41 protein-coding genes and 1 riboswitch are annotated in these 41,824 nt (G+C 43.2%); of the genes, 19 read left to right on the plus strand and 22 right to left on the minus strand.

The genetic code is table 11. The features are described 5' to 3' along the window. Positions 1 to 165 precede the first annotated feature (165 nt). From FC98_RS10685 to lysA, 6 genes are read right to left on the minus strand one after another with little or no spacing between them, the layout of a single operon-like run. Positions 166 to 1,353, minus strand: coding sequence for an aminotransferase class I/II-fold pyridoxal phosphate-dependent enzyme (locus FC98_RS10685; protein ID WP_056949551.1), 1,188 nt, complete (start codon positions 1,351 to 1,353; stop codon positions 166 to 168). An 18-nt stretch (positions 1,354 to 1,371) separates the two neighbouring features. Beyond that, complete coding sequence (dapB, locus tag FC98_RS10690) at positions 1,372 to 2,145, minus strand: 4-hydroxy-tetrahydrodipicolinate reductase (RefSeq protein WP_008858217.1); 774 nt, start codon at positions 2,143 to 2,145, stop codon at positions 1,372 to 1,374. 32 nt (positions 2,146 to 2,177) lie between these two features. Then, the gene (dapA, locus tag FC98_RS10695) at positions 2,178 to 3,083 is read right to left on the minus strand and encodes a 4-hydroxy-tetrahydrodipicolinate synthase (RefSeq protein WP_054655830.1); all 906 of its coding nucleotides are present in this window, start codon (positions 3,081 to 3,083) and stop codon (positions 2,178 to 2,180) included. Positions 3,084 to 3,126: 43 nt separating this feature from the next. After that, the gene (locus tag FC98_RS10700) at positions 3,127 to 4,278 is read right to left on the minus strand and encodes an N-acetyldiaminopimelate deacetylase (RefSeq protein ID WP_008858219.1); all 1,152 of its coding nucleotides are present in this window, start codon (positions 4,276 to 4,278) and stop codon (positions 3,127 to 3,129) included. A gap of 4 nt (positions 4,279 to 4,282) precedes the next feature. Then, complete coding sequence (dapD, locus tag FC98_RS10705) at positions 4,283 to 4,993, minus strand: 2,3,4,5-tetrahydropyridine-2,6-dicarboxylate N-acetyltransferase (RefSeq protein WP_008858220.1); 711 nt, start codon at positions 4,991 to 4,993, stop codon at positions 4,283 to 4,285. Positions 4,994 to 5,021: 28 nt separating this feature from the next. Continuing rightward, the gene (lysA, locus tag FC98_RS10710) at positions 5,022 to 6,329 is read right to left on the minus strand and encodes a diaminopimelate decarboxylase (RefSeq protein ID WP_040471976.1); all 1,308 of its coding nucleotides are present in this window, start codon (positions 6,327 to 6,329) and stop codon (positions 5,022 to 5,024) included. A 329-nt stretch (positions 6,330 to 6,658) separates the two neighbouring features. Further along, positions 6,659 to 6,838: riboswitch (Lysine riboswitch) on the minus strand. 400 nt (positions 6,839 to 7,238) lie between these two features. Between lysA and FC98_RS10715 the strand changes: the two genes are divergently transcribed. From FC98_RS10715 to FC98_RS15410, 3 genes are all read left to right on the plus strand, one after another. Then, the gene (locus tag FC98_RS10715) at positions 7,239 to 8,609 is read left to right on the plus strand and encodes an aspartate kinase (RefSeq protein WP_054655828.1); all 1,371 of its coding nucleotides are present in this window, start codon (positions 7,239 to 7,241) and stop codon (positions 8,607 to 8,609) included. Positions 8,610 to 8,641: 32 nt separating this feature from the next. Then, positions 8,642 to 9,631 carry a diaminopimelate epimerase gene (gene dapF / locus FC98_RS10720; protein ID WP_008858225.1) on the plus strand — a complete coding sequence of 330 codons (990 nt, stop codon included), beginning with the start codon at positions 8,642 to 8,644 and terminating at the stop codon, positions 9,629 to 9,631. A gap of 587 nt (positions 9,632 to 10,218) precedes the next feature. Continuing rightward, positions 10,219 to 10,395 (plus strand): AbrB/MazE/SpoVT family DNA-binding domain-containing protein, encoded by a 177-nt coding sequence (locus FC98_RS15410; RefSeq protein ID WP_008858226.1) that lies wholly within the window; start codon positions 10,219 to 10,221, stop codon positions 10,393 to 10,395. Positions 10,396 to 10,540: 145 nt separating this feature from the next. Here the strand turns inward: FC98_RS15410 and FC98_RS10725 are convergent, their stop codons facing one another. The 3 genes from FC98_RS10725 to FC98_RS10735 all read right to left on the minus strand — a co-directional run bounded on the left by FC98_RS10725 (position 10,541) and on the right by FC98_RS10735 (position 13,533). Further along, positions 10,541 to 11,788 carry a transposase gene (locus FC98_RS10725; RefSeq protein WP_235803619.1) on the minus strand — a complete coding sequence of 416 codons (1,248 nt, stop codon included), beginning with the start codon at positions 11,786 to 11,788 and terminating at the stop codon, positions 10,541 to 10,543. A gap of 945 nt (positions 11,789 to 12,733) precedes the next feature. Further along, positions 12,734 to 12,940 (minus strand): hypothetical protein, encoded by a 207-nt coding sequence (locus tag FC98_RS10730; RefSeq protein WP_008857364.1) that lies wholly within the window; start codon positions 12,938 to 12,940, stop codon positions 12,734 to 12,736. Between the two features lie 2 nt (positions 12,941 to 12,942). After that, complete coding sequence (locus FC98_RS10735; protein ID WP_008857365.1) at positions 12,943 to 13,533, minus strand: hypothetical protein; 591 nt, start codon at positions 13,531 to 13,533, stop codon at positions 12,943 to 12,945. A gap of 530 nt (positions 13,534 to 14,063) precedes the next feature. On the opposite strand from FC98_RS10735, the gene FC98_RS10740 reads away from it, so the two are divergent. Together FC98_RS10740 and FC98_RS10745 are read left to right on the plus strand one after the other, a co-directional pair. Next, positions 14,064 to 16,424, plus strand: coding sequence for an ATP-dependent DNA helicase (locus tag FC98_RS10740; protein ID WP_056949552.1), 2,361 nt, complete (start codon positions 14,064 to 14,066; stop codon positions 16,422 to 16,424). 94 nt (positions 16,425 to 16,518) lie between these two features. Continuing rightward, positions 16,519 to 17,370 (plus strand): fumarylacetoacetate hydrolase family protein, encoded by an 852-nt coding sequence (locus FC98_RS10745; RefSeq protein WP_040471713.1) that lies wholly within the window; start codon positions 16,519 to 16,521, stop codon positions 17,368 to 17,370. A gap of 582 nt (positions 17,371 to 17,952) precedes the next feature. On the opposite strand, the gene FC98_RS10750 is transcribed toward FC98_RS10745, so the two are convergent. Beyond that, positions 17,953 to 19,008, minus strand: a complete 1,056-nt coding sequence (locus FC98_RS10750; protein WP_008857369.1) for a lactonase family protein — start codon at positions 19,006 to 19,008, stop codon at positions 17,953 to 17,955. A gap of 98 nt (positions 19,009 to 19,106) precedes the next feature. On the opposite strand from FC98_RS10750, the gene FC98_RS10755 reads away from it, so the two are divergent. From FC98_RS10755 to FC98_RS10775, 5 genes are all read left to right on the plus strand, one after another. Further along, positions 19,107 to 19,613 carry a GNAT family N-acetyltransferase gene (locus FC98_RS10755; RefSeq protein ID WP_056949553.1) on the plus strand — a complete coding sequence of 169 codons (507 nt, stop codon included), beginning with the start codon at positions 19,107 to 19,109 and terminating at the stop codon, positions 19,611 to 19,613. Positions 19,614 to 19,736: 123 nt separating this feature from the next. Then, entirely contained in the window at positions 19,737 to 20,204 is a 468-nt protein-coding gene (locus FC98_RS10760; RefSeq protein WP_008857371.1) for a Fur family transcriptional regulator, read from the plus strand. 298 nt (positions 20,205 to 20,502) lie between these two features. After that, a complete protein-coding gene (locus tag FC98_RS10765) occupies positions 20,503 to 21,492 on the plus strand; it encodes a peptidoglycan recognition protein family protein (RefSeq protein ID WP_056949554.1) in 990 nt (329 codons plus the stop codon). Positions 21,493 to 22,011: 519 nt separating this feature from the next. After that, positions 22,012 to 22,827, plus strand: coding sequence for a glutamate 5-kinase (proB, locus tag FC98_RS10770; protein WP_054655826.1), 816 nt, complete (start codon positions 22,012 to 22,014; stop codon positions 22,825 to 22,827). Then, the gene (locus FC98_RS10775; RefSeq protein ID WP_056949555.1) at positions 22,820 to 24,064 is read left to right on the plus strand and encodes a glutamate-5-semialdehyde dehydrogenase; all 1,245 of its coding nucleotides are present in this window, start codon (positions 22,820 to 22,822) and stop codon (positions 24,062 to 24,064) included. Before proB ends, FC98_RS10775 begins: the two co-directional genes overlap by 8 nt. 468 nt (positions 24,065 to 24,532) lie before the next feature. On the opposite strand, the gene FC98_RS10780 is transcribed toward FC98_RS10775, so the two are convergent. From FC98_RS10780 to FC98_RS10795, 4 genes are all read right to left on the minus strand, one after another. Next, positions 24,533 to 25,303 (minus strand): YibE/F family protein, encoded by a 771-nt coding sequence (locus tag FC98_RS10780; protein WP_040471716.1) that lies wholly within the window; start codon positions 25,301 to 25,303, stop codon positions 24,533 to 24,535. Further along, on the minus strand, positions 25,303 to 26,418 hold the full coding sequence (locus FC98_RS10785) for a YibE/F family protein (RefSeq protein WP_056949556.1): 1,116 nt from the start codon (positions 26,416 to 26,418) through the stop codon (positions 25,303 to 25,305). The genes FC98_RS10780 and FC98_RS10785 overlap by 1 nt, the downstream gene beginning before the upstream one ends. A gap of 605 nt (positions 26,419 to 27,023) precedes the next feature. Continuing rightward, positions 27,024 to 27,449: a universal stress protein gene (locus FC98_RS10790; protein ID WP_008857094.1), complete on the minus strand. Its 426-nt coding sequence runs from the start codon at positions 27,447 to 27,449 to the stop codon at positions 27,024 to 27,026. Between the two features lie 74 nt (positions 27,450 to 27,523). Next, positions 27,524 to 28,036 carry an acyl-CoA thioesterase gene (locus FC98_RS10795; RefSeq protein ID WP_191982005.1) on the minus strand — a complete coding sequence of 171 codons (513 nt, stop codon included), beginning with the start codon at positions 28,034 to 28,036 and terminating at the stop codon, positions 27,524 to 27,526. Positions 28,037 to 28,180: 144 nt separating this feature from the next. Here FC98_RS10795 and FC98_RS10800 point away from each other — a divergent pair, with 144 nt between their 5' ends. Then, positions 28,181 to 28,528 carry an ArsR/SmtB family transcription factor gene (locus tag FC98_RS10800; protein WP_054654434.1) on the plus strand — a complete coding sequence of 116 codons (348 nt, stop codon included), beginning with the start codon at positions 28,181 to 28,183 and terminating at the stop codon, positions 28,526 to 28,528. After that, a complete protein-coding gene (locus tag FC98_RS10805; RefSeq protein ID WP_008857097.1) occupies positions 28,518 to 29,144 on the plus strand; it encodes a cation efflux transmembrane domain-containing protein in 627 nt (208 codons plus the stop codon). Before FC98_RS10800 ends, FC98_RS10805 begins: the two co-directional genes overlap by 11 nt. 231 nt (positions 29,145 to 29,375) lie before the next feature. Here the strand turns inward: FC98_RS10805 and FC98_RS10810 are convergent, their stop codons facing one another. The 6 genes from FC98_RS10810 to FC98_RS10835 all read right to left on the minus strand — a co-directional run bounded on the left by FC98_RS10810 (position 29,376) and on the right by FC98_RS10835 (position 34,240). Beyond that, a complete protein-coding gene (locus tag FC98_RS10810) occupies positions 29,376 to 29,858 on the minus strand; it encodes a GNAT family N-acetyltransferase (protein ID WP_008857098.1) in 483 nt (160 codons plus the stop codon). A gap of 166 nt (positions 29,859 to 30,024) precedes the next feature. Next, complete coding sequence (locus FC98_RS10815) at positions 30,025 to 30,357, minus strand: AzlD domain-containing protein (RefSeq protein ID WP_054654430.1); 333 nt, start codon at positions 30,355 to 30,357, stop codon at positions 30,025 to 30,027. Then, a complete protein-coding gene (locus tag FC98_RS10820; protein WP_008857100.1) occupies positions 30,344 to 31,051 on the minus strand; it encodes an AzlC family ABC transporter permease in 708 nt (235 codons plus the stop codon). The genes FC98_RS10815 and FC98_RS10820 overlap by 14 nt, the downstream gene beginning before the upstream one ends. Positions 31,052 to 31,691: 640 nt before the next feature. Next, on the minus strand, positions 31,692 to 32,207 hold the full coding sequence (locus FC98_RS10825) for an NAD(+) diphosphatase (RefSeq protein WP_008857101.1): 516 nt from the start codon (positions 32,205 to 32,207) through the stop codon (positions 31,692 to 31,694). Positions 32,208 to 32,403: 196 nt separating this feature from the next. After that, positions 32,404 to 32,904, minus strand: a complete 501-nt coding sequence (locus tag FC98_RS10830; protein ID WP_040471613.1) for an O-acetyl-ADP-ribose deacetylase — start codon at positions 32,902 to 32,904, stop codon at positions 32,404 to 32,406. After that, complete coding sequence (locus FC98_RS10835) at positions 32,897 to 34,240, minus strand: replication-associated recombination protein A (protein WP_008857103.1); 1,344 nt, start codon at positions 34,238 to 34,240, stop codon at positions 32,897 to 32,899. The genes FC98_RS10830 and FC98_RS10835 overlap by 8 nt, the downstream gene beginning before the upstream one ends. 335 nt (positions 34,241 to 34,575) lie before the next feature. On the opposite strand from FC98_RS10835, the gene FC98_RS10840 reads away from it, so the two are divergent. Genes FC98_RS10840 through FC98_RS10855 form a run of 4 tightly spaced genes read left to right on the plus strand, consistent with a single transcriptional unit; the run spans position 34,576 to position 37,210 of the window. Next, on the plus strand, positions 34,576 to 35,439 hold the full coding sequence (locus FC98_RS10840; RefSeq protein WP_040471615.1) for an ABC transporter ATP-binding protein: 864 nt from the start codon (positions 34,576 to 34,578) through the stop codon (positions 35,437 to 35,439). 1 nt (position 35,440) lies between these two features. Beyond that, positions 35,441 to 36,310 carry an ABC transporter permease gene (locus tag FC98_RS10845; RefSeq protein WP_008857105.1) on the plus strand — a complete coding sequence of 290 codons (870 nt, stop codon included), beginning with the start codon at positions 35,441 to 35,443 and terminating at the stop codon, positions 36,308 to 36,310. A 24-nt stretch (positions 36,311 to 36,334) separates the two neighbouring features. Next, positions 36,335 to 36,790: a LytTR family DNA-binding domain-containing protein gene (locus tag FC98_RS10850; protein ID WP_008857106.1), complete on the plus strand. Its 456-nt coding sequence runs from the start codon at positions 36,335 to 36,337 to the stop codon at positions 36,788 to 36,790. 12 nt (positions 36,791 to 36,802) lie between these two features. Next, positions 36,803 to 37,210, plus strand: a complete 408-nt coding sequence (locus FC98_RS10855) for a DUF3021 family protein (protein WP_008857107.1) — start codon at positions 36,803 to 36,805, stop codon at positions 37,208 to 37,210. A 128-nt stretch (positions 37,211 to 37,338) separates the two neighbouring features. On the opposite strand, the gene FC98_RS10860 is transcribed toward FC98_RS10855, so the two are convergent. Next, the gene (locus FC98_RS10860; protein ID WP_008857108.1) at positions 37,339 to 37,683 is read right to left on the minus strand and encodes a hypothetical protein; all 345 of its coding nucleotides are present in this window, start codon (positions 37,681 to 37,683) and stop codon (positions 37,339 to 37,341) included. A gap of 304 nt (positions 37,684 to 37,987) precedes the next feature. On the opposite strand from FC98_RS10860, the gene FC98_RS10865 reads away from it, so the two are divergent. Together FC98_RS10865 and FC98_RS10870 are read left to right on the plus strand one after the other, a co-directional pair. Continuing rightward, complete coding sequence (locus FC98_RS10865) at positions 37,988 to 38,191, plus strand: hypothetical protein (protein WP_040471617.1); 204 nt, start codon at positions 37,988 to 37,990, stop codon at positions 38,189 to 38,191. Between the two features lie 187 nt (positions 38,192 to 38,378). After that, complete coding sequence (locus FC98_RS10870; RefSeq protein ID WP_008857109.1) at positions 38,379 to 39,281, plus strand: hypothetical protein; 903 nt, start codon at positions 38,379 to 38,381, stop codon at positions 39,279 to 39,281. Between the two features lie 237 nt (positions 39,282 to 39,518). On the opposite strand, the gene FC98_RS10875 is transcribed toward FC98_RS10870, so the two are convergent. Continuing rightward, positions 39,519 to 40,415, minus strand: a complete 897-nt coding sequence (locus tag FC98_RS10875) for a polyphosphate kinase 2 family protein (RefSeq protein WP_056949557.1) — start codon at positions 40,413 to 40,415, stop codon at positions 39,519 to 39,521. Between the two features lie 539 nt (positions 40,416 to 40,954). Here FC98_RS10875 and FC98_RS10885 point away from each other — a divergent pair. Then, on the plus strand, positions 40,955 to 41,824 hold an 870-nt coding region (locus FC98_RS10885), incomplete at its 3' end, for an RNA-guided endonuclease TnpB family protein (protein ID WP_056949558.1).

A 41,824-nucleotide genomic window follows, 5' to 3' on the forward strand; every position in this document is an offset into this window, starting at 1 on the left:
AGAGGTGCTTATGTGGAGCTTTCTGCTTTGCACAGCTGTCCTAATAACAGTGAGCGGAGTCAGGCGGTTAGAAACTGGAATATAAGTCTCCTTGGCCAAGAATTCCCGGTTTTGGAATTTTTGGCCAAGGTGCTTATATGGAAGTTTCTGCCTGACGCAGCTGTCCTATTCAGCCAATTCCAACAAATATTGGTTCATCCGATCCATTGCCAGCTTAATGTCCTCATCGGCCGCCGCATACGAGAGTCGAATCCAGCCTTCACCACCAGGGCCAAATGCAGATCCTGGGGTGACGCCAACTTTGGCTTCTTTTGCTAACTTGGTCGCAAACGCCACTGACGTTTCGTTTATTGTACCAGGAATTTTGGCAAAAATGTAAAATGCGCCTTGCGGAAAGGCAATTTGCATTCCCATCCGCTTAAGCCGGTCAGCGATATAATCCCGACGCTTCTCATAAGTTGCCCGCATTGGAATCGGATCATCTAAACCATTTTTTAGGGCTTCGGCCGCCGCATACTGAGCTGGGTTAGAGGGAGCGGTTACGACAAAGGCATGCATCTTGGAAGCGTTGGTTATAAAGGCCTTAGGAGCTGCCAAATAACCAATCCGATATCCCGTCATCGCGTGGGACTTGGACAAGCCGTTAATTAAAATAGTTTGTTCAGGAAGCATGCTGGCAATTGAGTGATGTTCAATGCCATAAGTCAGTTCACAGTATATTTCATCAGCCAGAACATACATCTTATGCTGCGAAACAATATCCGCTAACGCCTTCAGTTGTGCTTCAGAATATTCAACTCCGGTTGGATTGGTTGGATAATTTAAAATAATTGCTTTAACACGATCGCCATTTTCATCCAGAGCTGCCTGTAGTTTTTCAGGGGTCAAAACAAAGCCATCGTTGGAAGTATCAATGGTGATCAATTCAGCGCCAGCTACCTTAATAATTGGAAAATATAAAGCAAAGGCTGGTGTTGGCACAATCACCTTGTCACCGGGATTCAGGAGCGTCGTCAGTGCCGAATAGATTGCTTCAGTGGCCCCAACGGTTACGATAACTTCAGAATCCGGATCATACTGAACGTCGGTCCGCTTTTGCAGATAATGGCTGATTGCTTCTCTCAGCTCAATGATCCCCTTTTGAGCAGAATAATGAGATTTATTTTCCTTAATGCTCTCAATGGCTGCTTGTTTGGCGTGTTCCGGCACGTCAAAATCGGGTTCACCAATTGTTAATTTGACAATCCCCGGAATAGACGAAATTTCTTGGTCGAACTCGCGAATTCCTGACGGCGCAACGGAAGCAACGTTCCCATTGACAATTCCTGAAAGTCTACTATCTAACTGTGGCATTGTTATCCTCCATCTAAATTACAGAATATTTTCTAACCCAAAAATTAATTGAGATGCTTTTGCGGCGTACGGCACCGCAATTTTAACCCCGCTCATAAAGGAAGCTCGGTCAAACGAGTCTTGGCGAATTGTTAACGCCTCACCCTTGCTGCCAAAGAGGACCTGTTCATGAGCAACATAGCCGGGCAAGCGAACCGAATGGATTTTGACACCATGGTAGTCACCGCCGCGGACCCCCTTCAACGTTTCTTCAGAAGCTGGGGCCTTCTTCTCCCCACGAGCTTCGCTGATCATCTGAGCCGTTGATAGGGCGGTCCCAGAAGGTGCGTCTAATTTGTCTTGGTGATGCATCTCGATAATCTCGGCGTCTGGCATGTATTTAGCAGCTTCCTTGGCGAACTTCATTAAGAGGACTGCTGAAATCCCGAAGTTCGGCGCGATGATACCACCGACCTGCTTATCAGCTGCTAATTGTTGTAATTGGGTTACCTGTTCTTCGCTTAAACCAGAAGTGCCAATCACTGGGTGAATCCCATGTTCAATCGCAAATTTAGTGTTTTCAAAAGCTGCCGCTGGAACGGTAAAATCAATCCAAACATCGGCATCAGTCTGAATATCACCCAATTTACTAAACAACTTCACGTTATCGCTTAGGCCCATCCCCTGCAGATGAACGGTATCGATTCCAGGATTATAGGCTGCAACCAATTCAAAATCATCAGTATTATCAATCATTTGAACGGTTTTTTGACCCATTGATCCCATAAATCCAGAAACTAGCACTTTGATCATCGGAAAAACTCCCTTTTAAATTAATTATTTGTTTAAACTCGAGCTTCACGCAGATTAATGTCTCTCAATTTCGGAACACCAAGTGCTTGAGCTAAGGTGGCTTCCTCGTCAGCGTTTAATGACAAGATTGGCAGTCGGCAATCACCGACGTTAAACCCATTAGCATTTAAAACTGCCTTGACGGGTGACGGTGATGGATACATAAATAATGCGGCCATTTTAGGGGTTAGATCCCGCATCAGCCGACCAGCAGCTTCAACGTTTCCAGCAGCGAGGTCGTCGTACATCTCGCGCATTTCGTTACCATAAATATGGCTGGCAACCGAAATCACCCCGTTAGCCCCCACCGTTTTAGCAAGCAATGCCTGGGCATCTTCGCCGGTATAAACATTAAAATCATCGGCAGTATGTTGCACTAAGTATTCTAAGTCGGCCATTGACCCACACTGCTTAACGCCAGCGATGTTGGGGTTCTTTGAGAGGGCAACGATCGTTTCTGGCGCCATCGTCACACCCGTTCTACCCGGAATATTATACATAATAATTGGAACCGGCGACTGCTTAGCAACCGTTGTAAAGTGGGCGATCATCCCGCGTTGGTTTGGTTTGTTATAGTATGGCACAACTACCAAGGCGTAATCAATCCCCGGAATTTGCCCAACTTCGGCAGTTAATTCAGCGGTTTGGCGGGTATTGTTGCTGCCGGTGCCGGCAATGATCGTCCCACGGCCAGCAACAATCTTGGCAAAGCGGGTATACAAGTCAATCTTCTCATCATGGCTCAAGGTTGGTGTTTCCCCAGTGGTCCCGCCAATAACAAAGCCCCGACTGCCAGTTTCAAAACAGTGGTTAGTCAACTGTTCCAATGCATCAAAGTTAATCTGCCCATCCGTTCCAAACGGGGTAATGATTGCTGTCATCATATCTGCATTAATCATAAAAAGTCCCAGCTTTCTTTAAATTACGTTTCATATTCAACACTTAGTCAGCCATCCGATGCTCTAGAAATCTTACAATTGAATTAATCCCCTTTGGAATAGCTGATTCCTTGGGGTTAAACGTGGCAGAGTGCAGCTGCGAATCATCATCGACGCCCAGCCAAAACATTGTGCCAGGGATCTTAGATAATAGGTAGCCAAAATCTTCCCCCGTCATCGCCGGCGCCGTTTCAACAAAAACCGTTTGCGGATCCTGTTTAGCAAATTCAATGAACCGCTTAGTCAGGGCATCCTTATTTTCTACTGGTAAATAGCCGCCCTGGTTAAACTGAATATCAACCTTAGCGCCATAACTCATAGCCACCCCGTTGGCAACCTGCTTGAGGCGCGCAACAATGTGTTCAATCATCTTTTGGGTCAGCCCGCGGATGGTCCCTTCAATTCTGGCCTGACCGGCAATGACGTTTCGAATCGTGCCAGCATCCAACTTACCAAAGGTGATCACACCACCTTCAATCGGATCCACGCTTCTTGAGACGATCGTTTGAACCTGGTTAATAAATTGAGCGGCTGCCACCACCATATCATTGGCATTTTGCGGATAAGCCGCGTGACCACTTTTACCAATCAAATCAACGTTAACCTCGGTAGTCCCGGCAAATAATGTTCCCATACGGCAGCCAATCGCCCCGGCTGGCAGATTCGGGTTATCGTGGAGCCCATAAAATTCATCTGGGCGCCATTTATCTTTAAAGACCCCTAACTCGTAAGCAACCTTACCGCCATTTTCGCTTTCCTCAGCCGGTTGAAAGAAAAAAATCAAGTTATCCTTTGGCTGATGGTCAGCAAAATAATCCAGAACGCCTAATGCCGTCGTCATGTGAATATCATGGCCACAGGCGTGCATCACACCAGGCGTTTTTGATGAAAATGGCAGGCCGGTCTGCTCGGTCACCGGCAGGGCATCGATATCGGTTCGATAACCGATCGTTCGCTGCGGGTCACTACCCTGCACATAAACCAATAAAGCCGTTGGTAAGTCCTTGATCTCTCTAATTTCAAGAAACTGCTGGTTCATTTCTTTAATCGTTGCCAACAAGTAATCGTGGGTTTTAAACTCATGCATTGCCAACTCAGGATATTCATGCAACTGACGGCGAATTTTAATTAATGCTTCCTTAGTAAGTTGAGCCATTTAATCACAGCTTTCTTAAGTCGTCTTCCAAACCAGTTTCTGAAGTTGTTTTCTCATCGACGTCCTTAACTTTGCGGGCAGGAACACCAGCAACAACCGTATGTGGGGCAACGTCCTTAGTGACAATTGAACCGGCCGCAACGACGGCACCCTCACCAACGTGGACGCCCTCGATGACCACGGCATTGGCGCCAACCAAGACGTTATCATCAATTTGAACCGGCTTAGCGGAAGCTGGCTCCACAACGCCAGCTAAAACTGCCCCAGCGCCAATGTGGGAATGCTTGCCAACGATGGCGCGGCCGCCCATGACAACTCCCATGTCGATCATGCTGTTATCACCAATTTCAGCACCAATGTTGATAATGGCGCCCATCATGATCACCGCGTTATTACCAATCGTGACATGATCACGGATGATCGCGCCGGGTTCAATTCGGGCGTTAATCTCTTTAACATCTAGTAGCGGTACCGCTGAGTTTCTGGAATTTGCTTCAATTTGGTAATCATCGATTTGACTTTGATGAGCTGCCAAAAATGGCTTAACGGCTTCCCAGTCGCCAAACAAAGTTGCCGTGTGGGTCTCTGCAAAGGCTTTAATGGTGTCAGGAAAGGTGATGTCGTTTATAGCACCCTTGATGTAAACCTTAACGGGCGTTTTCTTTTTTGCGTTACCTATAAAATCAATAATTTCTCTTGCGCTTAGTTGTGTCATGATGACCCCTCTTCGTAATGATTATTTCCTATCTTAGTGGTTGATCTAATGAAACTAAATCTGCAAACGTTTCTCGCTTAATGACGACTTGTGACTGCCCATTTTCAACAAACACAACGGCTGGCCTTGGATTACGGTTATAATTTGAAGCCATCGCATATCCATATGCACCGGTGGCTAGCATCGCCAACACATCCCCGGGCTTGGTTGCCGGTAGATCCTGCTTTTGAATCAAAATGTCACCCGATTCACAATACTTACCAGCTACCCGAACCGTTTCTTTGATGGGAGCTTTGGGATTGCTAGCTAAGACTGCCTCGTATTTTGCTTGGTAAAGAGCTGGCCGAATATTGTCCCCCATCCCACCATCAACAGTGACGTAGGAACGAATCCCCGGCACGTCTTTTCGACTACCAACCGTATATAAGTTATATCCGGCCGGCCCGGCGATTGAACGGCCCGGCTCAATCCACACGGCTGGCATTGGTAAGGACAATTCACCAACTCGTTTCTTGATTGCCTTGACAATCGCATCAACGAACATTTCCGGGGCAATTGGGTCATCTTCTTCGGTATAACGAATTCCAAAGCCACCGCCGACATTAACAACTTTGGCAACATAGCCAACTTCTTGATGCCATTGACCAAGGGTATCAATTAACTTGGTTGCGGCCATCTCAAATCCCTTGACTTCAAATATTTGGGAACCAATGTGGCAATGGATACCCAGCATGTTCATCCGTTTGTCCGCTAAAACCAAGTCCAATGCTTTTCGTGCCTGGCCGCTTTGAAGGTCAAACCCAAACTTACTGTCAACCTGCCCAGTTTGATCATATTCATGGGTATGCGCTGAAATTCCTGGCGTCACCCGCAACATCACGTTAATATGGGCATCCTTGTCTGTTAGGATTTGTTTTAACAAGGCAATTTCGTGAAAGTTATCAAGAATAATCACGCCAATTTGATGGTCAACCGCCATCTCAAGTTCGGCAACTGACTTATCGTTGCCATGAAAGCTAACGTGATCCATTGGAAAGCCCGCTTGAATTGCAGTATATAGCTCGCCGCCAGAAACGACGTCAATATGAGCATTTTCCTGGTTAACCAGTTGGAACATGGCAATGCAGGCAAAGGCTTTGCTAGCATAGCTAACGGCATAATCGACGCCATTATCATTGAAGACTTTTTGGAAATGGTGGATTTGATCCCGAATCGCTTTTACATCGTAAACAACTAATGGCGTCTTGTACTGCTTAACCAAATCCAGACTGTCAACACCACCAATTTCTAAATGATTGGCCTGATTAACTGGTAATTGATCAACTTGATTGCTCATATAAGGTTCCTCCGAATGTGTTTTAGTTAAATTTTTAAATGCCATGGAATTATGATGCGGGTGCTTAGCGCTTGGATATGGTTTTGTAAAAATAGTTAGCTCATGGATGGCTGGTTCTTGGAACATGAAGTCGGACCGCTCAACCAGGCAGAAGCTTGAGCATAGGCACCTTTAACAAAAATCCCAGAACCGGGGATTTCTGTTAAAGGAGACTTATACTCCAGCTTCTAATCGCCTAGTTCCGCACGCTACTAAAAAAGCCCCTTCATCTGGCGCTAGCCAAACAAAGAGACTCAGAATTTTATAATCATACTAAATATTCTTTATCAATTGTCGTTAGCGCCCCGCTACGCATTCCCGCAGCGACAGTCCATAGCCTCTTAAGCTAAGTCCCAGCGCGCCAGGGGCTACCTCCCTTGGTGCTTCGGCAACCGCCCCTTTTGCCAGCTTCAAAGTCCAAGTAGGAACTCCACTGGTTACTGATGTTGGTTGCAACCTCTAATGATTTAATTGTCATAATTCTATAATGTTTCTCATAAAGTGTCAACTGTTTGTGGAAATTTATGCAGAATGGTGCGTGAATACTAGATGTACAATAGAATTGAAAAAGTTAAATTGTAATACTGCACAAAATTTTTTTGTTGGTTTTGGGGATGGGTTTGGTGGTTGGGTTGTTTTTTATGTAGATTAGGACCGCTGCGCAAAGCAGAAGTCTGCATCTAAGCTAACCCAATCAAAAATCCCAAGCCCGGGGATTTCCGATTGGGTCAACTTAGACTCCGACTTCTAACCGCTTTGCTCCGCTCACTCTTGCTCTTGCAAATTTATCCATAAATGCTAGAATTCGGTTTAACGATTTCTAATCGAATTGTTAATTAATGGGAATATCCAGGGAGTGGAGATTAAGTTATGAAAGTTGTAAAGTTTGGGGGCAGTTCGCTTGCGGACGCCGCCCACGTCGAAAAAGTGATTCAGATTGTGCAAGCTGATTCTGATCGAAAAGTGATCGTCACCTCTGCACCAGGCAAACGTTTTTCCGGTGACACCAAGGTAACTGACCTATTAATCAACTACGCCAAGGCAACCTTAGCCGGCAATAATGATCCCAAATATGTGGCTGCCATTTTTGCCCGCTATGAAGAAATTGGGAAAGGCTTCGGGGTTGCCGCTGGGATTCTTGCGGACATTAAAGCAAAACTAGTTGCATTACCCAATCAGCCTTACCCTAACGATGACTACTTAATGGCTGCTTTTAAGGCCCACGGCGAACGTCTAAACGCTGAATTATTTGCAGCTTGCCTGCGTCAATCCGGTACCAAAGCACGGTTTGTCGATCCAAAGGAAGCCGGCATTTTGCTAAGTGACGACCCCAATCAAGCATCCGTACTGGAGAAAACTTACACAAACCTCAGCAAGATTAAGTTGGGTGATGAAAAACTGGTCTTCCCCGGGTTCTTTGGGTTCACCAAAATGGGCAACATTGCCACCTTTGCCCGTGGTGGTTCTGACATCACTGGCTCAATTCTTGCCCGCGGCTTGAACGCCTCACTGTATGAAAACTTCACTGACGTGGACGCAATTTTCGCTGCCAACCCCAAAATTGTTGACCATCCCCTCCCCATTACAAAGATGTCTTTTCGGGAAATGCGGGAATTGTCGTACGCTGGCTTTTCAGTCTTTAACGACGAAGCAATCATTCCTGCCATCCAGGGCCAAGTCCCAATTAACGTCAAGAACACGAATAATCCAGACCTGCCAGGAACCTTGATTGTCCCTGAAAAAGACGTGACTCCTACCAGGCCCATCACCGGCATTGCGGGCTCTAACCGATTTGCCGCGCTTTATCTTCACCGCTACTTGCTAAACAAACAAGTTGGCTTCACCCTTAAGATTTTAAATATTTTATACAAATACGGCGTTTCCTACGAACATATGCCCTCAGGAATTGATGATTTGACCATTATCTTCGACCGTAACCAACTGGATACTGACACGATTCACAAGATGTGTGCGGACATCCAACGGACCCTAAATCCAGATACTTTAGAATGGATTGATGATTATGCAATCATTATGGTTGTCGGTGAGGGAATGCGTGCTAAAATTGGTACTATTGAGAACATTATTCGTCCCCTTGCGCAACATGGCATCGCTGTTCATATGATCAACCAAGGTGCATCACGGATTTCAATCATGTTAGGAACTCGCGAGTCGGATGCCGATGATGCTGTCAAAGATATTTATCAGCATTTTTTCAGCAACGCAGAACTAAAAGTTTAACGAAATTAGTTTCTAAATTGGAGGAACACACGATGGTTCAGTTATTAAAGGTCCACGGATCACAAAACCAATTTTTTATTCTTGATCAAACCCAGCTCAAAAACAAGCTGTCAGATCAGGAACGAATTGCCCTGGCAAAGCACATTACGGATAAAGACGCCGGCTTATTGCACGGCGCTGATGGCCTGTTAGTTATTGACGACTCAGACCATGATGGCACCCTAGGCAGTATGGAAGTCATCAACACCGACGGCAGCATCGCTTCAATGTGTGGTAATGGTCTTCGCACCGTTTCTCGCTACCTAGCGGAGAAGTACGGCAAGGATGAATTCAAGGTTCAAACTCAAGATAGTGACCTGGCAGTTCATAAAGAAGCTGACCTGGCGAATGGTGTCCCAACGTTTAGCGTTGAAATTTCGCCTGTATCCTTCAACAAGGAGTCATTGCCATTCGATAACTTGGGAGCAGATCAAATTATTAATCAACCCATTCCTGAATTTGGCGTTGGGGTTCGCTTTACCGCAATTGCCGTCCCTAATCCCCATTTAATCGGCTTTGGTAACTTCAAGACGATGAAACCAGATGGCTTAAAGGTTTTGGGATCGATGCTAAATAATAAAAATAAATTCTTTCCAGATGGCGTCAACGTCAGCTTTGCAGAAATTCAAGGACCAAATACCTTGTTTGTTCAAACATTTGAACGGGGCGTTGGCCTGACAAACGCTTGTGGCACTGGCATGTCAGCAGCCAGCTTAGCCTTTTGCATAAACCGGCCAGAATTAGCAAAATTTGACGAGCTGATCACCGTTTATAATCCAGGCGGTATGGTTAAGACCCGGGTCCATGATGATAATGACCAATACACAATCGACTTAATTGGTAACGCCACGTTTACTCACAAAGTTGAAATTTCGGAAGATGCTTTGCATAGTAATGACTTAGACGATGCAACTGTGACTGAAACGGGTGAACAGGCCGCCTATGAAACCTTTGTGGGTGGATTGGATAATGGTAGGTTCTAAACGGTCAGAGTGCGGAACCAAGCGGTTAGAGACTGGAGCCTAAGTTTTCTTCACCAGAAATCCCGGGCTTAGATTTTTGGTGGAAAAGACTTAGGTGCAAGTCTCTGCTTGGTGGAGCACGTTTTCTCTATGTTAAAAGCGGAAATTCCCGGGTTTGGAATTTTTGATCGAGGTGCTTATGTGGAGGTTTCTGCCTGACGCAGCTGTCCTAATAAGTGAACTGAGCAAAACCAATTCAAATTATTAATTCTTAAAACAAAATTAGCACAGGAGCATCAATGACGTCTCAATTCTTATCGTCACTGGTGTTCTTGTGCTTTTATGTATGATGTATTACTGCCATAAATTGATTATAAGCAGTAAACTTAACTCACGTGAATAAAAATTTTGCACCCAGAAAAGAACTTCACTCACTAATTGTCTGAGTCAGCTGTGAATGTTATTAATTAGATAGGCAATGAGGAACGGATGAATATTGATTTAAGTACGTATTATCTTAAAATATTTAATGCAAGTAGGTTGCCTTGATGTGGAAGTAAGTTCATACGAAAAAAATAAGAAGGTGAAAGTAAGTATTATCTATCGGGATGACACTTTCGCCAAGCAAAATTAAAGTTCCGGTTTTCAGTAAGACTGTAAAAGTTTCTACTAAGGGTCAGTTTGTAATTCCTGTTGAAGTTCGCAATTGTTTACAATTACGAGGCGGTGATAAAATTCTGGTTACTCTAAATAGCAATAATGAAGTTGTTGTCAACCACTCCTGAATAAATTTAGGAGCTTGTGAGAATAACCCTTCACGGTGTCACGACCACAATTTGCTTAGATACAGCGATTGCCTGCCAGCAGGTCTTACGTGCTAATTACCAAAGCCTTTAATGTCCGCAGGTTGCCAGACGGACAAAGCGATTTTCAAGCTGTGATTCCTTTTGCTAAGATGTTTTGGGCGGCGTTATGGTCCCGCATATGGTGGCTATCGCAGGCCGGGCAAGTCCATTCACGGTCGGCCAAGGAAAGTTTCTGCGTATCGCCACTTCCCATAATGAAGTCACAGTTATAACAGGTTTGGGTGGTATTCCGCGGATTAACGGTGACAAACCTTTTGCCGTACAGCGCCGCTTTATAGGTCAACATACCTAAAAATGTTCGCCAACCAACATCACTAATACTCATTGCTAACGCGTGGTTTCGTAACAGATTTTTGCTACGCAACTCTTCGGCAACAACCAAATCGTGGTTCTTGATCAGTGTTGTTGAGACGAGGTGGAGAAAATTATTACGGCGATTAGCAATTTGACGCTGAATAGCGGCCACCACCGCGCGTTGCTTCTGATAGTTCTTGGCATCGCGCAATTGTCGGTGTTCTTTCTTGGCGAGTAATCCTCGGCGTGACAACTTCCGTTGGGCTCGGGCCAATTTACCCTTAACTGATCGATAATAACGAGGATTCGCAATAACGTTACCATTGGAATCCGTCAGGAAGTTATCCGTATTCAGGTCAATCCCAATGGACGTCTGCGCCTTACTAGCCGTTTGAACGACGAATGAATGTTGCGAAGCCAGTTGCAAGGAAACGTAATACCGCCCCGTGGCATCCATGGAAATGGTGACAGTTCCAATCCGAATCCCCGGTTTCCGGGCCAGTAATTTTGCCGGCATACCCCGGAAGCGCAACCGCCCAAGCTTGGGGAGCTGAATATGCTGGTGATCAAGCAGGCGGACACTTCCATTAGTCATGCCCGGGTGCTTCACTTTTGCTGGGTACAGACAGGAAGTTTGATACTTTTGTTCAGTTCGTTTGCGATGAAAAACTGGCGTGCCGGCTTGATGAACTGTGCGGAACATTTTCCAGGCCCGCCGATAGTTTTTGATGGCATTGGCTTTCATCAAACTATCCAAATCTTTGTCATTCAACCAACCATGGCTATTCGAGATGCCGGTTGCCGGATTTTTAAGGCGCTGTTCCAGGGTTTGGATGCGTTGCTGCACAATTCCGATCGGGATCTTAACCTGTTTCAACTGATACAGTTCGCGATTCAGGCCGTTCATTTCGTTGTAAATGAAGCGGCTAGCGTCACTGTTGCATTTGATCAACCGCTTTTGTTGATTGGAGGGGAAAATGCGGACCTTTACCCCGTAATGGTATGGGAGCTGCGCCATTGTTTGACTCACGTAGCTTTCACCTCCTAAACATGTTATCCTAATTATATCATATGAGAAGATCATTAATGATAACATTGTCTATGAATGGGGCGATGGGAGGATAACCTATGAGTAATAAAAAGCAACCTTTGGCTGAAGACATTTCGGTAATATGAGCAAAGAAGTGGTCGAACGGTATATTGACGACCAGCGTAATCGATGATGACCAGGCTCTTCAGTGTTAGCTATGGGCATTCATCTCCCTGGTTGAAACCAGGAGATTTCTGCCGAATTTTTAATTAAAAAAGGTTCCCTCAGCTAACGACTGGTGGCAACTGTTTAAAAACGTTCCAGTTGAAAGGGTTGACTTAGACGAAAATGGGCACTATGATCCCAAAAAATCGCCAAACTTTGACAACTGGATGCGGAATGGTTAATGGTACAATGTAGCTCAATGGACATTTTCATTGCTCAGGTTCCCTTCACCGACGAAGATCAAGTAAAAGTCTGACCAGCCCTGGTACTGGGTCTAAATAACAACTATGTAATATTGCTAAAAATAACTTCTAAATATCAGAACAAATCGTCATCCAACCGACAATATTACTATAAGATTATGGATTGGCAACAGGCTAATCTATCGGCTCCTTCTTATATTGATGTTCATCAACAATACGCTGTTAGTCAGAAGCAAATTTTAAGCCACCAACCGATTGGTAAACTGACCACAGTGGATGTCGTTCACTTAAATGAGTTTGTCCAGAAGCTTAGACAAGCTAAATTACTATAAGAAATTCTAAGTGCTACTCTATGATGAGTAGCTTTTTTGCATCAAAAATTTCTTCATGTTTTTAACAAATGGTAGTTCTAATGGAAAGAACCTGATCACTGCTTACAGGCAATTCGAAAAGATTCTAATTAAATTGTGGTTGTTCTCCCTTGCATAGATTAGAATCGCTCCATTCACTCTTTTTTCCACACTTCTGCCACCAACTGATTTGCCATCACCTTACATATCAGCTCAATCAATTGGTCCTGCATATACTTTGTCGCGTCAAAATCAACCGGGTGGCCGTTGACTTTTGTGAGCTTTAGCTTGTCCGTTTCAATTTTGATATTATACTTCGCAAATGTCTCGACAATCGCGCGCAGTTTGTGTTCGTTCATCATGCTTACTGGCCTCCTAATCGCAACTTAAGCCGCCATTCGTCTTGGCGCACTTGATTTTCCTTCACACGCAAATCCATATATGGCGTTACTGCTAGCAAAAAATCCTTAACCTGCTCATAATGCTGCTTACTGGAAAAATAATGGTTGGCTTTTCTTTGGGAGAGCTTATCAATTTTTGCCTGTAATTCTGCAAGATAATGTTCAACCAGCTGAATTGTATTTTCACGGATACTTGCAATCTGGGCAATCTTTTCATCCATAGGATCTTCAATTTCCAATTCCTCGGCTAACCTAAAATCATTCAACCGTTTAGAATCAACGTTCAACAACTCAATTTCGTTATTTGAAACGACCTTCTCAAATTCATCAATGTTAGTTTTAACCAAATAACCAGGTAAATCACCATTAGCCTTTACCAGTAACTGAGCCGTTCTGGTAATACCATCGCCAAATTTAATATGGATAACAAAATTCTTTTTACCAATATAATTAACGTTATCCAAAATCAATTGCGGATTGTTTGTCACTACGGGTCCTAGCGCGAAATATTTAGTATGTTTAATTGTCAAAATTTGTCCAAAATGAGGTTCCATGGCTATCTCCTAAAAAATAAGTGAGCGGAACAAAGCGTTAGAGATCGGAGAGTAAGTCTCCGCTACCAGGAATCCCCGAGCTTGGGATTTTTGGTAGTGGTGCTTACGCGCAGATCTCTGCTTTGCGCAGCTGTCCTGTTAAGTGAGCGGAGCAGAGCGATTAGAAGTCGGAGCATAAGTCTCCTCGGGTGGAAATCCCTGGGCTTGGGATTTTTACCCGAGGTGCTTATGTGCAGACTTCTGCTCTGTGCAGCTGTCCTAACAAGCAAAAAAGTCAATAAGTTCATTGTATAACGCACCAATTCTCATGTACATCTTCTTTTCAGGCTGGAGCTCAATTAGATATCAAGTATAATGGAAATTAGTGAGCGAAACAAAGCGCTTAGAAAGCGGAGCCTAAGTGACTCCTGTCGAAAGCCGTGGTTTTCGGCTTTTGGCAGGAGTGGCTTAGGTGCAGTTTTCTGCTTTGCGCAGCTGTCCTATAATAGCAAAAAACGAGCTTCAACAAACGTAGATTGGAAGGAGAAAGCATGGCTGTTCATCAAATTGGCATTCGCGAACTAGTTGAATTTTTACTGCGGACCGGCGACCTTAGTCCAGTTGTTACTAGCGAAAACACCGCCCAAGAAGGCAGCCGGATTCACCGAAAAATCCAACGAAGCCGCCCCACAACTTATCAATCAGAGGTTGCCCTCAAAACGACTATTAAGTATGAAAACGATGATTACGTCATTAGTGGACGTGCGGACGGTATTGATAACCATGATGACAAGGTCCTAATCGAAGAAATCAAGACCTCCGACTTAGAATACGATACAATCCCACAGTCCACATTGACGCTGTATTGGGGCCAGGTTAAAGTTTATGCCTACATCGTCATGCATGATCAGCAGCTCGATTCGCTCGCCATGCAGCTCACTTACGTCCAAACGCCCGATGAACTCATTACCACTAAGCAGCAAACCATTACAAAGGATGAGGCCGATGACTTTTTTAACAACCTCATCAAGGAATATGAAGGATGGATTAAGCTGCGTCGTGAGCTTGACGATCGCCGGGTATCATCTTCAAAGCAGCTCAAATTTCCATTTGAAAATTACCGGCCAGGCCAGCATCTTTTAGCTACTAACGTCTATAAAGCAATCATGCTGGAAAAGCACCTATTTGTTGAAGCCCCAACTGGTACTGGCAAAACCATTTCAACTCTTTTCCCAGCCATTAAATCAATGGGTGAACAACTTATCAGCCGGATTTTTTATTTTACCGCCAAGCAAAGCACCCGTCACGTCGCCGAGAACACGATCGCGATTATGAGCAAAACGGGCCTCAACTTGAAGAGTATCACCCTCACTGCTAAGGATAAAATCACCTTTCCAGAAGAAAAAGACGTCCCCCCAGAGGAAAATCCCTACATGGTTGGCTACTACGATCGCGTCCGCCCTGCCATTAAGGATTTAATTGAACACGTCGATCAAATCACCAAGGAAACCATCCAGCAATACGCAAAAAAGCATACCGTGGATCCATTTGAATATTCACTAGACGTCAGCTTATTTTGTGACGTGATTATCTGTGATTACAATTACTTATTTGACCCACAAGTCCACCTTCAACGCTTTTTCTCTCTACCCGATAAGCAAAACTGCTTTTTGATCGATGAAGTTCATAACCTCGTCCAACGATCGCGGGAGATGTATTCTGCAACCCTACAATCAGGGCCAATCGACCCGCTGCTTAAACTGCTTGCCCATAACAAAGCGGCTAACGCAAAGGTTATCAGCAAGCTCAAATCGTTGAAACGCTCGTTTAAGCGCTACAGTAAAGACACTGCGGCAACCGTTGACAAGCAAATTGCTCAACTTGCGCCGCTCGATAATTTTAATAAGACACTAGGAGACTTAATTGAAGTAACCCATCAGTGGCTTGCAACCCAGCCACCAAGCGATACAGTCGACGCAGTGGTCGATTATTATTTCCAATGTCGCAGCTATTACTTAATTAGCCAATTTTACGATGACACCTACCGCACCCGAATCATCATTGACGGCAACCAAATCAGCTTTCGACAATTTTGCATGGATCCTAGTAATCAGCTCAAGGAAAGCCTCAACCTGGGACGAGCGGCGATTTTATTTTCAGCCACGCTCAGCCCAATCAACTATTACCAACGGGTCTTGGGCAATGAAGCTGATAGTCTTTGCATGATTTCTGACTCATCGTTTCCACCAAAAAACTGTCAGGTGATTATCGCCAATAATATCAATACCCGCTACGCCAACCGGCAAAATAGTGTTGAGCCAATTTGTGATACAATTTATACGATGATTTCACAACAAACTGGTCATTACCTGGTCTTTTTCCCGTCAATGACTTATCTGAATTTGGTATTAAACCAATTTGTGACTAGCCATCCAGATATTACCGTCCTCAATCAAAAACCAGACATGGACAACGCCGCCCGTCAAGATTTTCTCGACCAATTTCGAAATGCGGATGGCCAAACTAAGGTCGGCTTCGCCTTACTTGGCGGAATTTTTTCTGAAGGAATTGACCTTAAAAATGATGCCCTCATTGGCGTTGGCATCGTCAGTGTTGGCCTTCCAGGAATCAATGCTGAATCCGATTTAATCCGTGACTATTTCGACCAACTCAACGGTCAGGGATTTTCATTTGCCTACCAATTGCCCGGTTTTAATAACGTTAGTCAAGCCGCTGGCCGGGTAATCCGTACCGATGACGATAAGGGCGTGATTGTACTGATGGATCAACGTTTCAACCAAACGCGTTATCGACAAATTTTCCCTAAAAATTGGCAAAACATCAAGGTCTCAAACACAACCCCCCAGTTAAAAAATCTACTACAATCATTCTGGAAAAACGGGAATGTTTAGGGATTGTCAGCCAGGTTTCAGCTTGGTTGTATTTTTGTTTGGGTGTATACTGATATCGCTGTTCGTTAATTGGACTATGCCAGGAGGGGTTATATTGAAATTAGCAATGTATGAGAAGCGGCCAACGTTTGTGGCTCTCCAAAATGATCAATTCTGGGGAGTGCCAATTGCTGACTACGACTCAATCGATGACATCTTAAACGATTGGCAAGGATTCGTTTCTAAGGTTTTAATTGATATAACTGACGAAAAGATCATTAACAACGACGATGCCAAAGCACTTGATGCAACTCAATTTGAGCTGCCGGTTCAACACCCCCGCCAAATTCCAGCAATCGGCTTTAATTACCTTGACCATATGAAAGAAATGGCAACCGCCAAACCAAAGAAACCAAACGTATTTAATAAGTTTGTCAGTTCCTTAGCTGGTCCGCAAAATGCCATTCATTTAAGCAGTGATACTGTGGATTGGGAGTCTGAATTAGTGGTTGTGATTGGTCGCGGCGGCCGCAATATCAGCCGTGAAGACGCTGAGGACGCAATTGCCGGTTACATGGTCGGCCAAGACATCTCTGACCGCCATCTACAATCAATTGACGGTGCTGGCACGCAATTTGATCTCAGCAAATCATTCAAGCATTACTCACCGGTTGGCCCTTACATAAGTACAATCGCTGATACCGATGACATTGTTTCCAAACAAGTTGTCACAAAAGTCAACGGTGAAGTGATGCAACAGGCACCGATCAGTCAAATGATTTTTGACATTCAAACACTGGTATCCTATATCTCTGGCGTCATTGAGCTTTACCCTGGCGACCTTATCTTTACAGGTACACCAAGTGGAACGGGCGTTGGCCGGGATCCCCAGGTGTTTTTAAAATCCGGTGATCTATTAACTAGTGAGATTGATGGGATTGGGACGATAGCGACGAGGGTTAATTAAGTGAGCGGAGCAAAGCGGTTAGAAGTCGGAGCCTAAGTTAACTCAAGCAAAAATCCCCGGGCTTGGGATTTTTGCTTGAGTTGGCTTAGGTGCAGACTTCTGCTTTGCGGAGCGATCCTAATCTATGTAAAAATAGGAACACCACTAGAGGAACTAAACATTTAATAGAAATGTACTTATACGTAAACATCTGCTTTGTAAAACGAACCCACCTGATCTATATAGTCAAGAAAACGATTCAAGATTATCTTATCAGGTACTTCTAATCAATATAAAAAGGTTACTAAGGCAAACACTTTTGCTTTAGCAACCTTTTTATATTGAGTGATTGGCTGGTTAGATTGAAATGATTTAATTAACTGTCGCTTTAAACAAACAGAGACTTGCACCTAAACACCTTAACAAAAATCCCAGAACTAGGAATATATTTAGAATTTACATGGATTTAGTCTTTTAGGCTTCATAGATTAGGACCGCTCCGCAAAGCAGAAGCTTGCACCTAAGTCATCTCAACCAAAAATCCAAGCCCGGGATTTCTGGTCGAGATAACTTAGGCTCCAGCTTCTAAGCGCTTTGCTCCGCTCACTTTTTTGGCAACACACTAACCCCTTCTGGTACGGCAAAATCCTTTTGGAGCATCGTTAATTTGCCAGAATCTGCATCCCTGGCATATAATGTGGCATTGTCAGAATTTTGGTTGAGGCAAATAATAAATGACTCATCATCGCTTAAATTGAAGTCACGAGGGAAATCACCTTCCGTTGAGATCCGCTGGATGAGTTTTAAATCACCCTTTTCATCAGAGCTAAACACGGCAATGGTATTATTGCCACGATTAGATACGTACACAAAGCGGCCATCTTTAGATACTCTAATCGCTGCCGCACCGTTATGTTCCGTCCAGTCGTCAGGGATCGTCGATAAAATATTTCGTTGTGATAATTTACCACTCTCTGAATCATAGTCCAAGACAGCAATGTTGCTGCTAAGTTCACCAACCAGATAAGCCACCTTTTTCTTTTCATCAAAGGCAATGTGGCGGGGACCATAGCCATCTTCCATTTGTAATTCACTAACAGGGGTTAACTTACCAGCGTCACTAATGTCATAAACGAACACCTTATCAATCCCGAGATCGACTACCACCACGCGGTTATCTGGTGTTAAATTAATAAAGTGGGGATGGGGGCCATCCTGTTGCTCTTTTCTGAATCCCAGCGTTCCCTTATCCATGATCCGATCAGCGCGTGAAATCGAGCCATCCGTGGCAATCTTATAAGTACAGATTGTACCAGCATGGTAATTGGCCGTGAAGACTAATTTTCTGGCCTCATCTACAGCAATGTATGCCGGTGACGTCTCCTGATCATGAATGCCAGCAACGACTTTTAATGGGTAATTATTCTTAGTACCATCCCATTCATAGAAGCCGCCAGTAACATCACCAGTGGTGGCGTCCTTAACCTTAGTAATCGCATAAATCCGTTTCTTTTCTGATTCGGCAACATACGTTGGGTCAATAGCAGCCCCAACAAATTCTAAATTTTGTAATTTTTTCTTATCAGTATCTAATTCAAGTTGATAAACACCCTTGCTAATTCTTCGGGTATAGGTGCCAATTAAATAAGTTTCAGTCAAAATTGTACCTCCAATAATTCAGTTTATATGTTCATTATGCCACAGATAAAGCGCAACCAAAATACTTTGAAAGCTATTTCACGAAAGGATCGTTTTAAATGACTTCATTTGAAAAATTTCACCCAGTTCTGACCGCCCACTACACGCTTGATTGGCTTACCCAAACGCCTGTTAAACAAGTCGACAATCTTTTTAATCAACCAGCCATTTTGACTACCAAGGCCGATAACCTGCCAACCCAAATTCTGGATACTGTCAAAAGTATCAACCGGGTGATGCAAAAAGTGATGAACGGCGCTGAATTAACCTGGGGAATCACAGACTCTGAAACTAATCAGTTCGTTGGGATCGTCACAATTTCGGGATTTGATCGTCCTAACCGTATTGGCAGAATTGATTTCATCATCGACCAACAAGCCGCTAACGCTTCAAAAGAAATGATTGAACGTGCGTTAAAGTTTATCGTTGACCATTTTAATTTCAAAAAAGTCCAGGTTGAACTAACCACAGCAAATCAAACTGTTATCAATGCGTTAACCACACTGGGATTTTCACAAGTCGCGGCACTAACATTCGAAACTTCAATTAGCACTTCAAACATTTAATTCATACAGACGTCATGGATTTGTAACAGCTTAAAGATTGAATATTCTGTCAAAACATATTAGAATGATTCTAAAGTAATAAGTGACCTTAGTTCACATTTGGCGTAAGGGAGGCCCATTGATATGCCCACTAATTCAACATTAAAACACGCACTTGGTCGCCTCAGAAAGTTGGGGATCCGAATCACGCCCCAACGAGAAATCATTTTAGACTACCTGATTACACACCATAATCATCCTTCCGTTGAAACAATTCGGGATGGCATTGAAACCAAATTGCCAAATTTAAGCGTTGCGACAATTTATAATACGTTAAAGCTACTGGTCGATAAAGGACTAGTCATTGAATTACCAAATAACGATGGTGGCATTCGGTACGACTTTTTTGGTTTTCCCCACTATCACGTCATTTGTGAGAACTGTGGCAAGATTGTTGATGTTTTTGATGATGAGTATCCCGCAATCGTTAACCACGTTCAAGCAGTTGCCAAAGAAAAAACCGGTTTCCAAATAACGGGAACCCAGCTAGAAGTTTCCGGTATTTGTCCTGACTGTCAACAAAAGCTGCAAACTCACGAACCTAATAACTAACTAATTATTACAGAGGAAATCCCTTGATGTAACAGCGTTACGTCAATTTTTAAAGCTTTTTGTCAACAACTCTTAACATGATTGATAATAACCACGATAAAGCCCGTAAGAGTGCGTTAATTCGCAACTTACGGGCTTCTTTGTTGGTTGAACTCAACCACGTAAATCGTTTATATTAACATCTGTAGTAATTAAATAACCTAAAAAATAATTTATAAACAATAAAAATTTTAATCACTAAATTCAACCATAAAAAAGAAGCTATAACAGGCATTATCCATCTGAAGGGGAAATCACTTTGAAAAAGCGAACTATTTTAACTGCTGTTTGCTCGCTATCATTTGCCGTATTGGGCTTATTGTCAGCCACCAACACGACCCATGCCAGCAGCGTTAACGACTACATTGCCAGTAAAAACATCGGCCACTCAACAATCACATCATCCATTTGGAGCGGCTTTCCAAAAAACAAATATCGAAATGGGAAACCTGAAGGGGTTGTCGTTCATGAAACCGCAAACCCCAATTCGACCATTTACAATGAAATCGCCTATATGAAAAAGAACTATTCAGCTGCATTCGTCCATACGTTCGTTGACGCTAGCCGGATTATCAACATTGCCAACACCAATTATTTGGCGTGGGGTGCTGGCTACCCCGCCAATGCTAGGTACGTGCAGTTCGAACAAGTTCGCGTTCATAGTAAGTCAGCGTTTGCCCACGAGATTGCCAATGCTGCCTACTACACCGCCTATATTTTGAATCGGTATGGTCTGACACCAAACGATGCCGCTTACGATGGCAAGGGGACGGTCTGGTCCCATGGTGCGGTTTCCAAGTACCTTGGTGGCACGAATCATACCGATCCAACCGCCTACTATTCTTCAATGGGGAAGACTTACTTCGGCGCCAGTTACACATTCGCTCAGTTTTATCAGTTGGTTAAAACAACTTATGATAACCTACAAACAAGCGGGTCAGCCCACGGAGCAATTACTTCCAGCGTGAAAAAATCATATGACCAGGTCTCATATGCAAGTGCAGATTCACAAGCGTTATTAGGAGATAACTACAAATCATACAGACTGTACAATCACGTTAAGAATTCTCGGGCCAACGTTAAAAAATACGCATGGTCGTCCGTAGCAGCTAAGGTGGGTAAGAAAGTCTATATCGATAATATCGGCACTAAGGATAATGGTCACGACTGGTACCGCATCCGTTTTTCATCTGATACCAATGCTAAAAAGTATTGGGTTTACGGTGCAGCTTTGAATCTAGAACAGTAAGAATCGTTTAGTAATGCAGAAGCTGGATCCGCTCACTTATTTTAGGACAGCTGCATAAAGCAGGGATCTGCGCGTAAGCACCATTAACAAAATTCCTAAAACTGCTTGGTAGGTGTTCTATGCTACATAGATTAGGATCGCTCCACAAAGCAGAAACTTCCACATAAGCACCTCTGACAAAAATCCCCAAAACCAGGGATTTCTGTCAGAGGAGACTTATGTTCCAGTTTCTAACCGCTTTGTTCCGCTCACTTTAGTTGACAACTACCGCTCAACTAGGATATGATAACGGTGTTTTAGAAAACCAAGTAGTGCCAACCCAGAGAGGATGCCAATTGCTGAAAGGCGTCTTTCGTGCACGAATCCTATCTTCTTTCATAAATTGTCTTAATTCGACACGGATTTTTCCGTTAGCAAATCAAAAGTGTGAAGCCTAGCTTTGAATGAGAATGGTACCGCCCGTCTCGGGTGTCTCAATTCAAGCGAGGCTTTTTTCATACAAAAAAACAGGTGATAATAATGGAAACGAGAACGATTAACGCAAATAGGATCGTGGTCAAGGTCGGTACCAGCAGCTTGATTCACCCGAACGGGGCCGTTAATTTGGAGACCTTTGATCAGCTGGCCTACACCTTGAGTGCCTTGAACAATCAAGGTAAGGAACTCATTTTAGTTTCTTCTGGTGCAATTGGGGTTGGCCTTAACAAAATGCATCTCAAAAAACGGCCAACTGAAATAGGCGCCCAACAAGCGCTTGCCGCAATTGGGCAGTCAGAATTGATGACACTATTCACCCAACGATTTGATCATTACCTAACCGATATTGCTCAGGTTCTACTGACACACGATATTTTTGACTACCCCAAGAGTAATAAGTTTGCGATGGATACTTTCAACTGTCTGCTTAACGATAATGTTATTCCCATCGTTAACGAAAACGATACGGTTGCCACCGACGAACTGGATCACCACACCACTTTTGGTGATAACGATCAGCTTTCAGCAATCGTTGCCAGCCATATGAATGCTGATTTATTAATCGTTTTATCGGATATCGATGGTTTTTATGACCAGAATCCCAAGAAATTTGCGGACGCCAATTTGATTAGCAACGTCGCCAGCATCAATGACGATGAATTTACAATTGCTGGTGGAGCTGGCAGCCGCTTTGGGACTGGCGGTATGCATACCAAGTTAATCGCTGCTAAACGGATGATTGATGAGGATCGGGCAATGGTGCTGGCAAACGGTAAGGATCCCCGAATTATTTTTGACATTTTAGCTGGTAAACCCGTTGGAACGCTATTTTCAAAGGAGTGTATGACCCATGAATGAGAAATTAATTCAAATTGGCAAAAACGCCAAACAAGCCGCTTATAAATTGAGTCTGTTAGATACGATTACTAAAAACCAGATTTTGAATCAATTTGCTGAAAAGTTAGTTGCCAATACTGACCAAATTCTTGCTGCTAACCAAAAAGATATTGATAACGCTAGCGACATGCCTGCCAAGTTCACGGATCGGCTCAAATTAACCGATCAGCGAATTAAAGACATGGCGGCCGGCCTCCAGCAAGTGGCTGCGCTTCAAGACCCCATTGGTAACATTGATAAGGGCTGGCAAAATGATGCTGGTTTATTGATCGAAAAGAAACGGGTGCCACTTGGCGTCATTGCCATGATTTTTGAAGCCCGGCCAAATGTAACGGTTGATGCAACCGCCCTTACGTTTAAAAGCGGCAATGCAGTTATTCTCCGGGGTGGTAAGGAAGCTTTAAATAGTAACCTTGCTCTTGCAGCCGTTTTGCGGGCTGTTCTCAAGGATAACGGTTTGGACGAAAATGCCATTCAAATTTTACATGATACGAGTCATGAAACAGCCAACGATCTCATGCATCTTAACAAATACGTCGACGTCTTAATCCCCCGGGGTGGTGCTGGCCTTATTCAAGCAGTCGTTAAGAATGCAACGGTGCCAGTAATCGAAACGGGTGCCGGTAACTGCCATATTTACGTTGATCAATTTGCTGAGGAACAAATGGCGATCAACATCATCGTCAACGCCAAGGTACAACGACCATCCGTCTGCAATGCCGCCGAAAAACTCTTGATCCACCGAGACGTTGCAAAAAAGATGCTGCCAGCAATTGCCAAGGCGCTCCAAGATCATGGTGTCCAGCTTCGAGGCGATGACCGCAGCCGAGAAATTGTTCCGTCAATCAAGCCAGCGAGTGATGAAGACTGGTCAACGGAATACAATGATTTGATCATGGCCATTAAGGTTGTTGACAACGAACAAGCCGCTATCGATCATATCAACAACTACTCCACCGGCCACTCAGAAGTGATTATTTCCAACAATTACCAAAACGGTCAGGAGTTCCTGAACAAAATTGATTCCGCATGCGTTTACGTTAATGCCTCAACAAGATTCACGGATGGCTTTGAATTCGGCTTCGGTGCCGAAATCGGCATCAGTACCCAAAAATTACACGCCCGCGGTCCAATGGGATTGAATGAATTAACCACGACTAAGTATGTGATACGGGGAAATGGGCAAACAAGAAAGTGAGCGGATCCAGACGGTTAGAAACTGGAATATAAGTCTCCTTGGGCAGAAATTCCCGGGTTTGGAATTTTTGACCAAGGTGCTTATATGGAAGTTTCTGTCTGGAGGAGCTGTCCTACAAAGTGAGCAGAGTGCGGAACCAAGCGGTTAGAGACTGGAGCCTAAGCCTTCTCCGCCAGAAATCCCGGTTTTGGATTTTTGGCGGAGAAGGCTTAGGTGCAAGTCTCTGCTTGGTGGAGCACGTTTCTGCAATGTTGCCAATAGAAATCCCCGGGCTTGGGATTTTTGATTGAGTTAGCTTAGGTGCAGACTTCTGCTTTGCGGAGCGGTCCTAATCTATGCAATGGAGTACACCACAAAAGATAGCGCTAAATATTACCAAAGTTACTCAGCAAATTCCCACCTAATCCAGCATATTTCTACCATACTATCAAAAAAAGATTGCCGACAACTCAATGCCAGCAATCTTTTTTATTTACTTTCTTTCTTAGTTTGCAGCTTCTTCAACCTCAAACTCATCATCCAAGTCGTAATCGGGATCGTCAACACGACCCCAATCAGCGAAATAATAATCGCAATTAATTCCGCCGCAAACACTTTGTCATTTAAAATTTCACCAAATGAATAGTTTAATCCATAAAACCAGATAAACAGTGCCATTGAACTACCAAAGAAACCAAAGAACAACGTATTAACGGCCGTTCCAATAATTTGTTTACCAATAAAGACACCGTCCGCAAATAATGCTTCACTCCTGATTTTATCGTGCTGCGTAATGATTTCGTCAAGTCCCGATGCAATCGCAATCGCCGCTTCCGCAATTGCGCCCAGGGAACTCAAGATTGCCGTTGCAATGGCAATCTTGGTGAAATCAATCCCCACGTATATCGACAGCCCTTCAAGTTCCTCACTATCTTCAAGACCAAAGCCACCGACCTGCGCCCAATATTCAAGCGGAATAATAATCGCCACTAACAAGATTAGAATAATGCAAGCGGCTTGGAATGCTGTGGTGGATGCGTTATCACTAGCACTACTCCAAAAGATCGTAATCGACAGAAGAATTACGCTGGCAACAACGGTCACAATAATTGGCGGCATATGAAAGGCAATTAGAACAATTGAAAAAAATAGAATACCAAAATTAACCACCATACTTAGAAACGATGTGATTCCTTGCTTGCCACCAACCACAATCATCAGGAGTAGTAGGACAATGCCAAGTGCCGTAATTGATCCCATCAGTGCTCATCCCCTTTGATCCATAACCCAGCAAACAAGCTGGATAGAATAACCGTCAGGACAATCCCAATCCCACTAATCAAGCTGGAAGTCATTCCTAACGACATGTTCATCGAAAATGAATATTGCCAAGTATTCCCGTTTTTCAAATATAGTAACGTCATCGGCAAGGTTTCCGCCATAAAAATAAAGAACAGAACGTTAATCAGCGGCCCCATAATAGCTTTACCAATTTGACGACCTGAATTAAACACTTGCATATGTGAAAGTTCTGGTTTCTCTGCCTTCAATGTTGCTAATGAGGCAATAATATCAGTCGCCTCATCCATAACCGCTCCGAGCACCCCAATCAAAACCTCGGCAATAAATAGTGGTTTAGGCAGCTGAGTAACGTATTGCATCGATTCATAATAGACACCCTTTTCGTGGGTAACATTAAATACCAACAGGGTAATCAGAATCGTCGCTGCCGTTGCCACCAGTACTGCCGATAATGTGATTAGCATTTTTTTACGCCACCCCATGACCAAGAGTAAGGTCACAAAACAAAAGATAACCGCCAAAATACTAAAGATCAAAATCACGGCTGCCCCGTCGTTGTTGTGGTCAATCATAATTGCAATCCAAAACAGGATTGTATTAATGACAATGCTGGCAATCACCGTAACCCCTTTCCACTTGAGAATGACAAAGAGTAAGCTAATCGCCAACGCAAATAAAAAGGCAATCGGTGCGTCCCGTTTAAGGTCTTTGACGGTCGCATGAAGTTTGGGACTGGTATGTAACGTGATGAAGAGTTTTTGGCCCTTTAAGTAATGATGATCCATTGCATGCGAATCAGAATAAGAATTACTAATTACTAACTTGTGCCCCGCGTATTTCCCATTCGTAATCTTCCCATAAAGGGTCTGTTGATGATAGTGATCAACGTTTTGAAATTCATCGGTCATTTTACTGGTTTTACCAGTGGTTACCTGATCTACTTGAAAAATGGGTTGAGAGTATAAGGCATCATTATGGTTAAATAAAAAAGCGGCTAAAAAACAAAAACCCACTACAATCAATACCTGAATCCAAGTCATCTTACTTACTAACTTATTCCTCATATCAGCCATCTTTTCGAATCAATTTATTGTCATTGTAACATTTGCGGCAAGTCGTTAACGGATAATCATTATAAATTAAAAAAACCGCAAACTATATTGTTTACGGATAATTACTTAGAAAGAAGAAATGGCCTTAGCCTTTGAGAAAATACCAGGATAAAGCCACTCTAAAACTTTATGTTATTTCATTTTTTAACTTGATGAGCCATGCAACGCCAAACTACATTGCAGCCGTTCTATTCTCACGTGGATTAAGGCCATTCCATAAAGTAGGAATCCAAGCCCAGGATTTCTTTTCAACATTGTGGAAACGTGCTGCACCAGGCAGAAGCTTGCGCATAAGCCTTCTCCGTTCAAAAATCCAAACCCAGGATTTCTGATTTCTTGTCAACACAGCAGAAACGTGCTGCACCAAGCAGAAAGCTGCACCTAAGCTACTCCGTTCAAAAATCCAAGCCCGGGATTTCTGATTTCTTGTCAACATTGCAGAAACGTGCTGCACCAGGCAGAAGCTTGCGCATAAGCACCTTTAACAAAAATCCCAGAACCGGGGATTTCTGTTAAAGGAGACTTATGCTCCAGCTTCTAACCGCCTGGTTCCGCACTCTGGCCTCTTACTGACTCACCATCACATTAACCTCCGAGTGACGAACCACGTAGGCTGTTGTTGATCCTAGAATTGCTCTTGAAATGCCGTTTACACCTGATTTACCCATCACAATCAGAGAAGCACCGTACTTTTCTGGGAGTTGCTTGGCAATCTGAACCTTAGGAACCCCAACTACAAAGTGGGTTTCAACCTTGATTCCTGCCTTCTTCGCTTGTTCTTCCGCGTCATCCAAAATCTCTTGACCACGTTCACGGAATGATTCCATGACGTCTTGACCTAAAGTAACACCATATTGAACGTACCGCTGATCACTGGCTACCGAAACGATCTGCAGCGTGGAGCCAAACTGCTTAGCTAAGGTTATTGCCTCTTCAACTGCACGCTTTGAACTATCACTACCATCAACTGGGACTAAGATTTTTTCATACATAACCAACACCTCCAAAGTGATATTTTCACTTTAAGTCTACCATTTTAATTATGATTAAACATTCATAAGGTCTGTTAGTTTAAATGACTCAGGATCTTCTTATTATCCAAAAGGTCGGTTTCTCTTTTTGCCAACCGATTCTCATAACCGCCACAAACAAATTTTTCTTCATCACTTTGGGCAATAAGCTTTGGAAACTGAATTTTCTGAAGCTCATCGGTCACAATTAACGTACAAAAGGCAATAAACGCTGGTTTGATTATCTTTGTGTCCTTATTAAAAGTGGCAAACTTCGTGAACACCTCAACCGCACGCTTATGGGTGCCAGTCACATACGACGTGCACTTCAGAATGTCCGCCGGGGTTGCTGGGCTTACAAATTGAACGTGATCATAGCCCGCAGTTACAAATGACAAGTCAGCCGGAATGAATTTGGCGGCTGCCAATCCCGCATTAGCATCTAAAATTTCTAAAGTCTTGCCGCCAAATTGAATCCCGCCATTATTTAAATCGGCAGGAAAAATATAGCTTTCGTGAATCGCATAAGTTTCGGCACAGGTAATGGTTTCGATAGTGGCTACCTCCAAGCTAATAACGACAATAATTTCTTATCACCTATGATACCTTTTTATCATGGCTAGCGACAATCAGAGGCTTTGGAATGTGTTCATCAAAAGCTATACTATTGTCTCGACATATGTTATTGTTTTCATATGAAAGAAGTGACATACATGACCAACAATTCTGATCCTTCAATTCAACCAACTTTGATCGATGCGAATCACCTTTATGAATCAGAACGGATTTTCAAATTGCTCAGTAACCCCATTCGGCTGCAAATGCTCAACGTTCTTGAACAGCAAGAATTAAACGTGACCGAATTGAGCGAATTACTGGGTGTCGAACAGTCCGTTGTTTCTCATCAACTTGCCTTACTCAGAAAGCACCAACTCGTCACGGCTAAACGAGTTGGTAAAGCCAATTATTATCAACTAGATGATCCCCATATTTTAGACGTCATTAACGAGATGCTAGAACACGCGGACCACGTCATTAGGGGGAAAAAGCATGGACAATAATCGCCAACTAACACCACTCGTCAATCGTGGGTTACGAACCGAATACTTTTCGACTACCTGGATGGCCTTCGAATTTATGGTTGGTCTATATTCAGGAATCAAGGCTGGCTCAATCTTATTAATTGCCTTTGGACTGGATAGCTTTTTGGAAATCATTTCTGGTAGTACGCTGATTTGGCGGCTTAAAAAACAAGCCGGTGGTGCTCCTGCGGCTGAAATTAATCGTGCTGAGCAAAAGTCATCCTTGATCGTCGGTAGCGTTCTGTTGCTGCTCGCTCTTTACGTTACCGGCGTTTCATTATATAACCTTGTTACCCATCAAGCTGCCGATAGTAGTCTTTCTGGGATGGCAATCGCAATTGCGTCGGTTATTTTAATGCCAGTATTAACGATCAGAAAACGGGCGCTAGGCAAATCACTTCATTCTGACGCGCTAACAGAAGACGGGATGTGTAACATTACTTGTGCCTACATGGCTGGTACGGTTCTAATTGGTGCCCTGTTAACTGCCCTATTTAATTGGTGGTGGGCAGACTCAATTGCAGCGCTCATCTTAGTTTACTTTATTGCTAGTGAAGGTTGGGAATCGTTTCAGGAAGGCCGGGAGCGTGGCTAAAGACCTTGTTAGTTCTGATACTTTGCTTCCCACTTCCTACTTAAACCAAAGGAACCGATGATGAACAGTTAGCGTTCATCATCGGTTCCTTCAGTTTTATCGGTAGACCTAATCTCCAAGTTTCCCGTTTTTGCGTTATCCCTTGCATTGATTAAGACTATTCCCCAAAGCAGCGACTTGCACATGAGCCTTTTCTGCTCACATTCTAACCGCTTTGTTTTGCTTCGCTTACTATTTTATTTCACTCACTTTTTTTGCCATCCACACATCCGTTATCTCAAACCCATCTTTTTCATAAACATGAATTGCCCTTTTATTATTGCCAAACGCATGCAGGGCAATTTTTTTGAAACCTAAGTGAGCTGCCTCTTCGTCGATTAACTGAAGCGTCTTGGTACCGAATCCCTGGCCTTGATATGCGGGTGAAATTTGAATGTCGTAGAGAAAAGCTTCCTTAGAATCGGCACTGCGTTCTGCTAGCCAGACAGTGCCCACTTTTGTATTACTGGCAACGATATCATAGAAATAATGACCGGGAGTCGCCAAGCCATCTGGGACAAGCTTCTCGAATTCTTGCTTTGCGTTGTCTTTAGCATGATCAGTGGGCCATGCCCCTGCCTTAACCTTCTCATTTGCATAGTCAACCACGGCCGTTTGCCAATACTTCTCAAAATCTGATTGAGACATTTTCGCTAATTTTAGCAGAATCATCATCTCCTAGTTCCGATAGTATATTACAATATTAACCACATCAAATAAAGGAAGTGGTCTATAAATGACAGCTACTAGCGACAACTTAGAAGAATCTTGGGATATCTATGACCGCCACCTCACTCTTTTCGGCACCTATCACCGCCAAAGCTTGGCTTACTAAATAAGGCTACATCCCGAAAAACAATCGCAGACACCCTAGTGAAATAACGCCAACAATCACAATTACCAATAAGTTTTTCCAAATCACTGCGCTAATGATGCTGGGAATGGAAGCTAACAAGTTGCCCCAATCAATTGATGGCAAATGACCGATGTGTTGAATAAACAGGTTTTCAAACCAAAGAGCTGACATGATAGCGATTGGCACAAAGCTTAGGAATTGGACAACGCCCGGAGATAATTTGAATTTTTTCAAGATGACGAACGGCAGAATCCGGGATAACCAAGTAACGACCCCCGTCCCAACGATCGTTAACAGAACAAAATTAAAAGAAGACATGCTTCATCACCACCCCAAACGTGCAGGCTACCAAGGTAACCAAAAGAATTAACAAGCTACTTGGGATAAAAATCAACCCAAGATAAATCGCAACTAGCACAAACCCGACAACAATTAACTGGAGGTTAAAGTTGATTGACTTGTCACTAATTAATTGCAGGTAAAGTAACCCAATAAACATGGCAATCAAAGCAAAATCCAATCCAAATTTCTCTGGATTACTAATGAAGTTCCCAAGCACTGCGCCAACTAATGATGAGATAATCCAAGTCGCATACGCGATGATATTGGCTGTGTTGAACCAACTGAAGTTCAATCGATTGTCGGTATAGTTTAATTTGTTCATCCCCAACGCAAAGCTTTCGTCGGTCAGTAGCGTCCCAACCAACACGTTTTTAAGGAGGCTTTCCTTTTTAAAATAAGGGGCTAACGTCGTACTCATCAGAATCATTCTAGAGTTGACCAAGAAGACCGAAAGAACGATTGATAACATGGGACTGTGAGTCACTAACATGCTCACGATCACAAACTGCGCAGAACCAGCATATGTAATAATTGACATCAATGTCACTAAGAGTGGACTCAGACCAGCAGCCTTCCCAACAATTCCAAAAGCAACACCAATGCCGATATAACCAAAAACAGTGGGCAACGTTTCTTTTGCCGCACTAGGGACATTTAATTCATTGTTCAATTGAATCCCTCCTATTTGTAAGTGAGCGAAGCAAAGCGGTTAGAAAGCGGAGCCTAAGTTACTCCGTTCAGAAATCCTGGGCTTGGATTTTTGAACGGAGTGGCTTAGGTGCAGCTTTCTGCTTTGCACAGCTGTCCTATGTAAGTGAGCAGAACAAAAGCGGTTAGAAACTGGAATATAAGTCTCCTCTGGCAGAAATCCCTGGTTTTTGGGGATTCTTGGCAGAGGTGCTTATGTTTCAGTTTCTGCCTGATGTAGCTGTCCTATGTATAGATTGTTAATATAGCACTACCTAACATGATACTGTTAAATACATTAATAAAATTCTAATCGTCCTCTTATTTATTGTCAATGAGCGTCTAAAAAAGCAAGCCAAAAAATGTTCACTGTCCGTAATTAAATTTTTGGTTCGGCCACCAAGGCTAACTTCTAACTCAGCTTTCCCTCAGTTGGTAAAAACCACTCTGAGTCTCTTACAATAAAATAGTATTAATAGTATTAATTTGCAAAAGTCCCGTAAAATTAGCAAATCTAATCACTAATTTTACGGGACTTATATTTTAAGCTGAGAGGGTAACCTTTTAAATTAATGACAACCATGAAATAACCAACTCTTTATTTCAGAATTATCAACCAACTTCTAATGAACTGCTTTAATCTCTTCTAGAAATCTTCTATAAACAGCAAATGCCGCATTATCGGGACTTTCTGGAAATAGATACTTTGGCACATCTGCTACCGGAATCCACTTTGCGGACTCAAGTTCAGTTGAAAGAATGAGATCCTGTTTCTTAATATAACCAATGAATCCATGCATCAACGTCTCAGTTTTGTTAAACCAGTAAGTTCCCGCATAGTGAAGATTATGGACTTTAGAAACGCCTAGCTCCTCTTTAATTTCACGAGAAGTTGCCTGTTCGGCAGTTTCACCAACCTGCATGTACCCAGAAATCAGTGATGAATATTTTTCCGATAAGTAAGGCATCTTCGCTAAAACAATTTCATTCTCTTCATTAGCAACTAAAACGATAATGCAGTCAGAAAAAGTTGGAAACCAAAATCGGTCACAACTGGGAGAAAATGGCACTAACCCGTCATCACCAGCCAGATGCTGGGTAAGCTTTGTCCCGCATGTCGGGCAAAAAGTATATTTCATTGTTATCTCCTCAAATATAAGTGAGCTGTCAAACTTTAGTTATCTATTTATAAGCTATTATGATTTACAACTATACGCTGCTTCATAAAGGAAAGCTAATGTTACTTTTGCAACCCATTACTGTCAAAGAATGACGGTACCCGATACCACATTAATCTTTTCATACTATTGATTTAGTTAAAATGGTAGCTGTCATTTATGCCAATTTATCCAAAGCCCGTTCATAAGCCATAAAGGTCCCCTCATCAAAGCAAACCATCGTGACCTCAAGTGGGGCATCAAATTCCTTGATCGCACCAATCGCAATTTTAGCTGCCTGATCCAGCGGATAATCGTATACCCCCGTGCTGATTGACGGGAAGGCAACGGTACGACAATTATTTTCCACCGCCCGTTTCAGGCTATTCACGTAAGAATTTCGGAGTAGTTGGGCTTCATTTCGACTGCCACCATGCCAGATTGGTCCGGGCGTATGAATCACATACTTAGCTGGTAAATCAAACCCAGGGGTCATCTTAGCTTCACCAGTTGGACAGCCATTCAACTTGCGACAAGCTTCATCCAGCTGAGGGCCAGCAGCGCGGTGAATCGCGCCGTCAACACCACCGCCACCTGACAAAGCTGTGTTGGCGGCATTCACGATTGCATCCACCTTCATTTTGGTGATGTCACCCTTAATCAATTTAAAGTTAGCCATTGGTTTCTCCTCCATTTCGATGAACCTGTTCCCACCGTTTAATCTGTTGCAACCGTTTTTTGAAACGGACTTCATTTCCCTGCTCGGTCGGTTCGTAGTAGGTATGCCCAATCAATGAGTCTGGCATCGTTTGCATGGTGGTCAATTTGTCCTTCGTTTCATGGGCATACTGATAACCCTTGCCGTAACCCAAGTCAGCCATCAATCCGGTTGGCGCATTTCTTAATTGCAGCGGCACTGGTTCATTAATCGAATGCTTGACGTCACTTTCGGCCTCGGTAACTGCCTTATAAACTGCGTTGGACTTTGGCGCCAGCGACAAATAAATGACCGCTTCAGTCAAATGAACGTTACACTCCGGCATCCCCAAAAACTGGCAAGCCTGAAAGACATTGATCGCAACGTTTAACGCATTGGTGTCAGCCAAGCCAATATCTTCGCTCGCAAACCGCACTAGCCGACGAGCAATGTAAAGTGGATCTTCGCCGCCACTCAACATCCGGGATACCCAATAGACCGCCGCATCCGGATCGCTATTTCGCATCGACTTATGAACCGCCGAGATAAGGTTATAGTGTTCTTCACCATGCTTATCATATAAAAACGACTTGGTGTTCATCAATTGATGAAGATTATCAGCGGAGACAGTTACCTGATCGCCATTCTTATCACCATTGTTCACGGCCATTTCCAATGTGTTAAGCGCCACCCGAGCATCGCCATTCGCAAATTCAGCAATTGCTTTGACCGCGGCATCACTAATTTCAATTTGCTGCTTAGGAAACGCGGCTGGATTCTTTAACGTCTGGTGAATTAACTGAACAATATCGGCAACCTTGAGGCCATGCAGAACGAATACCTTACACCTCGATAAAAGGGCTGAATTGATTTCAAACGATGGATTTTCGGTGGTGGCGCCAATTAGGGTAATGCTGCCGCGCTCCACAAATGGTAAGAAAGCATCTTGCTGGGCCTTATTAAACCGGTGGATTTCATCAACAAACACAATCGTCTTGCCGCCCATTTCCCGATTGGCTTCGGCGTCCTTCATAATGTCACGGATTTCCTTAATCCCGCTGGTAACCGCGCTAAAGGTAATGAACTTGGCTTGGGTCTTCTTCGCAATAATTTCAGCTAGAGTCGTCTTGCCAACACCAGGCGGCCCCCAGAAAATAATTGACGGCAATTGATCACTCTCGATGATTTCTCTGAGAACTTTACCCTTACCGACTAGCTGTTCTTGCCCAACAAACTGATCTAAAGTCGTTGGCCGAACCCGGTAAGCTAATGGTTGATTTTTTTTACTACTACCGGCAAATAACGATTCTTGTTTCAAATGACCACCTTCTCACTTTTGCGAACGTATGTTTGTGCTACTCAAGTTCATTATACCTGACAACCCATCACATGTTAATCCTAACGCCATTACGATTTCACTGCAGCATTTTAACCACTTGGCAATTTGTGCTAACCACTTAGCGACTTTTTGACGGATTTATCGTGTAGCTTTGCTATGCTATCCCCAATAGGACAGCTGCGTCAGGCAGAAACCTGCGTGTAAGCACCCTGGCCAGAAATTCCAAACCCGGGAATTCCCGCCCAAGGCGACTTACCCTCCGGTTTCTAACCGCCTGACTCCGCTCACTACTATTAATAAAGGAGATGGACACGATGATTATTCAAGCAAAGGGGCTCACTAAAGTATTCGGTAGCAAGATCGCCGTTAACCACATTGACTTATCAATCAAACAAGGAAATTTAACCGCCATTTTAGGGCCAAACGGAGCCGGCAAAACGACAACCATTTCGATGTTAACTGGGTTGCTATCGCCAACCTCCGGCATCATTGAGCATCACCCGGGAGCCAAAATCAGCATGGTCTTCCAGCAAAGTATCCTCGATAATAATTTGTCGGTTTATGAAAATCTCATCATTCGCAACCGCATGTATCATTCGGCAGCTGAAAACCGCCTGGATTCACTCATTCAACAAGTTGGCCTCACAGCCTTTATCAATCAGAAATATGGTCACCTATCTGGTGGTCAAAAACGCCGGGTTGATATTGCAAGAGCCTTAATCAACCAGCCAGACGTTCTATTTCTTGATGAGCCCACAACTGGCTTGGACATTCAAACTAGAGAAGCAATTTGGCAGCTGCTCCACGAGCTTCAAAAAACTGAATGTTTAACGATTGTTTTGACCACTCATTATTTGGAGGAAGCCGACCATGCCAATGCTGTTTATATTGTGGATCACGGCAGTATCATTGCAAAAGGGGCTGCTGAGGACGTCAAACGTCAATATTCTAGAAATCAGCTGACTCTCAATATGAATGGTTCGTCATCCATTTCCACTAAACTACCAGAAGCCGCTCGCTTTGACCAACAGACTGACAGCATTGTCTATTTTCCGGCGACAACGGCCGAAGCCATCGACCTGTTAGCAAAGTTTCGCGATCAAATTAAGAGCTTCGAGTACCGTCAAGGCACCATGAATGATGCCTTCCTCAATCTAACCGGAAGGGAGATGCGTTAAGATGCACGCACTATATAAGCGAAACCTGCTTCTTTATTTTCGGGACCGATCCGGCGTCTTCTTTTCACTTCTTGGTGCCATGATTTCATTTATTTTGTATGTTATTTTTATTAAAAAAAGCATGGTTGCCGAATGGCAGCAGGTTCCTGGTTCCCACCAACTATTAGATCTTTGGCTCGTTGGCGGCACGTTATCGATTACCGCGGTAACAACTACCCTCGCAACCTTGGGGCAGATGGTAAAAGACGAGGAGCACGACGTTATTAAAGACTTTTATTTAACCGACGTTTCACCATTCCAGCTCAAACTAAGCTATATGCTTAGTTCTGGCGTGATTGGCTTTATCATGCAACTGGCGATGCTCACAATCATGTTGGGCTATTTCAACGTAACCGATAATTTGGCGATCCCCTGGGGGAAATTGCCATTAATTATTTTGGTTGCCCTGTTGAGTGCTTTTCTATCAGTGGTTTTAAACATGCTAATTATTCAGTTTATCCACAAGATTGACACGCTAAGCAAAATCAACTCAATCGTTGGCACTGCCGCTGGCTTTTTAATTGGTACCTACCTTCCGATCGGTGCCTTACCTCAATTTGCCCAATGGCTAATCAAGCTCACCCCGGGAGCCTACGTTGCGGCAATTTATCGGCAGATTTTGATGTCGGCTAAAATTCACTCGGCCTTCCAATCACCAACCGAAGTAGCCCGATTCAATCAACTCATGGGTATCAAATTAGATTGGTCACATCTACTAAGTATGACAGCCACCACTGAATTTTTAATATGCGTATTTATGGGTAGTATTTTGCTCATTTTCGTGACAGAATTGATTAAGAAGAACCAGAATACCATTGAACTGGGAAAATAATGAGGGTTAGGGGATATAACTGGAATGAAAATTCATTTTCAGAAAAATGAACAGCTGGCAGCCGACGAAATTAACATCACCTTATCTGCGGCTGACAAATCCCTTAAAGTAGACGAGCTAATTGCCTACCTCAAAAATTTTGATTTGATGCCACCAACCATCATTCCCATTAAATCTGCGGATCAAGTTATTTTAGTGAAGCCACAAGATATTGAACTTATCGATGTTTCTGGGAGTACCCTTTTGATTTATACCAACCAAAAGGTCATTGAAACAAAGGGCCGGCTGTATGCATTCGTTGACAAATTGAAGAATCCTAATTTTGTTCAAGTTTCTAAGCATGCCGTCATTAACATTGATCATTTGAAGTCACTTGAGGACAGTTTTGCTGGTGGGATGACTGCTTTTCTAACTGGAAACGTCAAAACCAGTGTCAGTCGAAAATATCTTTCGTTACTAGAACAACGGTTGGGATTGTGAGGATAAACGATTATGAGGATATTCAAAACAACTTTAAAATTCTTTTTAGAAGGTGTCGAAATTGGCTCTGCTATCTATTTAATTGTCCTATTAATTGGCCTACAATCTTCGGCCCCCACTTCAAAAAATATTGCCAGCGTGATGATTATGGGCGGCTTGACTGGTCTATGTTCTTGGTTATTTACAACTGAGCGCATCTCGTTTCTAACAGCATTTGTCATTCACTTCTTCATTACGTTTGGACTCGTCACCATCATGATGGTCGTGAACGGCTGGTTAATTTGGAATAGTCTAACCTTCTGGACTGAACTCATCATCCTTTACTTAATTATTTATGTGATCGCTTGGACGCTAGTCAGAATTGGCGGCTACACAAAGCTTAAACGGATTAACGCGATGTTAAAGAAACGTAACCAATAACTGTTTCCATACAAAAAATGAACCACCATTTCGCCTTACACGAAATGATGGTTCATTTTTGATACCCTGATGTTAATTTAAGTTCAGTATGATTAGATGTGGGGGAGATATACTCAAATCAACTCAGCTTATAGCTTGACATTAATCAAGTCAGCCGCAACGTGGAACACGTCAGTCAGTGACATGTTCTTGTCGGCAAACTTCTTATTTAGCAACAATTGCCTGAAGTCTTCGATTGAAATATTTTCGGTATCCTTTATAGGGAATCCTTGACCTGCGAATGAACCGGTTGTTAACGTCACGACCAGGCCATCACGACTATCAAGGCGGACATCATAGATTTCAAAGTAGTAGCCATCATCATAGCTCCCGCTTAAATCTTTATGATCACGGAAGTAATTTGTAATAAACTTATGGAATTCTTCCTTTGATTGAACCGAATCTTTCCATTCCGTTTGAACAGTGTTTGCCATACTAAAGCTTCCTTTCTCTCTTAAACAAACCTAGTACAAACTCATAACACTCATAACATGGTTTAGAAATGTAAATGATTTTATATCTCTCACTTACAATTTTCATTCTAAACACTTTACCCCCGATTTCAAGGGAAAGTGGTTATGTAAACGTTACCAGTTGTGTATTTGTAACATAACTTTTTTGGTGGTTTTCTGAAAAGAAATGAAAGCGTTCTTATATAGGTCAGAATCCCTTCTTGGCATTATAATTTATAATATAGTTGGCTTAAAGATAACTGTTGCCGCCTAGGAGGTGGTTACCATGTCATTTAACCATAATTTCTATAAGGATCCATACTTCATAGGATTATTATTCATGTTCATTATGTCCATTATCGCGATTATATCTATCGGAACACCACCAAATCTGTTGAGTTGGCAATGGTGGTTAGCCATTATTCTAGGAATCGCTTGGGTTGCGGTGTCCTTCTATCTTGGCACCCACCCACCGAAAAATCATCTGTGAATTCTAAGTTAATAAAGTGCGTGACGAGAATCGAGAAATTCGTCACGCACCTTATTTGATATTAGAAATAAAAATCGATAAAGTTCGTCAGCTTGTTACCGGATATGGTAATCTAACAAATAGAGCTATTATTAAGAAGTTAAATAGATCTTTAAGTCGTTAAATTGCAACAGAGGAGCTACCAATAATGAAGTTTAAACATCTTTTTGTCATCCTAGCCTTATTCATCGGCCTAATCGCGATTCCAACTGCAACCGCCCACGCTGACTCTGAGGACCCGGATGCGGTACTACCACACCGTATTTCTAAGAGCCAATTGGCTAAAATTCTAAAGGACTACGAGGACGTTTGGAGCAAGGTAACTTATTACAAGACAACCCGACCAGTTTCCATCACCGTTAAATTTAGCGATCGAAACGATACCAAGACCATCCACAAAGCAGTGGTTAAGATCCCGAAAAATACAATTGTCAGTGGCACTAAATCCGTCTTAGAAATTTCGAAGACTAAAACGCGAAGCATCTTTCAGTTTGGTTTTGATACATTAAGTTACGCGTTGATGAAACCAGTTTTGACCAATGAAATGGCCCTCTCGCGTCAATGGACCGCTGTGTACGCCAAGAAAATGGCTTCAATTAATAAATATTTCGTCAAAGTCAATCGTCCCGCTTACATGCCAGCCTATTCAACCCGCCCGTTTTACAAATATCCGGGGGACAACGTCAAATTCAGTCCATGGAACGCTTCCACGGACCGCGTTAAGATCACCCCAGATGGTTACGTTGAATTCACCAAAATCAATCCTAATCAAGACACTTACCGCTCCTTTAACCTAGTTCCGGATGCCAGCGCTAAGATTCATAAGGCACACGTCAAAGGCAACACGCGTTACTTGTACTATTCCCATCATGTAAAAGGCGTCGGTGATCGCCAAGTTGCTAAATCAGGGCCGACCAAGTATCGACTCGCAATCAAGAATTTGCATCGGCCTTTCACCATGTTCGATGGCGATCAAGGAAGCTTTTTAATGAGCCAGTATCAAGTTGGCCGAACCCTCTATTATACGCGAAGTGGCGGTTTTAGCGCCTAGTTATAGATTGTTAGTTAATGAGTGGTCTTCCTTTTGGCCGCTGCTTTTTTGGTTTGGTGACAACTGTTAGAACTGGCTATTAGCTTCTAGAATTTGCTTGACTAAGCGGTTTAGCTGAAATGTGTGAAAGCAAGCAGAAGCCTGCACATAAGCCCCTCCCACCAAAAATCCCAAACCCATGAATTTTCGATGAGAGGGGCTTATGCTCCGGCTTCTAACCGCTTGTTTTCACACTCTCTAATTATTTTTCAATTCCTCCAGTGCCTGCTCCAACTTTTGCTTTTCCGCTTTGTCCAAATCCGGATAACTCAACGGTAAGGTCTTCATTCGCTGATCGATAATATCTGACACACACAATCTTGAATACCATTTATCATCAGACGGAATCACGTACCACGGATTTTTCTTCGTCGCCGTGTTATTAATGGCATCTTCATATGCCTTTTGGTAATCATCCCAATACCGACGTTCCTGAATATCCGCTGATGAGAACTTCCAGTTATGATCTGGTAAGTCAATTCGACGACGGAAACGATCTTTTTGTTCATCTTTCGACATATGAAGGAAGAACTTCAACACAAGGAACCCGTTTCGAGTTAAATAATCCTCGAAGAAATTAAAATCTTTAAACCGATCTTCGTAAAATTGATCATCTACTTGATTGAGCTTAGTAACCCCACCAATATGGGCGTTAACAATCAATTGGGGATGAACACGGCTAACCAGCACGTCCTCATAATATGATCGGTTAAAAATACCAATCATCCCTCGCGCTGGGATGTGCCTATGGATCCGCCAGAGGTAGTCATGTGACAATTCAATGCTGGTTGGCTGTTTGAAGCTAGTCACCTCACAGCCCTGAGGATTAACCCCACTTAGAATGTGACGAATCATGCTATCTTTACCAGCACCATCCATGCCTTGAATGACGACCAACACGCCGTAATGGGTTTGGGCGTACAATTTGCCCTGTAAGTCTTGTAAAGTTGCAATATTTTTTTCAATTCGAGCCTTAATATCGTCCTTCGACAATTTTTCATCAACAGCGGTCGTTGCGGCTTTCTTAATTTTAAAATCGCTTTTACCTGTAAACCGAAATGATTTTTCTCGATCAAAAATTTTCTTGTTGTCCATTGCGTAATCCTCCAAAATTTAGAGTGAGCGGAGCAAAGCGGTTAGAAAGCGGAGCATAAGTCTCCTCTAACAGAAATTCCTGGGCTTGGAATTTTTGTTAGAGGTGCTTATGTGGAGCTTTCTGCTTTGCGCAGCTGTCCTAATAATAGTGAGCGGAACCAGGCGGTTAGAAACCGGTGGATAAGTCTCCATCAATAGGAATCCCCGGGTTTGGGATTTTTGTTGATGGTGCTTATCTACTGGTTTCTGCCTGGAGGAGCTATCCTAATATCTCATTAAAACAGTTTCAATTTAACACAATTCTCTTCAGAATGGCTCAGATACCCACATTTATTACAACAGATGTTAAGAAAACTCGGTATTTTAATGCCGAGATGAATCAACAACTTTTGTGGCTTATAGCAGTCGGATTGCTTTGAAAAATGTACTGATTATTGGATTAAATTCTCTCCTAATTTGGTTGACTTTAGTTCCCAAAGATTGTTAACACCATGATATAATATAATTATGCAATCTGACTATCGAGGAGGAACGTCTCAATGGTATTAACTGGGGTGAAGTTAAGAATCTATCCAAATCAGACCCAGCGACTCCACATCAAACTGAATTTTGGTTACAACCGGTTTGTCTGGAACCAAATGTTAAACATGCTCATTAAACGCCATGAGAATAATCCCCAAGCACCTTTGCCTAATGCCTTTGCGCTAAACAATTTGTTGCCGGCACTAAAAGCCGAATACCCGTGGTTGAAAGCTGCTGAGAGTACGAGTTTACAGGCTACCAATCACGGTCTAATTATTGCCTATCAGCGATTCTTTCAGTCCCGGCACGGTTTTCCAAAATTCAAGTCACGGAAGTTCCCCAAGCAGAGCTATCAATCTCGGATGGGTATTCGGTTGATTGATGAGCAGCACCTCAAGTTACCTAAGTTGGGCATTGTGCGTTTCAGCGGTCGGCAAATTTCCGGTAAAATTAAGAACGTCACCATCCGGTTTTCGGCTACTGGCAAGTTCTACACTGTCTTGTTGGTGGATACGGAAATCAAGCAGTTGGCTAAAACTGATAAGAAGGTCGGCATTGATCTGGGAGTCGCGGATTTGGTGATTACTAGTGATGGGATTAAACACCCCACCATCCGGTTTGACAAGCAGTTGGCTCAAAAGAAACATTATTGGGAAAAACGATTGGCCCGTAGACGGCGACAAGCCCAACAGGTAATGGCTTGGGAAAAGCATAATCATGAATTGGTTACCCGGGAACTCAGCGATTTTAGAAACTATCAGCAAGCTAAACGGATGGTGGCGAAGTACGCCGAAAAGATTGCCAATCAACGCAGTAACTATTTGCATCATTTAACTAAGCAGCTCGTCACCCAGTATGATGTGATTAAAATAGAAGATTTGAAAACC

Source organism: Lentilactobacillus kisonensis DSM 19906 = JCM 15041 (genome assembly GCF_001434135.1).
GTDB classification, from domain to species: Bacteria; Bacillota; Bacilli; order Lactobacillales; family Lactobacillaceae; genus Lentilactobacillus; species Lentilactobacillus kisonensis.

Excerpts from the sequence above, each read along its gene's own strand:
- FC98_RS10685 (WP_056949551.1), bottom strand. The coding sequence starts at position 1,353 with ATGCCACAGTTAGATAGTAGACTTTCAGGAATTGTCAATGGGAACGTT.
- dapB (WP_008858217.1), bottom strand. The coding sequence starts at position 2,145 with ATGATCAAAGTGCTAGTTTCTGGATTTATGGGATCAATGGGTCAAAAA.
- dapA (WP_054655830.1), bottom strand. The coding sequence starts at position 3,083 with ATGATTAATGCAGATATGATGACAGCAATCATTACCCCGTTTGGAACG.
- FC98_RS10700 (WP_008858219.1), bottom strand. The coding sequence starts at position 4,278 with ATGGCTCAACTTACTAAGGAAGCATTAATTAAAATTCGCCGTCAGTTG.
- dapD (WP_008858220.1), bottom strand. The coding sequence starts at position 4,993 with ATGACACAACTAAGCGCAAGAGAAATTATTGATTTTATAGGTAACGCA.
- lysA (WP_040471976.1), bottom strand. The coding sequence starts at position 6,329 with ATGAGCAATCAAGTTGATCAATTACCAGTTAATCAGGCCAATCATTTA.
- FC98_RS10715 (WP_054655828.1), top strand. The coding sequence starts at position 7,239 with ATGAAAGTTGTAAAGTTTGGGGGCAGTTCGCTTGCGGACGCCGCCCAC.
- dapF (WP_008858225.1), top strand. The coding sequence starts at position 8,642 with ATGGTTCAGTTATTAAAGGTCCACGGATCACAAAACCAATTTTTTATT.
- FC98_RS15410 (WP_008858226.1), top strand. The coding sequence starts at position 10,219 with ATGACACTTTCGCCAAGCAAAATTAAAGTTCCGGTTTTCAGTAAGACT.
- FC98_RS10725 (WP_235803619.1), bottom strand. The coding sequence starts at position 11,788 with ATGGCGCAGCTCCCATACCATTACGGGGTAAAGGTCCGCATTTTCCCC.
- FC98_RS10730 (WP_008857364.1), bottom strand. The coding sequence starts at position 12,940 with ATGATGAACGAACACAAACTGCGCGCGATTGTCGAGACATTTGCGAAG.
- FC98_RS10735 (WP_008857365.1), bottom strand. The coding sequence starts at position 13,533 with ATGGAACCTCATTTTGGACAAATTTTGACAATTAAACATACTAAATAT.
- FC98_RS10740 (WP_056949552.1), top strand. The coding sequence starts at position 14,064 with ATGGCTGTTCATCAAATTGGCATTCGCGAACTAGTTGAATTTTTACTG.
- FC98_RS10755 (WP_056949553.1), top strand. The coding sequence starts at position 19,107 with ATGACTTCATTTGAAAAATTTCACCCAGTTCTGACCGCCCACTACACG.
- FC98_RS10760 (WP_008857371.1), top strand. The coding sequence starts at position 19,737 with ATGCCCACTAATTCAACATTAAAACACGCACTTGGTCGCCTCAGAAAG.
- proB (WP_054655826.1), top strand. The coding sequence starts at position 22,012 with ATGGAAACGAGAACGATTAACGCAAATAGGATCGTGGTCAAGGTCGGT.
- FC98_RS10775 (WP_056949555.1), top strand. The coding sequence starts at position 22,820 with ATGAATGAGAAATTAATTCAAATTGGCAAAAACGCCAAACAAGCCGCT.
- FC98_RS10780 (WP_040471716.1), bottom strand. The coding sequence starts at position 25,303 with ATGGGATCAATTACGGCACTTGGCATTGTCCTACTACTCCTGATGATT.
- FC98_RS10785 (WP_056949556.1), bottom strand. The coding sequence starts at position 26,418 with ATGGCTGATATGAGGAATAAGTTAGTAAGTAAGATGACTTGGATTCAG.
- FC98_RS10790 (WP_008857094.1), bottom strand. The coding sequence starts at position 27,449 with ATGTATGAAAAAATCTTAGTCCCAGTTGATGGTAGTGATAGTTCAAAG.
- FC98_RS10800 (WP_054654434.1), top strand. The coding sequence starts at position 28,181 with ATGACCAACAATTCTGATCCTTCAATTCAACCAACTTTGATCGATGCG.
- FC98_RS10805 (WP_008857097.1), top strand. The coding sequence starts at position 28,518 with ATGGACAATAATCGCCAACTAACACCACTCGTCAATCGTGGGTTACGA.
- FC98_RS10810 (WP_008857098.1), bottom strand. The coding sequence starts at position 29,858 with ATGATGATTCTGCTAAAATTAGCGAAAATGTCTCAATCAGATTTTGAG.
- FC98_RS10815 (WP_054654430.1), bottom strand. The coding sequence starts at position 30,357 with ATGTCTTCTTTTAATTTTGTTCTGTTAACGATCGTTGGGACGGGGGTC.
- FC98_RS10825 (WP_008857101.1), bottom strand. The coding sequence starts at position 32,207 with ATGAAATATACTTTTTGCCCGACATGCGGGACAAAGCTTACCCAGCAT.
- FC98_RS10830 (WP_040471613.1), bottom strand. The coding sequence starts at position 32,904 with ATGGCTAACTTTAAATTGATTAAGGGTGACATCACCAAAATGAAGGTG.
- FC98_RS10840 (WP_040471615.1), top strand. The coding sequence starts at position 34,576 with ATGATTATTCAAGCAAAGGGGCTCACTAAAGTATTCGGTAGCAAGATC.
- FC98_RS10845 (WP_008857105.1), top strand. The coding sequence starts at position 35,441 with ATGCACGCACTATATAAGCGAAACCTGCTTCTTTATTTTCGGGACCGA.
- FC98_RS10850 (WP_008857106.1), top strand. The coding sequence starts at position 36,335 with ATGAAAATTCATTTTCAGAAAAATGAACAGCTGGCAGCCGACGAAATT.
- FC98_RS10855 (WP_008857107.1), top strand. The coding sequence starts at position 36,803 with ATGAGGATATTCAAAACAACTTTAAAATTCTTTTTAGAAGGTGTCGAA.
- FC98_RS10860 (WP_008857108.1), bottom strand. The coding sequence starts at position 37,683 with ATGGCAAACACTGTTCAAACGGAATGGAAAGATTCGGTTCAATCAAAG.
- FC98_RS10865 (WP_040471617.1), top strand. The coding sequence starts at position 37,988 with ATGTCATTTAACCATAATTTCTATAAGGATCCATACTTCATAGGATTA.
- FC98_RS10870 (WP_008857109.1), top strand. The coding sequence starts at position 38,379 with ATGAAGTTTAAACATCTTTTTGTCATCCTAGCCTTATTCATCGGCCTA.
- FC98_RS10875 (WP_056949557.1), bottom strand. The coding sequence starts at position 40,415 with ATGGACAACAAGAAAATTTTTGATCGAGAAAAATCATTTCGGTTTACA.